Below are 56,189 nucleotides of genomic sequence, written 5' to 3'. Positions count from 1 at the left end.
GTCTCGTCGCCGAAGAGATGGTCCGCGGCGCACACCTCCAGGCAGTTCGCCGCCGGCCGCCCGTCCGCGTCGACGACCACGACGACCACGTCGTCACGGCTCGCGTCCGGGCCCATCCAGTCGTTGAGCGCCTGGTACGCCGCGTTGAGCGCGTCGCCCTTGCCCGTCCTCGCCTCCGGGCGGCGCCGGGGAACGAGGTGCAGGTACGGGTCGTAGCCGCCGTTGCGCCGCCAGATCGACCGAACCACCCGCGCCGTGCGGTCCTCGGAGTCGTCGTCGACGACCCAGACGTGCGCATGCCGGAACGTCGATCGCAGGTACCGCACGGTTTCCCGGATGACGGTCTGTTCGTCCCGGCACGGAACGAAGAAGTGCCAGGTGAAGTCGGCGGCGTCACCGACGGGGGCGGGTTTGCGCCGCAGGTACGGCACGACGATCACGACCACGTACACGATGAACGCCACGCTCATCGTGAGCGCGAACGCCTGCGTGATCGCCAGCAGGATCTTGATCGAGCCGCCGCCCATCAGGCGGCCACGCGTTCGGCGCGGGGCTTGCGGGTGCTCAGCCAGACGAACAGGACGAGGGCGATCGCGCCACCGAGGACGCTGACCATCGAACCGAGCAGGGTGTGTCCCCAGTAATAGCCTTCGTCGATACCCATCACGTTCACGAGGCCGACGATGGCCAAAACCCTCATCTGATTGACAAGAATGACGACGATCGCGGAAATAAGCAACGAAGTGAAGAGCCGCTTCGCATTTTTCGGCCGGAAATACAACATGACGGCGGTCACCAGCAGCAGTGGCAGCAACATGAATGCCGACGAGCATTCCGGAGTCATTCTTAACCCGAGTGGAGTATCGCCCGACAACCCAAAGTAGACAGTCTCGCGTTCACCGGCGACGAAGACACCCGATGTGGTGATGACCCTCAGTATCAGGCCGGAGAGCTGGACTTCGAAAACCCGGTACAGACGTTCGGCCAGCACCAGGCCGACCGCGACGGCGAACACCGCCAGCACCGCCATACGCAGCGGAAACCGGCTGGAACTCGGCAAGGGAGCGCTCGCAACGGCCACGGTGACCCTCTCAGGAAAGACGCAGCAGACGACGGGGAACCGGCGCAACGGACAGGAACTCGCCGACGAGAGTAAGTCAGCGGGAACCGGCCCTTTCGACCGGGGTTCGCATTTCCAACGTGATCATGGGCCCTTTCGGCACGATCGTGGAGAAACTGACTAGGCCGAAAGAGTGAAGCGTCCGGCGACCTGCGGGAAATGTCCGCAAGACCACCTGATCCGGTGATACTCGCAGTTTTCTGTTCAATTTAAGAAACACTCGGCGATAGACGATCCGCGAGCCGAGTCAGGCCAGCTGAGGATTCGTCCGCGACGGTCGCGCCTCTCGTGCCGACCGCAGATCTAGAGAAACCCCCCACGAATCAATTCGGAGGACCAGTTGAAGAACACGCACCTCTTGCGACGAGGTGGACTGCTCGCCGCTGTGGTGGCGAGTGTGGCCATCGCCGGCGCGGCGCCCGCCTCGGCGGCCCCCGGCGACGGCTCCGCGTACGGCGTCAAGGTCGATGTGAAGCTCCTCGGCCTCGACGCGGTGAAAGCCGGGCCGCTCGCCGAGGCGAAGACCTCCGGGCCGACCGCCAACAGCCTCGCGAAGGTCGACCTCACCGGCGTGCTCACCGCGGGCGCGATCAACACCGAAGCCAAGCGCGACGACAACTCCGGTGCCGTGACCGCCAAGGCCAGCACCGCCGATGTCGGCTTGCCGCTGCTGAAGAGCGCGCTCGGTAACGTCGGCGTCAAGGTCGTCGAAGCCACCTGCACCGCGACCCAGAAGGGTGTGCAGGGTGCGACCAACCTGGTCGGCGCGAACCTCGGCAGTGCGGGGACGGTCGACTCGACGCCCGCGCCGAACACGCAGATCAAGGTCGGCCTCGGCACCGTCAACGTCGCGACGATCATCCTGAACGAGCAGATCAAGAACCAGGACGGCAGCCTCACGGTCAACGCCATCCACGTGAAGCTGCTCGGCGAAGCCCTCACCCCGCTCGGTTCCGGTGACGTGATCGTCTCGTCGGCGACCTGCGGTCCGGCCGGTCTGCCCGTGCCGCTCGCTTCGGGCGCGGGGCTGTGGATCGGTCTCGGCCTGCTCGGTGCCGTCGCCATCCCGGTCGGTATCCGCGTCGTCCGCAACCGGCGTCCGGCGACCACCGCCTGACCTGGGTGAAGTGAGGTCGAAATGTACAAGTTGCCTGGCGCCGGAGTCGGCGTCGCCGGTGGCGGGGTGGGTGCCCTCGCCGCCACCGGGGCCGATGTCGGCTGGTGGCTGGCCGTCGGGGTGATCCTGCTGGTTCTCGGAACCATCGCGGTCATCGCGGGCTACCGCCGCACGAAACGGCTCGGCGAGATGGGGAGCTGACGCTTCCCCGGACGGAACGGCCGCCGGCGTGGGCCCCTCGCGCGCCGGCGGCCATCACCCGCGTTTTGCGGGACACTCGAAACGTGGATGAGGAGCGCGAACGCGTGGATGTGATGTTGCTGGCCGGAACGCGGCCGGAGGCGGTCAAGCTCGCGCCGCTGGCGTTGGCACTGGCGGAGCACCCGCACCTACGGCCCTTCGTCGTCCACAGCGGACAGCATCAGGGCATGGTCGAACAGGCGCTGATCCCGTTCGGACTGCCGGTCGACGCGTGGCTCGACACCCCGCCCAGGACCACCGGCACGCAGGCGGAACTCGTTTCCGGGCTGCTGCCCGCGCTCGACGACGTGTTGCGCCGTGTCTCCCCGGCCGCGGTCGTCGTCCAGGGCGACACGACGACGGGACTGGCCGGCGCGCTCGCCGCGTTCTGGCAGGGCATCCCGGTCGTGCATCTGGAGGCGGGCCTGCGCACGCACGATCTCGCCGCGCCGTTCCCCGAAGAGGGGACGCGGCAGATGATCTCGCGGATCGCCGCCCTGCATCTCGCGCCGACACCGGCCGCCGCTGCCGCGCTGCGCACGGAAGGTGTTCCACGCCAGCAGATCGCGATCACCGGCAACACCGTCGTCGACGCCGTGATCGCGATCGCCGAGCGGGATCTCCCGGCGCGGGACACCGCGCTCGCCTTGCTGGAGATGGAAATCGCCGAGGCCGGTGAACGTCTCGTTCTCGTGACATCGCATCGGCGCGAGTCCTGGGGCGAGCCGCTGAGCCGCACGCTCGCGGCCATCGAACTGATCGTCGCGGAGCACAGCGACGTCCAAGTGCTGTTCCCGGTGCATCCCAATCCGGCGGTGCGGGACCAGGTGACGACCGCGCTCGGCGGGACCCCGCGGGTGACGATCACCGAACCGCTCGAGTATCCCGACCTCGTGCGCGCGCTGCGGCTCGCCGAGCTCGTCCTGACCGATTCCGGTGGTATCCAAGAGGAAGCGCCGACGTTCGGCACGCCAGTGCTCGTGCTCCGCGACGTCACCGAACGGCGCGAAGCCATCGAGGCGGGCTGCGCCTGGCTGGTCGGGACGGACACCGGCCTCATCGCGGACACCGCGGCGAAGGTCCTGCGTGGCGACCTCCATCCGACGCACGCCGGAAACCCTTACGGTGACGGCAATGCCGCCGCGTTGTCGGTGGCCGCGCTGGAGGAACTGCTCAATCTCGCCCCAGCCCCGCGCACCGCCGCGGAATCGCGCTAGATCGAGACGATCTGCACCGGTAGCGCCGGATTCGCGGAGAAATCGAGCGATGCCCGCGGCCGTCCGGCGGCGACCACGTGCGCGCCGAGCGCGGCGATCATCGCGCCGTTGTCCGTGCACAGCCGCGGCCGCGGGACCCGCAGGGTGATCCCGGCTTCGGCGCAGCGTTCGGCGGCGAGTTCGGACAGCCGCGAATTCGCCGCCACGCCACCGGATATCACCAGCGTGTCGACGCCGTGTTCCTTGGCGGCGCGGATCGCCTTCATGGTGAGCACGTCGGCGACGGCCTCCTGGAACGACGCGGCGACGTCGTCGACGGGAATGTCCTCGCCGCGGCGTTCGGCGCCTTCGACCCAGCGCGCGACGGCGGTTTTCAGCCCGGAGAAGGAGAAATCGAACTTGGCGTCGCGCGGGCCGGTCATCCCGCGGGGGAACGCGATCGCCGCGCCGTCGCCGTTCTTGGCGGCCTTGTCGATCGGCGGGCCGCCGGGATACGGCAGGCCGAGCACGCGGGCGACCTTGTCGTAGGCCTCGCCCGCCGCGTCGTCCACAGTGGACCCGAGTTCGGTGATCTCGGACGCGATGTCGTCCACCAGCAGCAATTGCGTATGCCCGCCGGAGACGAGCAGGGCGAGACAGCGGTCGGGCAGCGGGCCGTGCTGGAGCGTGTCGACGGCGATGTGCCCGGCCAGGTGGTTCACGCCGTAGAGCGGGATGTCGAGCGCGGCGGCGTACGCCTTGGCCGCGGCGACGCCGACCAGGAGCGCGCCGGCGAGGCCGGGGCCCGCGGTGACCGCGATCGCGTCCACATCGGACAGTTTCAGCCCGGCCTTCTCGAAGGCCCGCTCGACCGTGGGGACCATCGCCTCCAGGTGCGCGCGGCTGGCGACCTCGGGCACGACGCCGCCGAAGCGGGCGTGCTGGTCGACGCTGGAGGCGACCTCGTCGGCGAGCAGCTCGACCGTGTTGTCGTCGTGCAGGCGGACGAGGCCGACGCCGGTCTCGTCGCACGAACTCTCGATGCCCATGATGATGCGCGGCATCAGCCCGCCACCTCGTCTCGGACCTGGGCCCGCGGGCGGGCCATCGTGTAGGCGTCGGCGCCGGAGGGCTGGTAGTAGCGCTTCCGGAGGCCGACACGTTCGAAACCGTGCCGCTCGTAGAGCGTGATCGCCGCGTCGTTGTCGGTGCGGACTTCGAGGAAGACGGGCGCGGCGAGTTCGTCCGCGCGGTCGAGGAGCGCCTTCAGCAACGTGGTGCCGATGCCCTTGCGCTGGTAGGCCGGGTCGACGCCGATCGTGTGAATGCTCGCCTCGTAGTCGCCACGGCGGCCGACGACGGCGAGTCCGGCGTAACCGATGACCTCGTCGCTTTCATCCGGGCGGGCGACCAGGTAGTAGCCGCCGCCGTCGAGTTCGGCGTGGAAGGCGTAGGCGCTCCACGGCGAATCGCCGGGGAAGAGGATCTTCTCTATCTCGACACAGCGGGGAATGTCCTTGCGGCGTAAGGGTTCCAGCCTCACGGCGTGGTCACCTTCTTGCGCGCGGCCGGTTCGACGGCGTCCGGGCGGCGGAGGTAGAGCGGAGTGAGCGGGGCGGGCTCGATGTCGAAGTCAGCCGCTTTGACCAGTCCAACGGGTGACGGGAAGCGCGGCTCGAGCGGCTGGACACCGAGGGCGTCCGCGTAGAGGAGGGCGCCGTCGCCCGCCGCGACCTTGATGGTGGTCTCGAGCTCGGCAGGCCGGCCGACGTGGGGGCCGTCGGTGCGGGAGCCGTCGGCGGCGTACGCGGCCCAGTAGACCTCGCGGCGCCTCGCGTCGGTGAGGACGAGGAAGGGCGCTTCGCCGGGGGCGACGTCGGCGGCGATCGCGTCGAGGCTGCACACCGGGTACGCGGGGATGCCGAGGGCGTGTGCGAGAGACGCGGCGGTGGCCATGCCGGCGCGGAGGCCGGTGAAGGGGCCGGGGCCGACGCCGCAGACGATGGCGTCGAGGTCGCGAAGCGTGACGCCCGCGGCCTTGACGGCTTCGAGGGCGTGGGGCGTGATCAGCTCGCCGTGCGCGCGCGGGTCGACCGTGACGCGGTCGCCGCGCGACTCGAGGACGTCGCCGTCCAGGGCGACGAGGCCCGCGGTGACCGCCGGGGTCGAGGTGTCGATGGCCAGTACCAGCACGGTTACCCAGCCTACGACCAGCGCCCCGGAGCGCGTTTAGCGGGCTAAACGCGATCGGGTGGCGCGGCCGCTCCCCCTGCGCCGGATCGCGTTTAGCCCGCTAAACGCGACGCGCGGCGGGGCCTGCACCCCGGTCCCGCGCCTCGCCGCCGGATCGCGATTAGGGGGCTAAAGTCGCTCCCGCTCTCCGGCCCGCACGTCGCGTTTAGCGGGCTAAACGCGATCCGGTGGGCATTGGCGCTCCAGACCCACAGATCGCGATTAGGGGGCTAAACGCAGGTCGGCCTGCCGTGTGAAGCAGGTCGCAGGGGTGCGGGTGGGCAGCGCGGTACGGTCCTGGCGAGGGCCACGCGCCCGGCCGGCGGAGTCGAGCAGGAGGTCACACGGTGCCCGATCGGTTGTTCCCCACGCTGGCGAGCGGCTCGGCCAAGGAGGCGCTCCGCTTCGGCGACACCTCCCTCACCTACGACGACCTCGCGGCCGTCGCCGGCACTCTCGCCCGCGACCTCCCGAGCGGCCGTGTCGCCGTCTGGGCGACACCGTCGGTGCACACCAGCGTCGCCGTCGTCGCCGCCTTGCTCGCCGGCGTCCCCGCCATCCCGCTCAACCCGAAGATCGGCGAGCGCGAGCTCGCGCACATCCTCACCGACAGCGAGCCCGTCCTCGTTCTCGCCGAACCGGGCGCCGACCTGCCCACGGGACTAAGCGGCCTGCCGCGCCGCGACATCGTCCTCCAAGGCACGCCCGTCGATCTCCCCGCGGAACCGGACGCCGAAGCCCCGGCGCTGATCGTCTACACCTCCGGCACCACCGGCCCGCCCAAGGGCGTCGTCCTCCCCCGGCGCGCGATCGCTACCACTCTCGACGCGCTCGAGGACGCCTGGGAATGGACCGCCGACGACGTCCTGGTCCACGGTCTTCCGCTGTTCCACGTGCACGGCCTGATCCTCGGCATCCTCGGACCGCTCCGGCGCGGCGGCTCGGTCCGGCATCTCGGTCGCTTCTCCACCGAAGGTGTCGCACGCGAACTCGCCGCAGGAGCGACGATGATGTTCGGCGTCCCGACCATGTACCACCGCATCGCGGGCGAAGTCCGCGAAAACCCGTCGCTCGCCGAAGCGCTCAGCAGCGCCCGGCTGCTCGTCTCCGGATCGGCCGCGCTGCCCGTCCACGACCATCAGCGCATCACCGCGGCGACCGGCCGGCGCGTGATCGAGCGCTACGGGATGACCGAGACCCTCATGAACACCAGCATCCGCGCCGACGGCGAGCACGTCCCCGGCACGGTCGGTGTCCCGCTGCGCGGCGTCGATCTACGACTGGTCGACGAAGCGGGCCAGCCCGTCGATGAGATCGAGACCGTCGGCGAGATCCAGGTCCGCGGTCCGAACCTGTTCACCGAGTACCTCAACCGCCCCGACGCCACCGAAGCCGCCTTCGACGACGGCTGGTTCCGGACCGGCGACATGGCGACGCGCGACGCGGCCGGGTACGTGAAGATCGTCGGCCGGAAGGCGACGGATCTGATCAAGAGCGGCGGCTACAAGATCGGCGCGGGTGAGATCGAGAACGCGCTCATGGAACATCCCGGCGTCGCGGAGGTGGCGGTGACCGGCGAGCCCGACGACGACCTCGGCGAGCGCATCGTGGCCTGGGTGGTGCCCGACGGAGAACGCCCGGCGGAGTCCGAACTCGCCGACCACGTCTCGCGCCTGTTGTCGCCGCACAAACGGCCTCGCGTGGTCCGTTACCTGGAAGCGTTGCCGCGCAACGACATGGGCAAGGTCATGAAGCGGGCGCTCGGATGAGCAGGTCCTCGGCGCGGTCCGTCATCAAGGAGATCGCGACCGGTTTCGAGGATCTGAAGGTTCCGCGTTCCGAGGAACCGGACGACGGGCCGATCGGCTGGCCGGGTTACCGCTCGGCACGCGAAGCCGCCGAAGAGCGGACCGGAGAAGACGAGTCCGTGGTCTGCGGGACCGCCAGGATCGGTGACGTCGAGGCGGTCGTGATCGCGTTCGAGTTCGGCTTCCTGGGCGGGTCGATCGGTCAGCGGACCGGTGATCGCGTCGAAGCGGCGTTCGCGCGGGCGGTCGAATCCCGGTTGCCGGTGGTGTCGCTGATCGCGACCGGCGGCAGCCGCATGCAGCACGGGATGCGGGCGCTTTCGCAGTTGCAGCGCATCGCGCGGGCTGCGGCCGGAGCCCGGTCGGTGCCTCAGATCTCGGTGCTGCGCGACCCGACGACGGGCGGCGGCTGGGCGACTCTCGGTGCGAGCGCCGACGTCGTTCTCGCGCTGCCCGGGGCGCAGGTCGGTTTCGCCGGTTCCCGCGTGCGGCCTGCCGACGCTTCTCCAGAGGCGTACACGGCCGAAGCGAAGCTCGCGTGGGGCCAGGTCGACCAGATCGTGGGGTCGGCCGACCTTCCCGCGGCACTGGACCGGTGGCTACGCCTTCTGACTTCGCCGACGCCGGAAGCCGCGGAGCCGCCGGGCGCGCTCGGAGCGACGGACTTGCCCGACAGCGGGTGGGATGCGGTCCAAGCCGCGCGCTCCGCCGAGCGGCCGAGGGCGGCGGAGTATCTCGACGTGTACTTCGACTGGCGCGAGGATGTCTCGGGCGATCGATGCGGCGGGGTCGACTCCGGTGTCTTGTGTGGCTTCGGCTGGCGCGATGGCCGAGCGATCGCGTACGCGGCGCAGTGCGGGACACCGACATCGCCCGCGGGTTTTCGGACGGCGGCGCGTCTGGTGCGGCTCGCGTCGAGGCTCGGAATCCCGATCCTCACCCTCGTCGACACTCCCGGAGCGGCGAATGACGAGGCGGCCGAGCGGGCCGGGGCCGGCGGGGCGATCGCGGAGTTGTTCGAGGCGGTCGCTTGTGCGGCCGTGCCGATCACGACCCTCGTGATCGGGGAAGGCGGTTCCGGGGGCGCGCTGGCGTTCGCGGCGCCGGGGTCGACGTGGGTGACGCCCAACGCTTACTTCTCGGTGACGTCGCCCGAGGCGGCCGCGGCGATCCTCAAACTGCCCGCCGACGAGGCCCCCGCCCTCGCAGACCGACTCCGCCTGCGCCCCCAAGACCTGGTGGACCTGGGAATCGCGCGCTCCGTCGTCGGTCCCGCGCCGACCTGCGTTTAGCGGGCTAATCGCGATCTGTGGCACCGGATCGCGATTAGCCCGCTAAACGCAAGTCGCCCCGCGGATCGCGATTAGCCCGCTAAACGCAGGTCGGGCGTGCGGGACGTCCAGGTGCCGTGCGGCTCCAGGGTGACCATGCGGACATCGTCTTCGCGGCGCTCCAGACGCACGACGAGGTAGTCGTCCGACAGGCGCTCGGCGGAGCCTTCACCCCACTCGACGACCAACGCGGACCGCTCCAGTTCGGTGTCGAGATCCAGATCGTCCAGCTGCGAGAGATCCCCGCCGAGCCGGTACGCGTCGACGTGCACCAGCGCGACCCCAGAAGCCCCAGCCGGATGCACCCTGGCGAGCACGAACGTCGGCGAGCTGACCCGCCCGCCGACCCCGAGACCGTCCGCGATCCCGCGGGTCAGCGTCGTCTTGCCCGCCCCGAGCGGCCCGGCGAGCAGCACAAGGTCGCCCGCGCGCAGCGAACGTCCCAGCTCTCGCCCGAATTCCATCGTCGCTTCGGGAGTCGGGAAAGCGAAATTCATCAGCGTTGCCACCACCAGGTCCGCCGTTCGGAAGTCTCACCATCGGTGCCGGTGCATCGTTGCACCAAGTCGATCAGGTGGCTGTTCACCAGTTCGGGTTGTTCCAGCTGCACCATGTGCCCCGCGCCGCGGACGCGCACCAGCTCCGCGTCCGGCAGCTCCGCCGCGATCCGCTCGGCGTGCGCGATCGGCGTGAACCGGTCGGAATCCCCGCCGACGACCAGCACGTGCGCGTGCTTCAGCCCGGCGAGCGCGGCGTACCGGTTGTGGCTGCCGAGCGTGTCGACGAAGTTCACGAGCCCGCGCACCGGCGTGACTTCGAGCATTTCCAGCATGAAGTCGACAAGTCGAGGAGACACGTCACGGCTGCCGAAGGCCAGCCTGCGCACGGCCTGCCGGGTCAGCTGCCCACCCGCCGCGCGCACGAATTCGACGAGCCCCGGCTGCCACCCGGCCAGCCCGCCGACGCCTCGCGTGAGCGGGTTGTACTTCGAGAGCAGTGATCTCGGAAGCCCCCGAGCACCGACTTCGCCCGCCGCGGTCGCGATGAACGCGACGCCGCAGACACGGTCCTCGAACAGCTCGGGATGCTCGGCGGCGAGCTCCATGATCACCATGCCGCCCATCGAGTGCCCCATGAGCACGATGGGCCCCTCCGGCACCACCGAACGCAGGACCATGTCGAGGTCGCGCGCCAGCTGCTCGATGGTGCTGGTCTCGGCGGTCGCGGCGCCGGATTGCCCGTGCCCGCGATGGTCGAAGTACACCTGACGCACCCGCGGCAGCCTCAGCGACGCGAGGTCTCGCCGCTGGAAATGCCAGCAGCGCTTCGACAACGCGAAACCGTGCACACCGACGACGGTCAGCTCCGGTTCTCCCCCATCGCCCGGATCGATCTCCTCGACCGCGAGCGGCGTGCCGTCCTCCGCCGCCACTGTCGACGTCCGATCCGGTGCGAGATCCCCCAACGGCTCGTCCACGAACGGGTCCTCACTCTGCCGCCGCTGCTGTGCGGCGACGGCGATCGCCGCGGCGGTGCCGGTGGCCACGGCCCCGACGCCGCCGACGATGGCCAGCAGTCTTCGTGAAGGTGTCACGAGCCTGCCTCCAGATACGTCCGGTGGACACGCGGGCGGTACATCGAAGTCACGATCTCGTAGTCGATCGTCCCCAGCTTGTCCGCCCATTCCCGCGCCGTGGGCTCGCCAAACGCGCCCTTGCCGAAAAGGATCACTTCGCTGCCGATGGACGGCTCGTCGTCTCCGCAGTCGACGATGAGCTGGTCCATGCAGACGCGGCCGACGACCGGCCGTCGCTTTCCGCCGAGCAGGACGTCCATCCGTCCGGACAGCGACCGCGGCACGCCGTCGGCGTATCCGACGGGGACCAGCGCGAGGGTGGTGTCGCGTTCGGCCGTCCAGCTGTGGCCGTACGAGACCGATTCGCCTGCCGGGATCCGCTTCGTGAGCACGACCGACGACTTGAAGGTCATGGCCGGGCGGAGATCGTCGCCGGTGGGCACCGGGTTCAGCCCGTAGATCGCGATCCCGGGGCGCACGAGGTCGAAGTGCAGGTCGGGCCTGGTCAGCACGGCGGCGGAGTTCGCAATGTGCCGCATCGGGTTCAGGCCGGCGGCGCGCGCGATGTCGTAGCCCTCGTCGAATCGCTTGGCCTGCGCGTCGATGGACGGGTGGCCGGGCTCGTCGGCGCAGGCGAGGTGCGACCAGATCGCGACGACCTCGATGAGCGGCTTCGCGGCCGCCGCGGCCTTGACCAAGGCCGGCCATTCCGCAGGTGGGCAGCCGTTTCGGGACAACCCGGTGTCGATCTTGAGGTGCACCCGGCAGATCGCGTTTAGCCCGCTAAAGTCGCGTGCCCGGCGAGCGCCGTCGGCCACACGCGCCAGCTCGTCGAGGGAGCTGACGGCGACGTCGATGTCTTCGGCGACCGCGGGCGCGAAATCGGTTTCGGGAGTGTCGAGCCAGCTGAAGAGGCGGACCCCGATCCCAGCCCGGCGCAGCGCGAGCGCCTCGCCGAGGGAGCAGGTGCCCAGCCAGGTGGCCCCACCCTCGACGGCGGCACGGGCGACCTCGAGGGCTCCGTGCCCGTAGCCGTCCGCCTTGACCACGGCCATGGTCTGGGCCGAGAGAGCGCGGGATGCGAGCAGGGCGACGTTGTGCCGGATGGCGGACAGGTCGATGACGACCTCGGCACGCGGGAAACTGGCGGTCATAACGACCACCAGTTTCCCACGAACCGGCTCAGGACAGGCGCGCCCCGTCGGTGGCGGAGAACACGTGCAGCTCGTCGGGACGGATCCGCAGGTGCAGCGTGTCACCCATGGCCGGCGGCTTGCGCGGGTCGACGCGGGTGACGACGTTCGACTTCGTGCCTTCGGCGTCGGTCTCGGCCAGCTTGCCGTACACGTAGGCGTCCGAGCCGAGTTCCTCGACGAGGTCGACCTTGACCGGCACGGTGCCGTCCTCGCTGGTGGTCACCTCGAGCGACTCCGGACGGAAGCCGAGGGTGACCGTGTCGCCGTCGGCCTTGGCGAGGATCTCGCGGGTCAGCGGCACCCGCGCGCCACCCAGCTCGGCGCCGTCTTCGGTGAGCTTCGCGGTGACCAGGTTCATCGCGGGCGAGCCGATGAAACCGGCGACGAAAGCGTTTGCGGGCCGGTCGTACAGGGCGCGCGGGGTGTCGCACTGCTGCAGGAGACCGTCCGAGAGGACCGCGACCCGGTCACCCATCGTCATGGCCTCGACCTGGTCGTGCGTGACGTACACGGTGGTGACGCCGAGGCGGCGCTGCAGCGCGGCGATCTGCGTACGGGTGGAGACACGCAGCTTCGCGTCGAGGTTCGACAGCGGCTCGTCCATCAGGAAGACCTGCGGCTCACGCACGATGGCGCGGCCCATCGCGACGCGCTGGCGCTGACCACCGGAGAGCGCTTTCGGCTTGCGGTCGAGGTACTGCTCGATGTCGAGCAGCTTGGCCGCGTCGAGCACCTTCTGCTTGATCTCCGACGCCGGGCGGCCCGCGATCTTCAGCGCGAAGCCCATGTTCTGGCCCACGGTCATATGCGGGTACAGCGCGTAGTTCTGGAACACCATCGCGATGTCGCGGGCACGCGGCGGCAGTTGCGTGACGTCGCGGTCGCCGATCCACACGGCGCCTTCGTCGATGTCCTCGAGGCCGGCGAGCATCCGCAGGCTGGTGGACTTGCCACAGCCGGAAGGCCCGACCAGCACGAGGAATTCGCCGTCGGCGATCTCGAGGTCGAGTGCATCCACGGCGGGCCGCTCGGAGCCCGCGTAGCGCCGGGTCGCCTTGTCGTAGGTGATCGTGGCCATCGGTTCAGTCCTCTTTCGGTTTCGCGGAAATGCCGTGCCCGAGTTCGCGGGCTTCGAGATGCCGTTGCTGGATCCGGTGCCCCTCGGCGCGGTCCGCCTCGGTCGGCTCGAGTGGGGTGTAGCCGTGCTGTTCCTGCCAGCGGGGAGGTTCCGTGCTGGAAGCGAGGGCCCAGGCTGCCTGCCGCGCGGCACCGACCGCGACGTACTCGGCGACTTCGGGGACGACGACGGGCACGCCGAACACGATCGGCGCGACCGCGCGGACGGCGGCCGACTGCGCGCCGCCACCGATCAGGAGCACGCGGCGGACTTCGTGTCCCTGCTCGCGCAGGGCGTCGAGACCGGCGGCGAGGCCGCACAGCATGCCTTCGACCGCGGCGCGGGCGAGGTTCTCGGGCGTCATGTTCGCGCGGGTGAGGCCGAAGAGCGTGCCCTTGGCGTCCGGGAGGTTCGGCGTCCGCTCACCGTCGAGGTAAGGAAGGAAGGTGAGGCCGCCGGAACCGGGTGTGGCGGCGAGCGCCAGCTTGTCGAACTCCGCGAGTTCGACGCCGAGCATCGCGGACGTGGCCGTGAGCACGCGGGCCGCGTTGAGGGTGCAGGCCAGCGGGAGGAAGCGGCCGGTGGCGTCGGCGAAGCCCGCGACGATGCCGGAAGGGTCGGCGCTAGCGGTTTCGGAGACGCCGAAGACTGTGCCGCTGGTGCCCAGCGAGACGACGACGTCGCCAGGGGCGAGTTCGAGGCCGAACGCGGCGGCCATGTTGTCGCCGGTTCCGGCCGAAACCAGGACCCCGTCCGGGGTGTGGCCGGCGGCTTCGGCGGGGCCGATGACCTTGGGCAGCTCGGGTGTGCGGCCACCGAAGGCGTGCGCGAGGAGGTCTTGGCGGTATTCGCCGGTGGCGGGCGAGAAGTATCCGGTGCCGGAAGCATCGCCGCGGTCGGTGACCGGCTCGGCGCCGTCGCCCAGCAGCCGCCAGGTCAGCCAGTCGTGCGGGAGCAGGACGCGGGCGACGCGATCGGCCAGCTCCGGCTCGTTCTCCGCCATCCAGCGCAGCTTCGTGACGGTGAAGCTGGCGACCGGCACCGAGCCGACGGACTTCGCCCAGCTCTCCGGGCCGAGCTCGCCGCTGAGGTCTTCGGCTGCCTTCGCCGACCGGGTGTCGTTCCACAGCAGCGCGGGCCGGACGACCTCACCCGCCTCGTCGAGGGTGACCATGCCGTGCTGCTGGCCGCCGATGCCGATGGCGCCGACGCCGTCGAGCAGGCCGTCCGTAGCCTCGCGGAACGCGTCCCACCACGCGGCGGGGGCGACCTCGGTGCCGTCGGGGTGCGAGGCGCGGCCGGTGCGGACGATCTCGCCGGTGTTCGCGTCGCAGACGACGACCTTCGTCGACTGGGTCGACGAGTCGATTCCGGCCACCAGATCAGAACTCATATTCCGGGCCCTCCGGTGCGCATTCGACCTGCTCGATGGCGGTTCCCGCGGTCAACGCCGCCTCGATCTCTTCGGTCGGCGCCTCTTCGTCGGTGATCAGGAGGTCGTAGTCGCCGATGTCGCCGTACGCGTAGGTGGCGGTGCGGCCGAATTTGGAGTTGTCGACGACCAGGACGTTGCGATCGGCCGTGCGCAGTGCGGCCTTCTTGAGCTCCGCATAGTCCTGGACCGGGTGGAACAGGCGGCCGACCGCGACCGCGGCGACCGAGACGAACGCGATGTCGGCGTGCGTGCGGTCGAGGAACCCGACGACGTCCGGGCCGGCGCAAGAATCGAACTCGTGGTGGTAGCGGCCGCCCGCCAGGACGACCTCGACACTCTTGGCCGGGCCGAGGATGCGGGCGGCTTCGAGCGAGTTGGTGATGACGGTGAGGTCTTCGACCTGGCCGAGGCGGCGGACGAGCGGGAAGAGCGTGGTCGAGTCGTCGACGAAGACCGTCTGGCCGGAGTGGACGTGCGCCGCGGCGGCCTCGCCCAAGGCGTCCTTCGTGGCCTGGTTGAAGGTGTCGCGGAAGCGGGCGGCGGACTCCATGGTCGTCGCGGGGTAGGCCTCGACCTTGCCGCGGAGTTTGCGGAGGAGGCGACGGTCGGCGAGGTCGTCGAGGTCGCGGTGCATCGTCATCAGGCTGACGCCGAAGCGGGCGGTCAGGTCGTCGATGCGGACCTCGCCGGTGGCGATGACGTGGTCGAGGATCTCCTGGCGCCGGTGCTCGACGGCGGCGTCCGAGGGCCTGGTCTTAGACATGGGCGACACCGTTCACGACCCGGACCATCGCGGTCTCGGCGGGGTGGGTGTCGGCGCTCACACCTGCTTCTTACCAGATTATTCGCCCGGAGTTAACACATAACTCGATAACTCCCGAATTTCTTGCCACCTTCCTCCCCCGGCCGGCCGACCTGCGTTTAGCCCCCTAATCGCGCTCTGAGGGCACCCGCCCGCAGAGCGCGGTTAGGGGGCTAAACGCAGGTCGTGGCCCTGGTCAGGAGCCGAGGCGGCGGACGGACCGGATGGCGTCCGGGACCGCGGCGAGGATGCCGGAGGCCGAGGTCGGGGCGCCATCGGCGGCGAGGGCGCCGGCGAGGGAATGGACGTACGCGGCCGCACCGGCCGCCAGCCACGGGTCGAGCCCAGAGGCGAGCAACGCGCCGACCAGACCGGACAGCACATCCCCCGAACCGGCCGTCGCGAGCCACGACCCCCGCGGCCTGTTCACCAGCGCCCGCCCGTCCGGCGCCGCGACCACCGTGCAGTGCCCCTTCAACAGCACGACGGCGTCGTACTTCCGCGCGGCCGACCGCGCCGCCGCGACCCGGTCCGCACCCGGCGGCTCACCCATGAGCCGCTCGAACTCTCCCGCGTGCGGCGTCAGCACGAGCGGCGTGTCCGGATCGCGTGCGTCGAGCACGTCGGGCGACCGAGCGATGATGGTCGTCGCGTCGGCGTCCGCGCACACCGGCACGCCGCGGCCGAGCACGAACCGCAGCACGTCCCGGCCCTCGTTGCCGGTGCCGATCCCCGGCCCGACCACCCAGGCCTGCACCCGGCCCGCGTCGGTCACCGACCCCGTCGCGATGATCTCGGGCCACTGCCCGCGCACGACGTCCGCCGCATGACCGGCGTACCGCACCAGCCCGGACGTCGCCCGCACCGCCGCCCCGGCCGCGAGCACGGCAGCCCCCGGATACGTCGCCGACCCGGCGGCGATCCCGACCACGCCCTGGCTGTACTTGTCGTCGTCCGGGCCCGGCACCGGCCACGCGGCGGCGACATCCGCCGTATCGAGCCGCTGCAGATCGGGCTCGCTGAGCCGCAGTCCGATGTCCACCAGGGACACCTCGCCGCAGGACGCGGGCGCGAGGGCGTGCACCGGCTTGAGCGCGCCGAAGGTCACGGTCCGATCGGCCACGACCGCCGGGCCATCGACCGCACCGGTGTCCGGATCCACCCCGCTCGGCAGATCGACCGCGAGCACCGGCGAGCTCACATGCTCCAGCAGCGCGGCGGCGTCCGGCCGCAACGGCCCACGCGCCGAGATACCGACGATCCCATCGACGACGAGGTCGGCCCGTTTGATCCACTGTGGACCGTCCTCAAGGGACACGATCTTGCCGCCGGAACGCTTCAAGGCGGCCAAACCCGGGCCGTGCGCGCGTTCGGGCTTCAGCAGGATCGCCGAAACGGCCACATTGCGGCGGCGCAGGAACGCGCCCGCCCACAAGGCGTCACCGCCGTTGTTTCCCGACCCGACGAGCAACGTCACCCGCCGTCCGGACACCGAACCCGTGTGCTCGGCCAGCATCTCGGCGGCGTGCACCGCGAGGCCGAAAGCCGCTCGCCGCATGAGCTCGCCATCGGGAGTGACGGCGAGCAACCGGTCCTCCGCCGCGCGAATCCGTTCCGTGGTCCAGATTCCCTGCACGACGCCTCCGGTCTCTTACTCGACGGTGACCGACTTCGCCAGGTTACGCGGCTTGTCGACGTCGTACCCACGCGTGCGGGCGATCTCGGCGGCCAGCACCTGCAGCGGCACCGTGGAGACCAGCGGCTGCAGCAGCGTCGGCACGGCCGGGATCTCGATCAGTTCGTCGGCGAACGGGCGGACGGTCTCGTCGCCCTCCTCCGCGATCACGATCGTGCGGGCGCCGCGCGCCTGGATCTCGCTGATGTTCGACACGAGCTTCGAGTGCAGCACCGCGCGCCCCTTGGGCGACGGCATCACCACGACGACGGGCAGGCCTTCTTCGATCAGCGCGATCGGGCCGTGCTTGAGCTCGCCGGCCGCGAAGCCCTCGGCGTGCATGTACGCCAGTTCCTTGAGCTTCAGTGCGCCTTCGAGGGCGACCGGGAAACCGACGTGGCGGCCGAGGAACAGCACGGCCTTCGAGTCGGCGATGCGGCGGCCGAGGTCGCGGACCTGGTCCACAGTGGACAGGACCTTCTGCACCGCGGCGGGCATCGCTTCGAGTTCGGCGAACTCGCGGGCGACCTCGTCCGGGTACTTGGTGCCGCGGGCCTGCGCGAGCGCCAGGCCGACCAGGTAGTTGGCCGCGATCTGCGCGAGGAACGCCTTCGTCGACGCGACACCGATCTCCGGACCGGCGTGCGTGTAGAGGACGGCGTCGGACTCGCGCGGGATCTGCGCGCCGTTGGTGTTGCAGACCGCCAGGACGCGGGCCTTCTGCTCGCGGGCGTGCCGGACGGCTTCGAGGGTGTCCGCGGTCTCGCCCGACTGGGACACGGCGACGACCAGCGTCGCGCGGTCCAGCACCGGGTCGCGGTAGCGGAACTCGCTGGCCAGCTCCACCTCGACCGGGAGGCGGCACCAGTGCTCGATGGCGTACTTGGCGACGAGGCCCGAGTGGTACGCGGAACCACAGGCGACGACGAAGACCTTGTCGACGTCACGCAGGTCCTGGTCGGAGATGCGCTGCTCGTCGAGGATGATCCGGCCGCCGTCGAAGTGGCCGCGCAGCGTGTTCGCCAGCGCCTCCGGCTGCTCCTCGATCTCCTTGAGCATGAAGTACTCGTGGCCGCCCTTTTCCGCGGCCGAGAGGTCCCAGTCGACGGTGAACGGCTTTGCCTGGGCGGCGTCGCCGTGGAAGTCGGTGACCTCGTAGCCGTCGCGGGTGATCACGACGAGCTGGTCCTGGCCTAGCTCGACCGCCTCGCGGGTGTGCTCGATGAACGCGGCGACGTCGGAGGCGACGAAGTGCTCGCCCTCGCCGACGCCGACGACCAGCGGCGAAGAACGGCGGGCGGCGACGACGGTGTCCGGCTGGTCGGCGATGGTCACGACCAGGGTGAACGCGCCTTCGAGACGACGGCAGACCGCGGCGACGCTCGCCGCGAAGTCGCCCTTCGTGTCGCCCTCGGTGTACGCGCGGGCGATCAGGTGCGCGGCGGTCTCGGAGTCGGTGTCGCTCGCCATCTCGACGCCTTCGGCCTCGAGCTCGGCGCGCAGGGCGGCGAAGTTCTCGATGATGCCGTTGTGCACGACGGCGACGCGCTGGGAGGCGTCGCGGTGCGGGTGCGAGTTGCGATCGACCGGGGCACCGTGGGTGGCCCAGCGGGTGTGGCCCATCCCGGCGGTGCCGGTGAAGGCGTCCCTGCCGACCGCGTCGAGCTGGGTCTCCAGGTTGGCCAGGCGGCCCGCTTTACGCTCGACGTTCAGCGCGCCGGCGCCGTCGAGGACTGCGACGCCTGCCGAGTCATAGCCGCGGTACTCCATCCTGCGCAGGCCGCCGATGACGACGTCCAGGGCCGGGCGGTGTCCGACGTATCCCACGATTCCACACACGGCCACCAGCCTAACGACGGAAATTCGGCCCCTTCGCCCGGGCGCCCGCACCTGCGTTTAGCGGGCTAAACGCGACGCTTAGGCACGCTAAGCAGCGCGATTAGCCCGCTAAAGGCGAACGCCGGGGCGGCGCGCGGGCCGGACGGGGGCGCGGGCAGTAAGGTCACGAGCATGGCCAGCAAGCCCAAGCAGCTGCTCGCGGAGCTGTCCCACCCAGGTCCGCACGAGGTTCTGCGCGGCAACCTCGCCCTGGTCGGACTGCCCGGCGTCGTGTTCACCCCCCGTTCGGGACTCGGTCTGCCCGCGATCGCGTTCGGGCACGGCTGGTTGCAGCCCACCGGGAGCTACCGGCATCTGCTCCGGCACCTCGCGAGCTGGGGCATCGTCGCGGCGGCCCCGGCCACCCAGCGCGGTCCGCTGCCGTCGCACCGGCTGCTGGCCGGTGACCTGCTCACGACGCTCGACTTGATCACGACGGTCCGCCTCGGACCGGACGGCATCAGCGTCGACCCGGCGAAACTCGGCCTGGCCGGGCATTCGACCGGTGGCGGCTCGGCGGTACTGGCCGCCGCGCAGGCCGCCGAGAACGACGAGCGGCCCGAGATCCGCGCGGTCGCGACCATCACCCCCGCGCAGACGCTGCCGCCGGCGACGGTGTCGGCCCGCTCGGTGACCGCCCCCGGCCTGCACCTCGCGGCGGGCGAAGACCTGGTCGCGCCGCCCGTCGGACACGCCGAGGCCATCGCGGACGCGTGGGGCGGGCCGGTGCAGCTGCGCACGCTCGGGAAGTCGTCGCACCTCGGCGTCACCGAGGGCAGGCACTGGAGCCAGCTGCTGCTGCACGGGAAGCCTCACCGCGGGACCCAACAGCTGACGCGGGCGCTGTTCACCGCGTTCTTCCTCACTCACCTGACGGGGACGACGAAGTACCAGCCCCTGCTCGACGCCGACGTCAAACGCGCCCCCATCGAGCTCCAGGACAAACCCGCCGCCTGACGCCCAGATCGCGTTTAGCCCGCTAAACGCGACGCGCCGCCCGGATCGCGTTTAGCCCGCTAAAGGCGATCCCGCACCCTGGCGGCCCGGCGCCCAGATCGCGATTAGCCCGCTAAACGCGACGCGGCGCCAGAGGGCCAAAAGAAAGGGCCCGGCTCTGGCGAGCCGGGCCCTGAAGTGCGGGAAGCCGGTCAGTCGACCATCCACGAGTTGTTCGAGAAATCGTCGTCGTCGAATCCCTTGTCGTCACGGGCGTGACGACCGCGGCGACGCGCGGGCGTGCCGGGCTCTTCGGGCGCCGCGCCGCTGGGAGCGGGCGTCGGCGCCGCAGGCGGGACGTCCACCGTCGCCGGCATTCCGGGCACCCCCGGCGCGACCGGGATCGGCGGCGGAGGCGGCGCCGGCCGCGACACGTCGGCACGGGCACCGAACTCGGCGAACCGGGCGTCCGGCTTTTCGTCGTCCTCGATGTCGAAGCCGATCGTGTGGCTGCGGTCGGCGGTCGTCTTGCCGGTCAGCCAGCCACCCGCCTCCTTGCTCCGCTTCCCCAGCTCCTGCATGTGCGCGGCGTACTTGTCATGGATGGCGGCGTCCTTCTGCATGGTGTCCACCGCCTGGGCCTTGGCGTCGGCGAGATGCCGCTCCCGCAGCCCGCGCTGCTCCAACTGCTCCGTGATGGCGGCGTCCTGCCTGGACATGGCGGCCGCCAGCCGGTCAACAGCGCTCATCGGTCCTCCCTCGTTCCCCGGTCAGGCGATCATCGCTCGTAGCTGATCGAACGGTCGCCACCCTCGTCGTCGAGCGATCCGCTGATCCGGCCGCCCGCGCCACTGGTCTCGAAAATGCCACCCTCGACGCGGTACTGGCTCGACCCGCGCTGCGTGTCACCCCCGCCACCGCCGGCCGCGCCGCCCATGGCGCCCATTCCACCCATCATGCCGCCCATTCCGGCGGGCGAGCTCGCGGCACCGGCGTTCGCGGGCGCCGGGTCCATCCCGCCGGGAGCCATCCCGAGACCGCCCTCGGCGCCGGCAGGCTGCGCGCCGCCTCCTGACTGCAAGCCCGCTTCCAGCGAACCCGCTTCGTTCAGCGACCCCGCCGAAGCACCTTCGAGCGGGCTGCCGATCGCGCTTTCGAAGCTGCCACCGCCACCGGCGGTCGGAACGGTGCCATCACCGCTGGAGCCCGACGCGCCGCCCGCGGCGGCTTCGGCCTCCGCCGACACCGAAGCGGTCCCTTCGGCACCGACGCCGACCTCGACTCCGCCGGGAGCGCTGAAGCCACCCCCACCGCCGCCACCGGGAGGGGCGATGCCGTCAGCCGGGGCGGGCATGGGACGAACGTCTTCGGGCTTGCCGGGCTGCGGGTTGCCGGGGTTCCGGTCGTCGAGGCCGTTCTTGATGTCGTCGGTCTCGAGGGTGTCGCCGGGCTTGAGCTCCTTCTTCTCACCCTTTTCGTCGAGGGTGTAGGTGGTCGGCTCGCCCTTGCCGTCGTCGACGGTCACCACGGTCGGGCCGTTCGGGCCCTGCGGCTGCTCGGCGGTGATCTTGAGGTTGCCGTCCTGGATGTGGATCTTGCCGTCCGGACCGGGCCGGTAGACGCCGTCGGGGCCGGGCTCGCCCTCCTTGACCGTGCCCTTCGGCCCGAACTCGCCGTCCTTACCCTCTTCGCCGGGCTTGCCGTCCTTGCCCTCTTCGCCCTTCGGGTCGTCGAAGTCGAGCTTGTAGTCCTTCTCGTTGCCCTTGCCGTCGTCGACCTTGATGTCCATTTTGCCGTCTTTGTCCGGCTCGGTCATCTCGATCTTGTTGTCGCCCTTTTGGACGGTCATGGTGTCCTGACCGTCGATGCCGTCCTTGATCGCCTCGCCCGTCGCCGGGTCGATCGGGTACGGCTTGCCGGTCTCGGGGTCCAGCTCGAGCGGCTTGCCGGTGACCGGGTTCATGCCCTCGGCGGGCTTGTCCTCCGGCTTCGGCGTCTCGGGGACCGTGGCGGCAGGCGGGGTGCTGGCACCGCCGCCGCTCCCGCTTCCACCTCCGGTTCCGCCGCCCGTACCGCCGCCGGTGCCGCCACCGGTGTCACCGCCGCCACCCTTGTCCTTGCCCTTGCCGTCGTCGATGGGCGGCTTCTCGGACCCCGGCGCGGGGAACGGGTTCGTGTAGTCCTCCATGAACCGCGAAAGCTCGTGGTACTGCGTGTTGATCGTCTCGGTCGCGTTCTTGCAGAGCTTCTTGAAGTTCTCGAAGCGCTCACCGAACTCGGTGGCGAACGAGCCCTTCAGCCACTGCTTCGCGGCCCCGATCGCGTAATCCTTGTTCTCGTCGTTCAGATCGCAGTCGTCGTGACGCAGGCGTTCGGCGAGATTGTTGCCCGGACACGCGGAATCGAGCCAGTACGCGACGTCCATGAGCTTTTCTTTGGAGTCGACCTTGCCGTTCGCGATCTCGACGACCTGCTTCGCGATGTACAACGGCGCCGTGGCGACCTTGTCGACCCGGAGCTTCAGCGTTTCGTCGACCTTCAGCTTGAGCGCGCTGTAGATCTTGTCGATGGTCGACGGCACCAGCTTGATGGCGCCGTCCATCTGCGCGATGAGTTCTTTCGCGTCGGGCTGGATCCGCTGCTCGTACTTGACCTTCGCGGCTGTCGCGCCCTCGCCCTTCCAGTCGTGGAAGAGCGTGGTCAGTGCCGCCGTCGCGTCCTTCTGGGTCTGCTCGACGACCTTCTTCGCGTCGGCGAGATCTTCGACCTCGTCGAACATCTTCTGGAAGTTGATCTCACGGTTCTCGTGGAACCGGTCCCAGATGTCGGTCTTGTAGCTGATTTCGCCCGACTTCTCCGGCATCTTGTTCCAGACCTGCTCGGCCCAGTCGGAGAAGAAGTCCAGTGCCGGCTTCCCTAGGTCGAGCACCTGGTCGGATTTGGTGGTGGAACCACCCGCGGCCGGCCGGGACATCGCGTCGAGGTCCTTGTCGGCCTGCTTCGTGTCGGCCGCCTGCTTCTTGTCCCCTGCGGCGTTCGAGTCACGTTCGGCGACGGCCTTCTTGTACGCCTCTTCCCGGTTGCCGAACGGCATCAGCAAGGCGTCTTTGGTGCCCTGCGTGACGTACGGGTCGTTCAGGATCTCGTTGATCTGTGCTTGCGTCGGTTGGCTCATTACTGGGCTCCCGCCTTGTTGGCAGCCGCGGCGTTCGCCTGGTCGGACGAGGTGTAGCGGGTCGACGCGGTGCTGACGCCGCCGGCGAGCTGGGTGAGCTGGCCCGCGTACCCCTTCATCGCGTCGGAAATGGCGAGAATCCCGGTGGCGTAGCCCTTTTGGTAGTCCTTGTGGACCCGGCCGAAGTTTTCGGGCCCGACCTGGGTCGGCCCCACCTTCCCCGCCTCGGACGTCGTTTTCTCAGCCGCGCGCTCCAACGACGTCGACGCCGTGAGCATCGCCTCTGAATCGGCTTTGTAGCCCCCGTCCGGCATGACCGGTGCCCCCTTCGTCCCGCTGTATCCGCCTCGTTGTCCTACCTACGACGCACGCCGGCGGCATCAGGTGCCATCGCATATGCACACAGAATGTACCCACCGGTCATCCGGACCGCAGGAACATTCACACCTTTGCTAACTCAAACGATTTCGGCGCAAGAAGCCTGGTAGACCGCGCTTTCGCGGTTTCGCGCCCGCTTCGACGGCTTCGGCGAGCACGGTGGCCGCGCCGCGGATGTCGACCAGGCGATCCAGCTCGTCGAGGTCGATGTCGATGCCGAACTCCACCTCGACCGTCGCCAGGAGCCGGACGCGGCGCCGGGAGTCGACGCCCATCTCGGCGAACGGCGTGTTCTCGTCGATGGTGTCCGGATCGACGTCGAAGGTCTCGCAGACGAGGGCCTTGATCTCGTCGACGTACTCGCTCCCGTCAGCTGCCATGGGGGAATTCTGTCCCATCCGCGGTCCAGTACCGCGTTCTGGCCGCGGAACGCGCGACCTTGCCGCTGGAGGTCCTCGGCAGTCCGCCGGGTTTGACCAGGAAGAAGGCACGAAGCCGCACGTCGTGCCGCTCGGCGACGGCGCGGGTGGCGGCCCGCGCGATCTCGGCTTCGTCGAAGTCCGGGGCCTTCCGAGCGCGCTCGGCGACCACGACGACACCCTCGCCCTCGTCGCCGTCGACCGAGAACGCGGCGACTCGGTCGGGCCCGAGAAGAGGGTGCGCGGCGGCGACCGTCTCCTCGATGTCGTGGGGGCTGTGATTGCGGCCGTCGATGATGATCAGGTCCTTGATCCGGCCGGTCACCGACAGCCTGCCGTCGCGGATCATGCCGAGGTCGCCGGTGCGGAGCCAGCCGCCTTCGCCGTCGAGCTCGGCATCGAACACCTCGGCGGTCAACTCCGGGCGGCGCCAGTACCCGGCGGCCACGTTGGGCCCCTTGACCCAGATCTCGCCCGCGTCGACTTTAGCGGGCAAAACGCGATCCGGCGGGGGCACGACGCGGACCCGTTGCCCCCTGGGCCAGCCGATCTCGACGATCTCCCGGCCGTCCACTTCGGTCACCACGGGACCGCTGGAGTCGCCGCTGGCGACGTAGACCGTGGCCTCGGCCAGACCGTAGGACGGCCGGAACGCGCCCCTCGGGAAACCGTGGGGCTCGTATGCGGCGAGGAACTCCCGGACGGTCGCCGCCCGGACCGGTTCGCTGCCGCTGAGCGCGATCGACACCGTCGAGAGGTCGTACTCGGCGCGCTTCGACTCGGGCACGGCCTCGGTCACCAGGTCGTACGCGAAGTTCGGGGCCGCGGTGAGCGTGTTCGGATACGACGACATCAGCAGCAGCCAGCGCTCCGGGCGCCGGATGAACTCCAGCGGCGCGATGAACACCGTCCGGCCGCCGGAGTGCATCGTCCCGGCGAGCAACTGCGCCAGCCCCATGTCGTGGAAGAACGGGATCCAGCCGACGCAGGTGATCCGCTCGTCGACGTCGTAGGCGTCGCAGATCTGCCAGCAGGCGGCCGACAACGCCCGATGCGTGATGATCACGCCTGCCGGTGATCGCGTCGTGCCGGAGGTGTACTGCAGGTAGGCGGAGTCTTCTGGGGAGACCGGCGACGGCGGCGACTGGTCGGCCGGGTCCAGCGGCAGGGTGTCGACGGCGATGATCTCGCGGGGCGCCGGAACCGGCTCGGCCGCGGTGAACTCCGCCAGCCGCTCGACCAGGGCCTCCGACGTGAGCCAGATGCCGGCGTCGCAGTCGTTGAGGACACCGACGAGCCGCTCGCGGTGGGCGCGGACGTCCGGCGCGGACAGCGGCACCGCGACAGCGCCGGCGTACAGGGCACCGAAGAAAGCGACGACATAAGAGAGGTCCTGCCGCGCCGTGATCGCGACGCGGTCTCCCGGCTGGATCACGTCACGCAGCTTCGCGGCGACAGCGCGGACGTGGACGAGCAGTTCGGCCCAGGTCAGGGTGTCCTCGACGGGCTCGTACCGGTTCGAGCAGTCGAGGTGCGTGTACGCCGGCCGATCGACGTCGGCACGTTCGAGCAGGCGGAGCAAGAGCGGCGTCCGCAACACTTCCTCGGGCACTTCTGGTGACGGTTTTGAAGGCACTGGCACATCCTCCGGCCGCGCATGGGCATCATACGAACGTGGACGACTTCTTCGTGCTGGACGATCCGGCGGATCGCGTCAAGGCCCTGCGCGACCGCGAGCTCAGCTCGAACCCGGGTGGTGCCGCCGCCGAGACACCGAACCTCCTGCTGATGGACGGCGCGGACCACCGGCGGCTCCGCGCCGTCGTCAAGGAGGTCATCGCCCTGGTGGAACCCCTCCCGAATGCCCTGCTCACAGACCTGCGCGTCACGATTAGCCCGCTAAAGTCGAGTGCGCGCTTCGACCTGGTGGCCGATTTCGCCAGGCCGGTGGCGGCCAAGGTGACGGAGGCGGTGCTGGGCACTGTCGAGCCACTCGGCGAGAAGCTGCTGACGAACCTTTCGGAAACCGCCGCGAATCTGGACGTCTGGTCGGGCGGGCCCGCAGGAGCCGACACCGCCGCGCTCAGGGTCGCGATGTTCTTCCTCAAGGCGACGGCCGTCGAAGGCGGCGGGCTGGCCCTGCTCCGCGAAGCGCACGAAGCAGGCCGGATCACCGAAGACGAGCTGATGATCACGCCGGTGATGCTCGCCCACGCGGCGTACGAGAACTCCATGAACTTCCTCGCCCTCGCCGGTCTCGAACTCCTACGCCGTCCCGACGTCCTCGACGACGTACGCGGCCTGATCCACGAAATCGCTCCGACCCGCTTCGCCGCCCGCCGCGTGACCACGCCGTTCTCCCTGGCGGGCAAGAACTTCACGACCGGCGACAAACTGGCCATCCCGCTGGGCCCCGACGCCGAACTCGCCTTCGGCCTCGGCCGGCACACCTGCCCCGGCTCGCGAATCGCGGTCGCCGAGGGCGAAGTCGCGCTTCGCGCCCTTGCCGAGATCCTGACTCCCGACCACGTCGCCGAGGAGGTGCGGTACAAGACGCACGCCGTCTTCCACGGCGTCGAGCAGGCCGTCGTGACGCTGCGAACCTGACCGCTCAGGTCGCCAGCCAGTCGGTGTTGGCGAAATCGTCGTCATCACCCCGCGCGGCGGCCGCTCGCCGATGCCGCCCGGCCGGACGCTCTTCCGGCGCAGGCGGAGGCGGAGGGGGCTGCGGCGGCGCGGGAACGGACGGAGCAGGCGGCCGATACGCGATCGGCGGCTCCTCGGCCGTCCGATATCCGGCACGGCGCTCGTTCTCGGCCTCGTCCTCCTCGAACCCGAAGTCGCCGTCGTCCTCGACCTTCTCGCTGAGCGTCGACTCGGTCTCCCAGCCACCCGCGGCCTCCGCGCGCCGCTTCTGCTCGCTCCGGGCCGCGAGCGCCGCGCCCGTTTCCTGCTTGAGCTGCTCGCCCGCCGCCTTGGTCTCCTCGATCACCTTGGCCGCCCGGTTGTCGACCAGGTACATCCGGTCGCCGTTCTCCCGCTCCAGCCCGGCCAGCTTGTGCCGGAGTCCGGCGAGATCCTCCTCAGGATTCACTGACCCCTCCCCTTAACGGAAGCCGATGACGCCGTCGTCGTCGAGCGAGCCGCTGATCCGGCTGCCCGTCGTCGCGGTGTCGAACAGGCCCCCGTCGACCCGGTATCCGCTGGACGTGCGCTGCTGGTCTTCGCCGGAACCTTGCCCGCCTCCGGCCGCGCCGCCGCCCATCATGCCCATGCCGCCCATCATCCCCGCACCGGCCGCGGCCGGATCCTGGGCGCCCCCTCCCGGAGCGGAGCCGAGCCCGGACGACGTCGAGGGAGCGGCCCCGCCGCCACCGGTCCCAGCCGGATCCGACGTGTCACCAAGACCGTTGTCCCCGCCTTCGAACGGGTCGCTCAGCGATTGGGCGGTCGTCGATTCGGAGTCGCCGTCCGCGGCCGCCACCACCGGTTCGGTCTGCTGACCGGGCGCGGGTGTTCCGCCGCCGGCCCCACCGGACGTGCCGTCGTGCGAGCGAACAGCCTGCTCTTCGACAGGCTGTGTCGCGGCATGCCTTCCGGCAGGCTGCGGCGTGGAATCCGGGTTCGCGTGACGGCCACCCGCGGCTTCGTCTTCACCCAGGGTGTACTTCGACGGCTGTCCCGAACCGTCGTCGACGGTCACCAGCGTCGGCCCGTCGGGACCGTTCGGCCGTTCCGCGGTGATCTTGAGGCCGCCGTCCTCGATGTGGATCTTGCCGTCGGGGCCAGGAGTCGCCGGCGGACGCTGTTCGGCGCCGTCCCGGGGCGCGGGTCCGCCCGCCGCGTCCGGTGTGGCCTTGCCGTCGCCGAAGTCGAGGTCGTAGTCCTTGACCTGGCCGGTGCCGTCCTGGACGGAGATGCCCATCTTCCCGTCGGCGCCGGGCTCGGCCATGGAGATCCTGCGGTCGCCCTGCTCGACCGTCACCGGCTCCGGCCGCACGGCGTCGGTGCCGTTCTTGATCGCCTCACCCGTGCGGGGGTCGATCGGATACGGCTGGCCGGTGGCCGGGTCGAGGTCGAGCGGCTTGTCCGTGACCGGGTTCTTCTCCTGGCCGGGAACTTCGGGCTTTTCCGGCTCCGGGAGCACGGTGTTGCTCGGCGTCATGCGCCCGGGGCCGCCACCAGCACCGGGCGACGGCCCGCCGCCACCACTGGTGGGCGGGCCGCCACCGCCCTTCTCGACCGGCTTTTCGACGGGCTTCTCGCCGCCCGTTTCCGGGGTCTTGCCCAGATCCGCGAACGGATTCTCGACCACCTGGCCCAGCGAATCGAAGTACGCCTTCCACGCGCCGTTGATCGCGTCGCGCGTGTTCTTGCACACCAGCTGGAAGTTCTCGATGTGCTTGCCGAACCAGCCGAGGAAGACGTTCTTCAGCCAGGCCACCGCCTGAGGTTTGAGGACCTCGTCGATGGTGCTCTGGTCGATGTCGCCCCAGTCCTTGTTGTAGGCGTTCTTGGCGTCGATACTCAGGAACTTGATGCAATGGACGATGTCGTTGTGGCTGCACGAGCCGTCGGCGATGCGGATGATCCGCTCGATGTCCTGCGCCGTCGCACCGTCGATGTTGTCGGTGAACCACTTCTGCAGCCACTCGACCTTTTCGCGGCAGAACTTGCCCACCGAGGCGGTGGTCCGCAGCAGACCGTCACCCGCGGCCTTGAAGGCTTCGGCGACCAGACCGGTCTTGTCCGAATAGGCCTTCTGGTAGGCGCGCGCCTGTTCGGCCGCGGCGCCTTCCCAGGTGCCGAGCGAATTCCCCAGCTTTCCGGAGACGTCCTGCGCGGACCCGGTGACGGCCGTGCCGACCGCGGTCAGCTCCTCCGCGCTCGTCTTGAAGAGGTTGAAGGGGATGTTGTCCTGCTCGTGGTACAGCCGCTGAAGCTCGCTGAGGGAAACCGCCGCTCCGCCGCCCGCCAGGCTCAGCGCGCGGACGTAGAGCGGGTGGAAGATCTCGTAGACCTTGAACCCCGACAGGCCGGGGACCATGATGTCGTTCGAATTCGCGCAGCCCGGGTCCGTCTCGGTGGCGCGCCCGGCGATTTCCTGGGTCTTCGCCGCGTCCCGGTTCAGCGCGTCGCGATCACCCTGCCGCCCCGCGGCCTGGTTCGCGTCGTACTTCTCGTGCGCGGTCTTGTAAGCCGCCTGGACCTCTACCAGGGAACCGTCATTGAGGTTGAGGTCGCCCTCGGTGATCCAGTCACCGTTCATCGACTTGATGTAGTCCCGGAAGCCGTTCCGCTCGGCTTCGCTGGCGAACCCGCAGCTTTCCGGCGTCTCGTCCTCGATGTAGTCGATGTAGTTGAGGGCGAGCTCGCGTTTGGTGTCGCGATCGATGTTCGGGTCGTTGAGGATCTTCTCGACTTCGGCCCGGCTGGGAATGTCGTGCCCGGTGTCGCCACCGACGTCCGCGAGAGGCATCAGTGCTTCCTCATCTCGGCGGCGTTGGAGTCCTCATTGGACTGATAGAGGTCCTTGGACGCCGCGAGCTTGCGGCCGAACTCGTCCGAAGCCGCGAGATAACTGCGCGCGCACTTCGCCAGGCGCTGGATGCTCGCGGAGTACCCGCTGAAGCAGTCCCCGTGCGCCGGGCCGAAACTCGCCGCGCTCAGGTTGATCTGCTCGACCGCCCCGATCGGCCCTTCGCAGACCTGCTTGGGCAGGTCCTGCAGGACCTTGGCTGCCTCGTTCAGCTGCGCTGGATCGACCTTGTGCCCTTTACCGGCCACCGTCACCCTCCCCTAGGTATCCGCACACGGAATGTACCGGGCCGGTAACACCGGCGCAGCGACTTGGGGAGATCGTGAGAGGGGTTACGAGGCGGAGGAGACGACTCCCGCGAGCCGGTCCGCTGCCGCCTGTGCGGTGTCGTGCGCGGTGGCCTCGACCATGACCCGGACCAGCTGCTCGGTGCCCGACGGGCGCAGCAGGACACGGCCTTCCTCGCCGAGTTCGGCCTCGACGGCGCCGACGGCGTCGCGGACCGCGGCCGAGACGGCGACCGCCGCCTTGTCCGCCACCGGGACGTTCACCAGCACCTGCGGCAGGCGGTTCATGACCGCGGCGAGCTCGGCGAGCGATTTGCCGGTCGACGCCATGCGGCTCATCACACGCAGCGCGGTGAGGAGGCCGTCGCCGGTGGTCGCGTAGGCGGGAAGGACGACGTGGCCCGACTGCTCGCCGCCGAGCGCGAACCCGCTCGCGCGGAGCTCCTCGAGGACGTAGCGGTCGCCGACGGCGGTGGTGACGAGGTTGATGTCGTGCGCGCGCATCGCCAGGTGGAGCCCGAGGTTGCTCATCACGGTCGCGACCAGGGTGTTCTTCGTCAGCTCACCGGTCTCGGCGAGGGCGAGCGCGAGGACGGCCATGATCTGGTCGCCGTCGACGAGCTCACCCGCGGCGTCGACGGCGACACAGCGGTCGGCGTCGCCGTCGTGCGCGATCCCGAGGTCGGCGCCGTGCTCGACGACGGCGGCGCGCAACGCTTCCGGGTGATTCGACCCACAGTGCTCGTTGATGTTCACGCCGTCCGGGTCGGCGTGGATGGCGATGACCTCGGCGCCGGCCTTGCGGTACACCTCGGGAGCGGCGAAGGAGGAGGCGCCGTTCGCGCAGTCGACGACGACGCGCAGGCCCGCGAGGGGGTGCGGGGTGGCCGACAGCAGGTGCTCGACGTAGCGGTCACCCGCGTCGGGGACGTCCTTCACCCGGCCGACGCCGATACCGGTCGGGCGGGTGACGGGAGCGGCGAGACCGGCTTCGATCTCGTCCTCGATCCCGTCGGGCAGCTTGTGGCCACCCGCCGCGAAAAGCTTGATGCCGTTGTCGGGCATGGGGTTGTGGGAGGCGGAGATCATCACGCCGAGATCAGCTTCGAGCGCGCCGACCAGGTAGGCGACGGCGGGCGTCGGGAGGACGCCGAGACGGAGCACGTCGGCACCCGCGGACGTGAGGCCCGCCACGACGGCGGCCTCGAGCATCTCGCCGCTGGCGCGCGGGTCACGGCCGACGACGGCGACCGGGCGGTGCGAACGGTCGTGGGCGGCGAGGACGCGGGCGGCGCTGGCGGCGAGCGAGAGCGCCAGCTCCGGGGTCAGCTCCTCGTTGGCGAGGCCACGTACGCCGTCGGTACCGAATAGACGTGCCATCTGTCGACCTCCTTGAAAAACCACCACGACAACCTAGCCAGTCCCCCTGCCCGTCTCCCCGCGCCCCCGGCTTCGCCTTTAGCGGGCTAATCGCGACGCGCGCGACTTTAGCGGGCTAAACGTGACACGGGTGGGGCGCATGGGGCGGGTGTGACGGGTGGGGCTGGGGGCGAGCGGGGACCGAAGGACCCCGGAAACACGGAAGCGCCCATCCGAGAGACGGATGGGCGCTTCCGCGGGTTGCGCCAGAGGCGCGATCAGCGCTTGCTGTACTGCGGAGCCTTACGGGCCTTCTTGAGGCCGTACTTCTTCCGCTCCGTGGCACGGGCGTCACGGGTCAGGAAGCCGGCCTTCTTCAGGGCCGGGCGGTCGTCGGCGTCGACCTCGACGAGCGCACGGGCGATCGCGAGACGGAGCGCGCCGGCCTGGCCCGAGATCCCGCCACCGTGCAGGTTGGCGAAGATGTCGAACGAGTCGGGCTTGTCGACCGTCACCAGCGGCTCACGGATGAGCTGCTGGTGCACCTTGTTCGGGAAGTACTCTTCGAGCGTGCGGCCGTTGAGCTTGAACTCACCGGTACCGGGAACGACGCGCACCCGGACGACGGCTTCCTTACGGCGGCCGACGGTCTGGGCGTTGCCACCGGCGGCACGCGACGGACGCGGGGCGGCGGGGGTCTCGCTGGTCGCGACGGCGTCGCCGACCGGAGCGGTCTCCGTGGTCGCGACAGCCTCGACGGCCTCGGTCTCGGTGCTGGTCACAGACTGTTCCTCACTCACTGCGCGACCTGCGCGATCTTGGTGATCTCGCGCGCCTGCGGCTGCTGCGCGGCGTGCGGGTGCTCGGCACCGGCGTAGACCTTGAGCTTCTTCGCCTGGGCGCGGCCGAGCTTGTTCTTCGGGAGCATGCCCTTGACGACCTTCTCGAGCAGGTGCTCGGGCTTGGTGTCGAGCAGTTCGCCGAAGGAGCGCTTACGCAGACCACCGGGGTAACCGCTGTGCCGGTACGCGAACTTCTGCTCGCGCTTGTTACCGGTGAGCGCGACCTTCTCGGCGTTGACGATGATGACGAAGTCACCGGTGTCCACGTGCGGGGCGTAGGTCGGCTTGTGCTTGCCGCGCAGCAGCGTGGCGACCTCGGTCGCGAGCCGGCCGAGCACGACATCCTCGGCGTCGATCACGTGCCAGGCACGAGTGACGTCGCCGGGCTTGGGGCTGTACGTGGGCAAGGGTCTACCTCGTCGTCAACATTGCGTGTGGGTTCTGTGCGGGCCTAGCGCTTACGCGCCGCAGCGCACAACGACATATGAAGATACCCCCACGCCCGACCCTACTGCGAAGCGGGGGTCGGTCCGGGGTCCCATACTAGGACCGGCGCCCGGCGGGCGCCCCGCAACTGTACCCCGCCGGTGTGGCGGAACCGCCCACGGCATCGTCCTTCGCGGGAGAGGATGAGACGATCCGGACGCGCACCGCGCGCGGGGACTCGATTCAGGGGAACGGCGATGAACAAACGTCCAACGACCATCTTGTGCGTGCTGAGCGCCGTGCTGGCCCTCACCACCGCCTGCGGCCAGGGGCGGGCGGGCACCGCCGTGCCGAAGGGTGACGACGCGGCGACCTACGTCGGCACGAAGTTCGAAACGGCGATGAACAAGCTCCAGGACACCATCGGCCAGCAGCGCGACGTCACCAGCGAGTCGGGCGCGTACTTCCGGTTCGACGAGAAGTACATCCGGAGCACGATCTCCTCGGCCCGCACCGGTTCACCGGAGGGCCGGGTCAGCCGTCAGCGCTCGCAGAAGAACCCGGACGACAGCATCGACTGGTACACCCCCGCCGACGGGACCGTCGAGTACGTGTACCTCGGCCCCGTCTACAAGAGCCTCGCCCCGACACCGTGGGTCTCGATGCCGAAGTCGGAGGCGGGGCTGGCGATCCCGTGCGCCTGGGTCGGGATCATCACCGCCTGCAAGATGGCCGACGCGATCGCCGTGTCCTACAACGCGGACAAGAAGATCGTGAAGGGCGCCAAAAGCCTTCCGGAGAACCGGATCGAGCTGACCGCGGACATCCCGTTCGGGAAGTTCATGGAACGGCGGGTGGAGATCCTGCCGCCGTCGATCAGCGGGGCGGTCACGGCCGAGATGAAGAAGGCGCCGGTGCACACCACCGTCTCCCTCAACTCGGACGGCACGCTGAACCAGATCGTGATGGACGCCAAGATCGAGGGCGGCGGGCACAAGATCGAGCTGCGCTACGACTTCCGCTTCACCGGCAAGGCGAGCGCGCAGGATCTGCCCAAGCTGCCCGACGCCTCGCAGATCACCGTGCTGCCGGACAAGGCGGCCAAGGACGATTTCAACCGCCGCTTCAGCGAGTTGAAGGGCGTCTGAGCCATGGCCCGCTTTCGTCCCGACGCCGTGAAGTTCCCGAAGTCCCGAGGTGACCACCGATGAGCCAGCCCCCCGAACAGCAGCCGCAGCAGTGGTGGCAGCCGCCCGCGAAGCCCGCGAACCAGCAGCAGGGCTGGCAACAGGAAGGCCAGGCCACCGGACCGCACGCCGGGCAGTGGCAGCAGAACGACCCGAACGCGGCGACCACCGGTTCCTATACGGGGCAGTGGCAGCAGCAGCCCGGCGTCACCGGCTCCTTTTCCGGGCCCTGGCAGCAAAGCGGCGCCCCCGCGCCCGGTACGGCGTGGCAGCAACCGCAGCAGCAGCCTGTGCCGCAGCAGCAGGATTGGCAGGCACAGCAACAGGTTCCGAGCGCTGCCCCGCAGGGACAATACGGCGGCGGGTTTCAGCCCGCCCAGCAGGCACAGTCTTCCCAGTACGGCGGGCTCGGTGCTTTCGGGGCAGAGCCGAAGAAGCCCAAGGCGTCCAAGAAGACGTTGCTGATCGGCGGGGTCGCGGCGGCCGTCGTGATCGCGGGCGGCGTCGGTGCCTGGCTGCTCGGCGCGTTCTCGGGCGACACGCTCGACCAGAAGTCGGTCCAGGACGGTGTCGTCCGCGTGCTCAGCGAGCACTACGGGGAGCCGGACGTGAAGAACGTGAGCTGTCCTTCCGGTCAACCGGTGGAGAACGGCACCACGTTCGACTGCTCGATCGATCTTTCGGGGCAGCAGAAGAAGGTCACCGTCCGGGTGCTGAACACCAGCCCGGAATTCGAGGTCGGCGCGCCGCACTGACCCCGCGACCGGACAGGAAAAGCCGCGACGGATCCCGTCGCGGCTTTTCCTTTGACACAAACGAAACGGCGGGCTCGGCATCCGAAGATGCCTGCCCGCCGTTGCTCGTTCGGAGCCGGAAGACTCAGAACAGGCCGGTGACGCCCTGTTCCGTGGCCTGGTAACCGTCGGCCAGCTGCGGCAGCACGCCGGCGACCTGCGCGAGCAGCTGCTTGAGCTCCTCGAACTTGTTGTCCCACTCGGTCTGCGCGGCGATGTACGCGGTCTGCGCGTCACCCTGCCAGGTGTTGACCAGCGGAGCGAGGTCGCTCTTCAGCTGACCGAAGAGGGACTCCAGCTCGCCACCGGTGCTCTTGCAGTCGTCGGCCGCCGCGTGGATCGTGGCGTAATCGACCTTCATCTCGCCCATGAATTCCTCCAGTGATTAAAGAAAAGTCTCGGATTGTTGCGGGGTGGAGCCAGATCAGCCGAGGACGCCGAAGCCCTTGTTGACCGAGTTGATGAGTTCCTGCTGCTGCTGCTCGGAAGCGTTGTACTTCGAGCCGGCCTGCTCGAGCAGGTCACCGATGTTCTGGAGGGCCTGGTTGAGCCCACGGCCCGCCTCGTCGAAGCGCTTCATCACGTTGTTGAACGCGATCGAGGCGTCGCCGGTCCAGCCCGCGCGGGTGGCCTCGATGTTGTCGCGAAGCTTGCTCAGGTTCTGGTCCATCGAAACGCGAACCTCGGTCACCCGCTTCTCAGCCTGGGTGAACTGCTCGACATTCCCCTGAAAACCGCCAGCCATGGGAGCTACCCCCTTCGTTCGTGGTTATCCGTACTTGGTGAAGTTCGTTTGGTACGGACCTACGACGGAGACACTGCCACGTCTGGTTCCCTCTTGTCGCTCGTTGGTTTCAAGTAGTTGCTTGCGTTAACGCTCCCGGCGGGAACCGAACGCGGGAACCCGGCGCGCGCGCTGCGTTTCCCGCGGAGAAAATGGCTCTCACCACGCGATTTAGCGAACGCACACAGGCGGCTCAATCGCCGCGGCTCATGATTCGCGACTGCGAAAAGTCCTCGTCGTCGTCACCCACACGTGGCCGTCGGGGCGCCGGTTCTGGCCGAAGGGGAACCAAGTCCGCCGCGGAGGGCAACGGGGGCACCGGAAGACCGGCGCCCACACGGAACCGTTTCGCGGCGTTCCGGAGGGCGGCGGGGGTCGGCGCGGTCTCGCCGCCCGCGAGCCGCCCCTTGCCGAATTGCTTCGCCAGTTCGGCGTTCTCGCCCCGGCGGCGTTCGTAACGCGCCTTGGCCGTGCGGGCGACCTGCCGCGCATAGGTGACCGCGTCGCGCCCTGTACGCGCGAAGTGTTCGGCGGCGGTCTCGGGTTCGGGTGGCATATGCCTCCCCCTTCAGTTGATGACCACCATCGTCTTGACGACCTGCTCGCAGGCCGCGCTCACGCGCTGTTCGAGCGGTGAGCCGGTGCCGTACTGGCACCCGATGTGGACGCGAGTCTTTCCCTGCACGACGACGTACCAGTCGACGCGCGCACTCGGTTTGGTCTCGCGGTAGTAGATGACGGTCTTGCCGGCGTACTGCGCGTTGCCGTTGAAGCCGCTGTATTTGTCCGGCTCCAGCCGCGCCAGCGCGGCGAGTTCGTCGACGAGCCGCTGTCTGTCGGCCGTCGCGTCGTAGTCCATCACGTTCTCCTGCGCGACCACGAGGTCGTCGCCGGTGAGGGATTCGCTGGGGTGGATCACCACCTGACGCTTGGCGACGCGGTCGTCGGTCTGTGTCCAGTCCGGCGGCGCGATGAAGCGGTAGTCGTACTGGGCGAGCGTGCGGCCCTCCGGCTCGGCCTCCCCGCTGTTGACGGCGAAGAGGATGCCTCCGACAACCGCCGCGACGGCCACCACGGCCCCCGCGATGATCCAAGGCAGCTTCTTGTTCTTCCCGCCGGTCTCGGCGGCCTTGGGCTCCCTGGCGGGCTCACCCGGCCGCCACGGCGGCGGGGGTGCCGCTATCCCCTGCTGTCCCATCGGAGGCGACGGCGGCCCCTGCTGCCGCGTCGCGTTTAGCGGGCTAAACGCGCTCTGCGGGGGCGGGCCGGGAGGGAACGGGGGGCGTGGGGCCTCGGGACGCCGGTCGACGGGAGCGGGACCGCCGCCGGCCCGGGAGACCGCCGAACCCGCGAGGGAACCCGTCCGGTCCGGGTCGATCAGCACCGCGCGCAGGGCACCTCGGGCGACCACGGTCTCCGGCTGATCCAGGGTCGTCGGTACGACACCGGTCCGCTCGTGCACCAGCCGGGACACCATCGGGATCCGGCTCGACCCGCCCACGAGGAAGATCGCCGTCAGCTGCTTGGGCCGCAGCCCGGAATCGCCGATCGCGGCCACGGTCAGCTCGACCGCGCGGCCGAGCGGACCCGCGATGAGCCGCTCGAGGTCTTCCCGGGTCACATGCGCGTCGGCGAACGGCGGCGGCATCGGGACGTCGGTGTACGCGTGCCGCGAGAGCGTCTCCTTCGCACCGCGCACGTCCTGCCGCAGCACCCGGCGCCGCCGTCTGTCCGTGAGCTCGCGGCCCTCGACGAGCTTCCGCCATTCCGGCGGGTCGGCCGACGACACCAGCGAACCCACGTGCTCCAGGAGCGCCTGATCGACGTCCGCTCCCCCGAAGCTCGGATCGCCCCGGGTGGCCAGCACCTGGAACCCGGCGCGTTTAGCGGGCGAACTGCGATCCGCCGGGCTGCCGGGCATGCGCTGCACCACGGAGACGTCGACGGTGCCGCCGCCGAGGTCGAGGACCGCCAGCGCGTCGCCGGGGCGGCCGCTGAACTCGACGGTGCGTTCGGAATTGAGGTCGGCCGGGGCGAACGTCGCCGCGTGGTAGACCGCCGCGGCGACCGGCTCCGGCACGAGCGCGACCTGACGCGCGAGCCCGCTCGCCGCCTGCCGGAGCAGCCGGGTGCGGGTCGCGCCCCAATCGGCGGGATGGGTCAGCACGAGCAGCTCGACCTCGGCGTCGCCGGCGAGCCGCCGCGCCTCGGTCACCGCGCGTTTCAGCACGGCGTGGACGACGTCGGTCACGCGCAGGACGTTGTCGCCCAGCAGCAGGTCGCCTTCGTCGATCCGGCGCTTCGGATTCGGCTCGTAGCGCGACGGATCCACCGCCGCCTGCCGCTCCGCCTCCTGGCCGACGAACAGCGTCCCGTCCGGCGCGGCGTAGACCGCCGACGACATCAAGGGCTGCCCGTCCACCACGACGACCTGCGGCTCGCGGCCGTTGATCGAAGCGACTACGCAGGTGCTCGATGTCCCGAAGTCCACCGCTACCCGCACTGTCACAAGCCACTCCCGCAGATCGTCGTCGTCACCCCACGCCCGGCCCTTGCCTCACCTGGTTCCGCGGGAGGTCAGTCCGGCTGGATCCACGAGACCTGCATGAGCTGCTTGCCGTGCTTCCGGGTCACGAGGTTGCCTCGGCCCGGCGGCATCTGGCTCGGCTTCACGTTGGCGACGAGGTTGCCTTCGTCCCGCGAGCCGTTCATGACCATACCGGGCGCCGCGATCTCCCTGAGCTTGCCGAGGATCGGGTCGAACATCGCCCGGCTCGCGCCACCACTGCGGCGCACGACGACGATGTGCAGACCGACGTCCTTCGCCTGCGCGAGGAATTCGGCGAGCGGCTTCAGCGGGTTGCTCGTCTGCGTGGCGACCAGGTCGTAGTCGTCGACGATGACGAACAGCTCGGGACCGGTCCACCAGGACCGGGTCTTGAGCTGTTCCTGCGTGACGTCCGGACCGGGGAGGCGCCGGGTCATCGACCCGTGCACGTCCTTGACCATGCTCTCCAGCTGCGCGGCGGACACCGCGTAGCCGAGCAGCTGGTCCCCGCCGATGAAGCCGAGCATCGTGCGCCGGTAGTCGACGAGGATGATGACCGCTTCCTGCGTCGTGTACCGCTCGGTGATGCCCCTGGTGATCTGGCGCAGCAGGTTCGTCTTGCCCGACTCGCCGTCCGCGAACGCGTAGAAGTGCGAATCGGCCGCGAAGTCCAGGTAGATCGGCTGGAGGTCTTCCTCGTTGACGCCGATCGGCACCAGCTTCGTGTTGCGCTTGGTGTCGATGGACAGGACCTCGTCGTAGGTGACCATCTCGGGCAGCAGGCGGACCTGCGGCGCCGGGCGGCCCTTCCACGCGGCCTTGATCTTCGCGACCGCGTCGGCGACACCGGCGGCGACGTCGTCCGGGTTGCTCGATCCGTCGATCCGCGGAAGACCGGTCAGCAGGTGGAGCTTGTCCCTGGTGAGACCGCGGCCGGGGCGCCCGGCCGGGACGTTCACCGCGACCCGGCGGTCGATGTCCGACTCGCTCGGGTCACCGAGGCGGAGCTCGAACCGGGTACCGATCATGTCCTTGATCGCCGGCCGGATGTCCGCCCACCGGTTCGCCGCGATGATGACGTGCACACCGTAGGAAAGGCCCTGGGTGGCGAGCTTGGTGATCGAGGTCTCCAGCTCGTCGAAGTCGTCCCGCAGCGCCTTCCAGTTGTCGACGATCAGGAAGGCGTCACCGAAGGCGTCTTCCTCGGGCTTGATCTCGCCCCGCCGCTTGCGGTTGCGGAACTCGTTCATCGAGTCGATGCCCATCGCACCGAACCGGCCTTCCCGCTCGGTGAGCAGGGTGGTCAGCTCGGCCACGATCCGGCGGGCCTTGTCCGGCTCGCGCCGGGCGACGGCCACGCCACCGACGTGCGGCAGGCCCTGGAGACCGGCCAACGTACCGCCACCGAGGTCGAGCGCGTAGAACTGCGCTTCCTCGGGGGTGTGGGTCAGCGCCATCGACATGATCAGCGTCCGGAGCATGGTCGACTTGCCCGACTGCGGACCGCCGACGATCACACCGTGCCCGGCGCCACCGGAGAAGTCGGCCCACAGCAGGTCACGACGCTGCTCGTACGGGCGGTCGACGATGCCCATCGGCACCTGGAGCCGTCCGTTGCCGAAGAACCCGACCGGGGAAAGACCGCGGTCGTCGGTGGGGTTCAGGTTCGGGAGCAGGGTGTCGAGCGAGTTCGGCTCCTTGAGCGGCGGCAGCCAGACCTCGTGCGCGGGCGGGCCCTGGCCGATCAGCCGGGAGACGATCACGTCGAGCTCGCTGGGCTCGACGGCCTCCTCCGACTTGGCCTCCTCCACCGGCGCGGCCTCGATCTGCTGCGGCTCCGGTTCCTTCGGCAGTTCGACGAAGTCCGGGACGAACAGCTGCGGGCGCTTGTCCGCGCGGACCACGGTCGCGACCGGGCCGGCGGCCTTGATGCCCGCGGGACGGTACGGACCCGACACGTACGAGGCCTTGAAGCGGACCAGCGTCGAGGTGTCGTACTTGAGGTAACCGCCACCGGGCACCGACGGCAGCTCGAACGCGTCGGGCACGCCGATCGCGGCGCGGGATTCCGCGGCGGAGAAGGTCTTCAGACCGATGCGGTAGGAAAGGTGCGAGTCGAGACCGCGCAGCTTGCCCTCTTCCAGCCGCTGCGACGCGAGGAGCATGTGCATCTGCAGCGACCGGCCAAGACGGCCGATGGCGACGAACAGGTCGATGAAGTCCGGCTTCGCGGCCAGCAGCTCGGAGAACTCGTCACAGACGATGAAGAGCGCGGGCAGCGGGTCGAGGTCGGCACCGTTCTCGCGGGCCTTCTCGTACTCCCAGACGTTCTTGAAGTTACCGCCGTTCTTCAGCGCCTCCTGGCGCCTGTTCATCTCGCCCGCCAGCGCGTCCTTCATGCGGTCGACCAGGGTGACCTCGTCCGCGAGGTTGGTGATGACCGCGGAGACGTGCGGCGCGGCGTCCAGACCGAGGAACGTCGCACCACCCTTGAAGTCGACGAGGACGAAGTTCAGCGTGCTCGACGAGTGCGTGGCGAGCATGCCCAGCACCAGGGTGCGGAGGAACTCCGACTTACCGGAACCGGTCGCCCCGATGCACAGGCCGTGCGGGCCCATGCCCTCCATCGCGGCTTCCTTGATGTCCAGCTCGACCGGCTGGCCGTACTCGCCGACGCCGAAGGGGACGCGGTAGCGGTCTCGCACCGGACGCGGCCGCCAGGCCTGCTGGACGTCGAAGGTCATCGGGTCGCCGGGGATGCCCAGCAGTTCGAGCAGACCGGGGTTGGACAGCAGCGGCTCTTCCTCGGCGGCGTCCTGCGCGGCGGTGCCGACGCGGTACGGCGCGAGAAGGCGTGCCAGCGCTTCGGCCTCGACCACGCTCAGCGTGTCCGGACGGCCGAACCACTCGACGCCGCCGGCGCTGCGCGCGCCGAGGCGGTCTTCCTCGACGACCAGCCGCAGACCACGACGGGCCGCGAGGTTGCCGATGGAGTCGGAAAGGTCGATCAGGGTGACGCCGACCAGACCCTCTTCGAGGATGATCTGCTCTTCGCGGGTGACCTCGGCGTCGTCGACGACGATGACGACGTGCGGCTGGTCCGGGGCGGGCGTCGCGTTGCGGGAGAAGCGCTGGCGGTCACGGAGCTCCTCGTCGAGCCACTGCTCGATCTGCGCGAGGGAGCCCGCCATCATCCGCAACTGGCCGATACCGTCGGCGAGCGCCGGGTGCTGGGCGTGCGGCAGCCACTTCGCCCACTCCCACTCCTCCTTGGCGCGGCCCGCCGTGGCGACCGCGATGAGGACGTCGTCGGGGCTGTGGAAGGTGACCAGCTGGGCCAGCATCGCCCGGGTGAGGCCACGGGTGAGGCCACGGTCGCCCTGCATGCTGACCGCGGCGAAACCGCGGAGGGTGATCTGGGTCGGCAGGTCCGGGACGATCGAGTGCGCGCGGACGAACCGGCGCAGCGCGAGCGTGGCGATCGGCTCCAGTTCGTCGACCGGGCCGGTCTGCGGCGGCACCAGCCGCGTCGCGAGGCGGTGCGAGCTGCGGCCGACGCGGAGGTGGAGGAAGTCCTGGTCGTTCTGGCGGCGTTCCCACATGCGGCGGCTCGCGGCCAGGGACCACAGGGTCTGCGGGTCGGGGTGGACCCATTCGAGAGCGGCGCGCTGGTCGACCATGGCCTCACGGGCCCTGTCGCGCATCTGGCCGAGGTAGCGCAGGTAGTCCTTGCGGTCCTCGTCCATCTCGGCCTTTTTGGCGCCGCCGCCCTTGCCCGCGCCGCCTGCCATCATGCCGACGGTGCTGAGCACCATCATGCCGCCCATCATCATCATCATGGGATTGCGTCCACCGGTGGTGAACATGAAGATCATCATGCCGATGGAGGCGACGATCATCACCGCGGGAAGCAGCTTCATGACGATGTTGCCCGGGATGGTGCGCGGCACCTCAGGCGGCGGTTCGAGATGCACCTCGCCGCCCGGCGGCCGCGGCGCCGCCAGACGCGGTGACTTCTTGAACTGCAGCGTGCTCATCGAAGGACCCCTCTTCAAACTCGACGATGGCGGCCACCGTTGGTGCGCGTACTGGTGCGCGAGACAACCTATCGAACGTGGCCGGTGAAATCCGGACAACGCCGAGAACGGCCCCGGCCGGGGCCGTACGCATGTCGGGAGTGTAGGGCTCCGGCTCCGCCGACGTGCGTTTAGCGGCCTAACTGCGATCCGGCGCCCAGACGCCCGACGTGCGTTTAGCCCCCTAATCGCGATCCGGGGCCCCGACGGCCCGACATGCGTTTAGCCCCCTAATCGCGATCCGGCGGTCTGGGGCACCTGAGGGCCCAGGGCTCCGTCGCGTCACGATTAGCCCGCTAAAGTCGACGCGCCGGCAGCCGGTCGGAGGGCCCCCGGAGGTCGTCTCTCTTACTTTTGCCGGTCTTTTTCCGACAGTCGATGATGTGGGCACCCGGGTTCGGTATAGGTTCCCCCGGGAGCAGACTCTCAGGGCAGGGGGAAGGCAGTGGCAACGGGCACGACGGTATTCAGCAGGGTGACGGTGGTCGCTCCACGCACCCGGATCGACGTGGCTTTGCCGGCTGACGTCGCGGTGGCGGACCTGCTGCCCATGCTGTTGGAGATGGCGAAGGAGGCGACGCCGGACGGCGGCGCCCGCCACGGCGGCTGGGCGCTGGCGAAGCTGGGCGACGCGCCGCTCGACCCGAGCCGGACCCTCGCGTCCCTCGGCGTGGTCGACGGCGAGCTGCTGCAGCTGCGCAAGCGCAACGAGAACCCGCCGCCCCCGCTGTACGACGACGTCGTCGACGCAATCGCCGAGTCGTCCCCGGACAGCTTCCGTCCGTGGACCAAGGAGACGGCCCGCCGCTTCGGGCACATCGCGGGCGGCCTGGCGCTGTTCTTCGCGGCCCTCGCGCTCTTCACCAGCGGCTCGCTCTACGGCGGCAACGCGCTCGCCGCCGCGATCGCTGGCGGTGTCGGCGCGATCGCGTGCGTCGCCATCGGCGCGACGCTGGCCAAGGCCTACCAGGCCGAGGCGACCGGCGTGCTGATCGCCGCCGCGGGCGGTCTGCCGCTGGCCTTCGTCAGCGGGTTCTACATCGTGCCGGGGCTGTCCGTGTGGGCGAACCTGCTGCTCGCGAGCGCTCTCGTGATCATCGTGGCGGCGGTCTGCATCCTCGTCATCGGACACGGGATCACCACCTTCATCGCAGCCGCCACGACGGCGACGATCTCGGCGCTGACGTTCCTGGCCGCGACACTCATCGACACCCCGATCGCCGGGATCGCCGCCGGCGCCACCGCGTTCTCGCTGGCCTGCATCTCGCTCCTGCCGCGCGCGACGATCAAGCTCGCCGCCCTTCCGACGCCGCACGTTCCCGGCAGCGCCGAGGAGCTCAAGGAAGACTCGGGCTTCCCGGACTACCGCGCCATCGAACGCCGCACCGCGGTCGCCCACGAGTACATGACCGGCCTGCTGACCGGCTGCGGCGCGGCCACGGCGCTGTTCGCGATCATCGCCTCGACTTCCCCGACGGTCTTCGGCCCGATCCTCGGCGTGATCGCCACGCTAGTCCTGCTCCTCAGGGCGCGGGCGTACGCGAACGGCGCGCAGGCCATCGCCCTGCTGACCACCGGCATGGTGTCCGGCGCGGGCATCCTGCTCGGCTGGATGTGGTCGGCGAGCCCGCTGAACCGCGTCCTGTTCGTGTTCGGCGCGCTGCTGCTGATCGGCGCCGGCGCGCTCGTGGTCGGCGTGATCTTCCCGAACCAGCGCTTCTCGCCGCCGCTGCGGCGGACGGTGGAGATCTTCGAGGCCGTCTTCATCGCGACGGTGCTCCCGCTGGCGCTCGGCGTCATGGATCTCTACACGACGCTGCGCCACCTCAACTTCAAGTGACGACCCGATCGGATGATGCTCTGATGGCCGTAGCGCGGAAGTCCAGGGGGACGCGCGTCCGCCACCTCGGCCTCGCCGCACGTACCGGAACGGTGCTGCTGGCGGCCGGGATCGGTGTTCTCTCGCCGGCGTCGGTGGCTCTTCCCGCCTGGGCGCAGCAAAGCAGCATCGCGCCGGACGCCGGCGGCTACTACGCGATCCCGCCCCGGGTGGACCCGTCCAAGAAACCTGCCGACTCGGGCAAGCCCGACAAGACCTACGAGAAGAAGACCGAGTGCGTCCAGCGCAGCAAGCTCGGCGGCGACCAGGTCGACATCAAGAACCGGCCCTGGGGCCAGGAGTACCTGCAGATCGAAAAGGTCCACCAGCTGATGCGCGGCGCCAAGAAGTCGGTCGGCGGCGGCATCAAGGTCGCCGTGATCGACACCGGCGTCTCCGCTCACCCGTACTTCGGGGGCCGTGTCGAATCGGGTGGTGACTACGTCGCGACACCAGGCGGAGGCAAGGCGCCGGGGCTCGAGGACTGTGATGGCCACGGCACCGAAGTAGCGGGGATCATCGCCGCGAACCCGCCCGACTCGAGCATCGGGTTCCGGGGGGTGGCTCCGGACGCCACGATCCTGTCGATCCGGCAGTCCAGCCAGAACTACGAGGAAGTCGAGAAGAAGGAAGAGCCGCCGGCTTCTTCCAACAACCCGGCTCCCCCTTCCTCGTCGAACAATCCGGGATCGCAGCTACCGCCGTCCTCCCAGGGGAACGGCGCTGTCGGCGGCGCCGCGGACGGGACCGCGCCTGGCCAGGACAAGGGCGGACGGCAGCAGGAGCAGGGCAAGACCGCGGGCACGCTGACCACACTCGCGCAGGCGGTGGTCCGCGCTGTCGACAAGGGCGCCAACGTCATCAACATGTCGGTCGACAACTGCCGCACGGCCACCGGCACCATCACTCCGCGCGAGCAGGAGCTTCAAGCGGCGGTGAACTACGCCGTCAATCGCAATGTGGTCGTCGTCGCGGCGGCGGGCAACGTCGGCGACAAATGCGTGCAGAACGATCAACCGGACCCCAAGGTGCCCAAGACGATCGTCACTCCGCCTTGGTTCTCCGAAGACGTGCTGTCGGTCGCGGCGATCGACGAGACCGGCGGTGTCGCGCAGTTCAGCGTCCACGGGCCGTGGGTCAGCGTCGCCGCGCCGGGCACCAAGATCATCTCGCTGGATCCCGCGGAGGGGTCCAGCAGCCTGGCCAACCTGACCATCGAGGGCGGCAAGGATCCTGGTCCCATCCAAGGGACCAGCTTCGCGGCTCCGTACGTCGCCGGTGTGGCCGCGCTTGTGCGCCAGAAGTTCCCGGAGCTGAACGCCCGTGAGGTGATGACCCGGATCCAGGCGACGGCGCAGCACCCTGCGGCGCCGGGCGGACGGGACAACTTCGTCGGCTTCGGTGTCATCGACCCGATCGCGGCGCTGACGGCGATCGTGCCGTCGGAGGCGGACAAAGCGAAGCCGGTCCAGCTGCCCGCGGACCTGCCGCCCGCGAACGACCGCGACCCCGCCCCGATGATCGTCGCGCTCGCCGGAACCGGCGGGGGCCTGGTGGCGCTACTCGTCACGCTGTTCGTGGTGCACTCGGTCCGCCGCAACCGGCCGACCACCTCACCGGGCCGCAAGACCCCATAGCACCTGCGTTTAGCGGGCTAATCGCGATCCGGGCTCGCCTGAGGGCCGCCCAGATCGCGATTAGCCCGCTAAAGTCGCTTGGCGCTGGGGCGCCTACTTGGCCGGCTTGGGCTTCGGAGCCGGCTTCTCGTCTTCGCCGATCACGGGCGGGACGACCTGGCCGGGCTCACCGACCACATCGGACGGTTTCGAGGCGGGCCGCGTCTTGGACTGATGCGCCGTCTGACCTCCGCCCATGCCGCCCATCCCCATCATCGGCGCCATCCCCATCGGCATCATCGCCGATCCGGCCCCGGCGACCCCGTGCCCCTGCGCCGGAGCGGCCTGAACGGGCGCGACCTCCGGGACCAGCGCCTGCCCTTGCTCGATCGGCGGTTCCTGCGACCCGGTCTGCCTGCCGTCGGCAGCGGACGGCGACGTCGACTGATCGTCGGACGCCGCGCCGGAATCCGCCTCAGCGGGGGCCTTTTCGGGTACCGGCGCGCCCTGCGCCTCGGACTCGTCGTGAAGCTTGAACTCGTCCTGCGGGTACCGGTGAGTGATTTCGATGCTCCGCGAGCCTGCGTCAGGATCGTCGACGCCGTCGCAAAACCGCACGAAGCCCTCGAGGACGTTACGAGCGGCTTCATGGAGCGCCTTGGCCGACTCTTGTGCCTCCTCCAGCTGGGTCCGCGCCCGCCGCACGCCACCGACCGGCAGCATCGCGGTTTCGGAGGTCAGTTCGGCCGTGTCGACCAGGACCTCGACGAGGTCGGTCAGGATGCGGCGGATCGACAGCACCAGCTCGTCGAGCGAGCTCGCCAGCGTGCTGAGGGCGTCTTCGACGTCGGAGCCCGCGGCGTTGATGTCCACGATGTACGCGACGAAGGCGTCAGCGTCCTTGCCGGACCACCCGGCGTCGAGACGGCCGAGGTCCTCCGACAGTTCTTTCGAGACGTTGCCCGCGGTCTTCGCCGCTTTCCGGAGCAGGTCCGCCTCGGCCTTCAAGTCCTCCCAGCGCCCCGCCAGCGGGGTCAGGTAGGTCTCGACCGGATCGATCAGCCCCAGCTGGCCGGACAGCTCCGAAACGAAGGCGAGATGCGGAGCCGCGGCCTCGATCAGCTCCTCACCGCCCGACCCCGTCGCGTTTAGCGGGCTAAACGCGATCGGGGGCGCCTCGGGAGCCGCAGGACGTGCGGCCGCCATCGGGTGCGGGATGGAATCCGTCGGGTTCTCCGATTCGGCGATCATGCGGTTCAGAGCTCCACTGCGCGCTTGATCGTCTGCGCGGCCTCGTCGTCGTGCCCGGCGTGCCGCGCGGTCACCGTGTGCAGTGCCTCGGACGCCGACCTCAGCGCGGCCGCGCCTTCCACCAGCTGACGCCGGATGGCCTCCGCCGCACGCCCATAGGACGCGCCGAGGCCCAGTTCCTCGCCCAGCGTGCCGTGGGATTCGACGGTGACGCCCTCACCCGTCACCTCCGCGGCCGCCAGGTCGAGCTCTCCGGCGGCCGCGTCCACCCTTTTCGCATAGTCACCGACGACGTCGCCGTCGATCTTCAGGCCGGCCACTGCACCCTCCACTCACCCGATTCCACTCGGGCGTTGAGACGCTCGCGCCGTCCGAGGGGTTCCCGTGCTCAGTTGCCCGCCGGAGCCTGCTGCGACTGCGTGGCGACCGATCCGGCCCGGTCGTCGATCGGCACCGTGTCGAACGTCCGGAGCACGTCCTGCGTGTTCAGCGAAGCGCCGGTAGGCAGGATCCTGACGATGGATTCGGGCGCGGGAACCCGTTTGTTGAGCCCGATCGAATCCGCCGTGACCGCGTCGGGGACGCCGTACCGGATCCCGCGATCGGAGATCAGCTGGATCGGCCCCTTGTCGAAGGTCTCCTTGCCGGTCGCCGACTGGACGACCGCCGCGAAGCCGGGCTCCATGTAGAAGCTGTTGATCGGCGCGCCGACCGGGCCGGGGGTACCGATCTTGACGCCGGGCGCGGACCCGTCGGCGTTCCTGCCCTTCGGCAGCTTGTCGTCGACGAACACGGCCGTGTGCGCGTCCCGGGAGCCGCCTTCGCCCGTGATGGACCAGCTCAGGCAGGAGACCCGGGAGCCCTGGGTCGCGTTGAGCACCGTCGGCACGGTCTGGGGATACGCGTCGAGCTCGACGACCTGGGAAACCCTGTTGAGATTGCGGATCGCGGCCAGCGGCACGGACGTGACCGAGGTGCTGCCGTCGTTCTTCCCGGTCTTCACGATGTCCGCGACGGCGGGCGAGATGGCCTGGATGCCTTCGCGCGTGATGAGGTAGAAGTCCTTCCGCCCTTCGGCCTGCTCCGTGGAGAACACGTCGCCGACCTTCATGCCTTCGATCTCGTAGCTCGGGCTCTCGCCCTTGCCCGGGACGTCCGGGAGCTTCAGCTCCGGAACCTCGGGGATCGCGTCCAGCAGACCCTGCGAGATACCGCGGGGCTGGTTGGGCAGCTTCAGCGCGGAACGGACGGCGTCGGCGTCAGGCTGGATCTCGGCCTTGACGGCGTTCGCGTTCCGGACGTTCGGGTCCGGCTTCTGCCGGTAGATCAAGTACTCGCGGCCGTTGGCGCCCTTGGCCAGCAAGGCTTCGTTCTGCCCGAGCTCACGGCTTCCGAGCTGCTTCACGCCCGCGTAGACGGTCGTCTCGGTCTTCGTGAGGTCCGGCTGAGGCACGGACGGGTCGTACATGACCTCGTCGCACACACCCCATTCCGGGGAGACCCGCTGAGTGTCCGTCGGCATCAGCTGCGGGCCGTTCGGAATACCCATGAGCTGACCGCGGGGGATGTTCTTCAGCTGTTCATCCGAGACGACTGTGGGGTTCTTCACTTCGGAGGCCTGTGTGGGCCCGGAAGGCTTGGCGCCCGCCTGCTGCGCCCCTTGTTTCGACTGCGCGATGATCAGCAGCCGCGCGGAGGCGAGGTTGAAGGTCGGGATCAGTTTCTTCGGGTTCCCGGCCACGACGTAAACCGTTCCGGACTGCTCGCCGATGACGATGTTGCCCGCTTCCGGCACGGCGGGCTTCGGGCTCAGCAGGCCCCAGATGACGAAGACCAGGACGCCCAGCGCGGCCAGCACGACACCCACGATGGTGGCCCGCGTGTGCGTGCGCATCGGGTCGTGGAGCATGACGGCGTCGCGACGGACCAGCGCGGATTGCATCCGTCGCAGAACGAACTGATAAGCCTGAACTTGAGACTTAGTAGTCGGTGTTGATGGCATTCTCGACCTACAGTCCTCCCCGTCGCGGTACGGTTCCGCAGGATAGCCGTACGGGGACCGTCTGGTGTGGGGTTTCTACCAACTCCAGCTAGTGTCAAGTTCCTCGGGACCGGCTTTCCGGGTACGCAGCAAGCACGAGGGGAAGAGAAAGCGCGGATGTCCGTCACCACTCCTCCACGTCCGCCCGGCCCTCCGGGGCCGCAACCTCCTGGTCGTCCACCGGGACCGCCGCCAAGGCCCGGCAGACCGGGTGGTCCGGGCGGCCCGGCCGGAGGCCCGGGAGGTCCCGGTGTTCCTCGCGGTCCCGGGGGCCCAGGCGGCCCTGGAGGGCCTGGCGGACCGCAGGGTCCTGGTGGTCCAGGAGGGCCCAAGGGCCCCGGCGGGCCTGGTGGTCCGGGAGGCCCCGGTGGACCTGGAGGGCCCGGTGGACCAGGCGGTCCCCCGTCCGGCGGCCCCGGCCCCCAGTCCGGTCCCCCGCCGGCTCCGGCGGCACGGATCGCCGCGCCCGCGCGACGCCGTACCGGCGGGATCAACCTCGGCCCGCTGCCCGTGGCGAACCTGGTCGTGCTCGAACTCGGGCTCGCGATCGGTCTCGTCCTGCTCGCGATCGACATGAAGCTGAAGTACGTCGCGATCGGCGTACTCGCGTTCGCGATCATCATCGCGTTCCTGCGCTGGGGCGGCCGCTGGTTCACCCAATGGGCTGGACTCACCATGCGGTACATGCTCCGTTCGCACGATCGGGTGGCGAATCCGCTTCCGCCGAGCAGCATCGAGTCGCTCGCAGCCGAAGAGGACGCCGTCACCGGTCCCGACGACGCCCGCGTGAACCTGCTTCGCCTCGCCGTTCCCGATCTCGTCGTCGCGCACGGCGTGGACCACGAACGTCAGCAGGTCGGCATCGCGTGGAACGACGGGACGTGGACCGCCGTCCTGCTCGTCGAACCCGCGCCCGCGCTGATCACCCAGGCGGGTGGAGCGCCGAGCCTGCCGCTGTCCGCGCTCGCGCCGTGCCTCGAAGACCGCGGCGTGGTCCTCGACTCGATCCAGATGATCTGGCACTGCTACCCGGGCAGCGCCGCGCTTCCGTCGGACTCGCCCGCACTCAGCTCCTACATGGAGGTGCTCGGCCCGCTCCCCGCGGCGGCGCGGCGGACGACTTGGGTCGCCATCCGGCTCGACCCGCGCCGATGCCCGGCCGCCATCCGCGAACGCGGTGGCGGCGTCGTGGGTGCGCATCGCGCCCTGATCGGCGCGCTCTCGCGGGTGCGCAACGCCTTGGAATCGCAGGGCGTGCCGACCCGGCCGCTCGACCCGGACGAGTTGCTGCGGTCCAGCATTTCGGCCGCCGAGCTGACCGCGGTCGCCGGTTCGCAGGGGAAGGTCGGTCTGCAGGAGCGCTGGACCGGAGTCACCGCCGCCGGTATCGGCCACGCGAGCTACGCGATCACCAGCTGGCCGAAGGGCAAGATCAGCGGCAGCCTGAACGCGCTGACCAGTGTCCGCGCGCTGTCGGCGACGGTGGCGATGTCGATCTCGCCGTCCGCGGACGAGGGCAAGATCGGCCTGCGGGGAATCGTGCGCCTGAGCGCGCGGAACCCGCGTGAACTGGACGCGGCCGACCAGCGGCTGCAGGGCATCTCGGACCGGCTGGGTGTGACGCTGACGCCGCTGCGCGGCCTGCAGATCTCCGGGTTCTCCGCGACTTTGCCGATCGGAGGCACGGCATGAGCACCCGCATGCGCGACGCCGGCCAGAGCGCCGGTGTCGCCCCGGAATTCACCGTCGACCCGGCGATGCTCGACGCGATCAGTCCGTCCGGTGATCGCGGTGGCATCGTTCTCGGCTCCGGGCTCAAGGGCGAGCCGCTGACGATCTCGGCGCTGCGCTCGACCCCGACCCGGATCGTGCTGGTCGGTGGCCTCTACCTGGCTCGTCAGGTGGCGCTGCGGGCGATGGCGGTCGGAGCGTGGGTCGTCGTCGCGACGGGACGTCCGGCCGCGTGGCAGGTGCTCCCCCAGGCCGCGGGGACCCAGCCGAACGGCAGGCCTTCGCCGCTGGTGCAGATCCGGCGGCTGTCGCCGGTGGATCTTCCGCGGCCCTCCGAGGACGCGCCGCTGCTCGTGGTGACCGATGGTGGCCCGACGCCGCAGGATCTGTTCCCGCCGCGGTCGCCGTGGCAGACGACGGTCTACGTGCTGCCGTACCTGCACCCGCAGGCCGGGGCGACCGCGAACGCCGCCGACCTGGTGCTGATGCAGCGGCTCCCGCCGGGACAGGCCGAGCTGGCCGCCCGGATCTGGCGGCTCCCGCCCCAGATGATGAAGCAGCTCACGACGCTGAAGGACGACCAGGTCGTCGCCCTGGGCCGGAACCTCTGGCGCCCTCTTCGCCTGGTCACCACGGCGAAAGAGCAGCAGATCCTGGGCCCCGTGCGCCGCGGCGACTAGCCCGGCCCGCGTCGACTTTAGCGGGCTAATCGTGCTCTGCGGGGGCACTGTCCTTTTCGGACGGTGCCCCCGTTTTGCGTCCTGCCCGCGTCGCGATTAGGCCGCTAAACGCGATCCGGGGCGCGGAGCCTGTCCGTCAAGGGGCAATAGCGCAGGCTGTGGATAAGCCAGGGGTTGTGGATAAACGCCCTCGAATTGGCAGTCACGGGCATAGGTTGTCGGTCTTGTCGATCACTGTGTCGATATGACCAAACCCTTCGATTCATCTCATCTTCCCGACGTATTCCGCGGCTCGGAAGCCCGCAAGGCAGGCCTCATCACGGCCAGTCAGCTACGCGGATCAAGCGTCCGACGGCTGTTCCAGGACGTCTACACGCGCGCCGATGTCGAGGTCACGCATGAACTGCGCTGCCGAGGAGCCGCGTTGCTCGCGCCTCCCGAAGCGGTGCTGACCGGACGATCGGCCGCGACGGTTCAAGGCGTCGAGCTGGCCAAACCTCACGATCCGGTCGAGATGATCGTCCCGGAGAAGAATCGCTTCGGCCCGATAGTCGGTATCAAGGTTCGGCGTACCGAAGTCAAACCCGAGGAATCGAGGCCCTGGAACGGCATTCGGATCGCGCGGAAAAGCCGAACCGCGCTCGATCTGCTCCTCCGGCTTTCTCCTCGCAAATCCGGCTGGGTTCGCCGGCTCCGCATCGGCGTGCCGGATCTGGACCAGTTCTTGAGAGCCGAGAAACTCACCGACCTACATCTCAACAGGGAGTTCTACGGTCGCCGCAACAGGGGAATCCGCTTGGCCAGACATGCTTTGCGCTTGTCCGATCCTCGCGCGGAGTCGCCCCCGGAATCGGAGCTCCGCATCGTGCTGGCCGCCGGCGGCATCACGGCGACGCCTCAGCTCGAGGTCAGCACCCGGACCGGTCATTTCCTCGCTCGCCTCGACCTGGGGGACGAGCAGTTCAAGGTCGCCGTCGAATACGACGGCCGCTGGCACAACACCCCGAAGCAACAAGCCCACGATCGCAAACGCCGAAGACGCGTGGAGGCCGAAGGCTGGCGTTTCGTCATCGTCACCGCGGAAGACCTTGCGAACGACTTCGAAGGCATCGTCGAGTCCGTCTGGCGGGCCCGCCGCCGGAGCGCGATTAGCCCGCTAAACGCGCCGCGGCCGGGTCAGGAGGGACTGCGCATGGCGCGCGTTTGATCGGCGCGTGAGGCGAGTTCGGCGTCCGGCGGGTAATCGACCGCCATCAACGTCAGGCCGTGTGCGGGAGCCACTGCGCTGTCGCGAGTCCGGCTCTCCAGGACGTCGCCGGGCCAGCCCAGTGGACGGCGGCCGTCCCCGACCAAGAGCAGTGCCCCCACCAGACTGCGCACCATCGAGTGGCAGAACGCGTCGGCAGAGACGGCGACCTCGACCGCGTGCGGCCCGGTCCGCCGCCAGACGAGCCGCTGCAGCTCGCGAATGGTCGTCCCGCCCTCCCGCTGCTTGCAGAAGGCCGCGAAGTCCTGCAGGCCCAGGAGAGCCTCGGACGCCTCGTTCATCGCGTCGACCGAAAGCGGGCGGCCCCAGGCCAGAGTGTCGTGACGCCGCAACGGATCTACGCCCCATGGCGCGTCCGAAACGCGGTAGAGGTAGTGACGCCGCACGGCCGAGAACCGCGCGTCGAACCCAGGCGGCGCGACCCGGGCATCCAGCACCCGCACGTCGCCCGGCAGGTACCGATTCCAGCGGTGACGCATCCGCCCCAGGTCAGGAATGCCGTGCTCGTCCAGTTCCAGACGGCCGGATCGCGTTTTGCCCGCTAAAGGCGACACGTCGACGTGGACTACCTGGGCCGCCGCGTGCACACCGGCATCGGTGCGGCCGGCGACGACGACGGACTTCGGGACCGAAGCTCCTGGAGGCTGCTTCGCGAGCGCCTCTTCGAGGACTCCCTGCACCGTGCGCCGTCCGGGCTGCCGCGCCCAGCCGGAGAAATCCGTGCCGTCGTAGGAGACATCCAGACGCAGACGAACGAGCCCGCCCTCCGCAGTGGGAGTGGCGGGCTCGTCCGGGGTGTTCGGTGCCGTCAGGACGTCAGTCCTTCTTGCTGTCCGCGTCCGCGGCGGGGGCCTCAGCGGCCTCGTCGGCGGCGGGAGCCTCGGTGGCCTCCGGAGCCTCGGTGGCGGCCGTGTCGGCAGCCTCAGGGGCGTCGGTGGTCTCCTCGGCGGCCGGGGCGGCAGCCTTCGGCTCGTCCTTGGCGAACTTCGTCTTGCGCGCGGCCTCGGCCTCGGCGGTGACGGTCTTCTCGGCCACCAGCTCGATGACGGCCATGGGGGCGTTGTCGCCCTTACGCGCCATCGTCTTGGTGATCCGGGTGTAGCCACCCGGGCGCTCCGCGAAGAACGGACCGATCTCGGCGATCAGCTTGTGCACGACGTCCTTGTCGCGCACGATGCGCTGGATCTGACGACGGTTGTGCAGGTCGCCCCGCTTCGCCTTCGTGATCAGCTTCTCGGCCAGCGGGCGCACCCGCCGGGCCTTCGCCTCGGTCGTCGTGATCTTGCCGTGCTCGAACAGCTGGGTGGCCAGGTTGGCCAGGATCAGCCGTTCGTGCGCGGGCGACCCGCCGAGACGGGGTCCCTTTGTGGGGGTGGGCATCGGTTCTCCTCGTTCAGCTCACAGCTGGAGGCCGTCGCTCCCCCACCCCTACTGGTGTGAGGGAGCCGTAGCTGGCCTTACAGCTGCTCCGTCTCTGCGTAGTCCTGGCCATCGTCGTGGCCGTTGTCCGAAATTCCGTCCGTGATGCTGTCGACGCCCTCGGACCAGCCCTCACCGTCGTAGCTGGCCGCGGCCGCGGTCGGGTCGAACCCGGGCGGGCTGTCCTTCAGCGCGAGGCCGAGACCGACGAGCTTGAGCTTGACCTCGTCGATCGACTTCGCACCGAAGTTGCGGATGTCCAGCAGGTCGGCCTCGCTGCGCGAGACCAGTTCGCCGACGGTGTGGATGCCCTCGCGCTTGAGGCAGTTGTACGACCGGACGGTGAGGTCCAGGTCCTCGATCGGCATCGCGTAGGCGGCGATGGTGTCCGCCTCCTGCGGCGACGGGCCGATCTCGATGCCTTCGGCGTCGACGTTCAGCTCGCGCGCGAGACCGAACAGCTCCACCAGCGTCTTACCGGCCGACGCGACAGCGTCCCGCGGCGTGATCGACGGCTTCGTCTCCACGTCCAGGATCAGCTTGTCGAAGTCGGTGCGCTGCTCGACACGGGTCGCCTCGACCTTGTAGGTCACCTTCAGCACCGGGGAGTAGATGGAGTCGACCGGGATCCGGCCGATCTCCGCGCCCGCCTGCTTGTTCTGCAGGGCCGGAACGTAACCGCGGCCGCGCTCGACGACGAGCTCGATCTCGAGCTTGCCCTTGCCGTTCAGCGACGCGATGTGCAGATCCGGGTTGTGCACGGTGACACCGGCCGGGGGCACGATGTCGGCGGCGGTGACCTCACCAGGGCCCTGCTTGCGCAGGTACATGGTGACCGGCTCGTCCTCTTCCGAGGAGACCACGAGCTCCTTGAGGTTCAGGATGATGTCGGTGACGTCTTCCTTCACCCCGGGAACGGTGGTGAACTCGTGCAGCACGCCGTCGATGCGGATGCTCGTCACGGCCGCGCCCGGAATGGACGACAGCAGCGTGCGCCGCAGCGAGTTGCCGAGCGTGTAGCCGAAGCCGGGCTCCAGCGGTTCGATGGTGAACCGGGAGCGGGTCTCGTTGACCGTCTCTTCGCCGAGAGCCGGTCGCTGGGAAATCAGCATCTTTCCTAATTCCTTTCCAAACGGCGCCCGCCATATGACACCGAAAGGGATGGCGAAACGGCGGCGCACTCCGGGCGCCGCCGCCCGTGCCCACATCGGGCCGGGGAAACCCCGGCCCGATGGTGGATCACTTCGAGTAGAGCTCGACGATCAGCTGTTCCTGGACCGGAACGTCGATCTGAGCGCGCTCCGGGAGCTGGTGGACCAGCACGCGGAGGTTGGACGGAACGACCTGGAGCCACGCGGGAACGGGACGCTCGCCGAAGGACTCCTTGGCCGCGACGAAGGGCAGCATCGCGAACGACTTCGGCCGCACGTCGATGATGTCCCACTTCGTGACCTGGTAGGACGGGACGTTGACCTTGACGCCGTTGACCAGGAAGTGGCCGTGGCTCACCAGCTGACGCGCCTGACGGCGGGTGCGGGCGATGCCGGCGCGGTAGATCACGTTGTCCAGCCGGGACTCGAGGATCTGCAGCAGGTTCTCACCGGTCTTACCCGGACGCCGGACGGCTTCCTTGTAGTACCGGACGAACTGACGCTCGAGAACGCCGTAGGTGTAGCGAGCCTTCTGCTTCTCCTGCGACTGCAGGAGGTACTCGGACTCCTTGATGCGCCCGCGGCCGTGCTGGCCCGGCGGGTAGGGGCGACGCTCGAAAGCCTGGTCGCCGCCGATGAGGTCAACCTTGAGGCGACGCGAAATACGCGTCGCGGGGCCGGTGTAACGAGCCATTTCTTCTTACTCCTCCCCGTTCCTCAGACCCGGCGCCGCTTGGGCGGGCGGCAGCCGTTGTGAGGCTGCGGGGTCACGTCCTGGATGGTGCCGACCTCGAGGCCGGCCGCCTGCAGCGAGCGGATCGCCGTCTCGCGACCCGAACCCGGGCCCTTCACGAAGACGTCGACCTTCTTCATGCCGTGCTCGGCAGCCTTGCGGGCGGCGTTCTCGGCGGCCATCTGCGCGGCGAACGGGGTGGACTTACGCGAGCCCTTGAAGCCCACGTGACCACTCGACGCCCACGCGATCACGGCACCGGTCGGGTCCGTGATCGAGACGATGGTGTTGTTGAAGGTGCTCTTGATGTGCGCGTGACCGTGCGCGACATTCTTCTTTTCCTTGCGGCGGACCTTCTTGGCCCCCGCCGCAGTACGAGACTTCGGTGGCATGTTCTGAGGGTTCTCCTGTTAGCGCGCGTTCTCTTGGTGAGCGGCGACCGCTTCGGCCTGGCCGCGCCGGATGATCGAACCGGCGTCGGTGTACAGGTTGCGGAGCGCCATCGGGCGGGCGTAGAGCGCCTTGGGCGAGACACAAGCCGAGCCGCGGCGGTGGACGCCGCCCATACGCACGACCTTCTTGCCCTGGACGCTCACTTCTTGCCAGCCTTCTTCTTGCCGGCGACCGTCTTCTTCGGACCCTTACGGGTGCGGGCGTTCGTCTTGGTGCGCTGACCGCGGACGGGAAGTCCGCGACGCCAGCGAAGGCCCTCGTAGCACCCGATCTCGATCTTCCGACGGATGTCGGCGTTCACCTCACGGCGAAGGTCACCCTCGACCTTGAAGTTCTCCTCGATGTAGACCCGCAGCTTGGCGAGGTCGTCATCGCTCAGATCCTTGACGCGAGTGTCCGCGTTGAGCTCGGCAGCCGCGATGAGCTGCTTCGAGCGGGTACGGCCGATGCCGTAGATGTAGGTCAGCGCGATCTCCAACCGCTTTTCGCGGGGGA

General features: G+C 69.5%; 53 protein-coding genes (2 of these 53 only partly in view). 14 read left to right on the top strand and 39 right to left on the bottom strand.

Annotation, left to right across the window (positions count from 1 at the left end):
• Together ACZ1DY_RS04345 and xrtP are read right to left on the bottom strand one after the other, a co-directional pair.
• Positions 1-527: the beginning of a glycosyltransferase gene (locus ACZ1DY_RS04345; RefSeq protein WP_034304376.1), read on the bottom strand. It extends 862 nt beyond the left edge of the window; only the first 527 of its 1,389 coding nucleotides appear in the window; it begins with the start codon at positions 525-527; its stop codon lies off the left edge, out of view.
• Positions 527-1,030, bottom strand: coding sequence for an exosortase P (xrtP, locus tag ACZ1DY_RS04340; RefSeq protein WP_465483657.1), 504 nt, complete (start codon positions 1,028-1,030; stop codon positions 527-529). Before xrtP ends, ACZ1DY_RS04345 begins: the two co-directional genes overlap by 1 nt.
• A gap of 430 nt (positions 1,031-1,460) precedes the next feature.
• Between xrtP and ACZ1DY_RS04335 the strand changes: the two genes are divergently transcribed.
• From ACZ1DY_RS04335 to wecB, 3 genes are all read left to right on the top strand, one after another.
• Positions 1,461-2,237: a choice-of-anchor P family protein gene (locus ACZ1DY_RS04335; RefSeq protein ID WP_192747861.1), complete on the top strand. Its 777-nt coding sequence runs from the start codon at positions 1,461-1,463 to the stop codon at positions 2,235-2,237.
• Positions 2,238-2,258: 21 nt separating this feature from the next.
• A complete protein-coding gene (locus tag ACZ1DY_RS04330; protein ID WP_007031099.1) occupies positions 2,259-2,438 on the top strand; it encodes an LPXTG cell wall anchor domain-containing protein in 180 nt (59 codons plus the stop codon).
• Positions 2,439-2,542: 104 nt separating this feature from the next.
• On the top strand, positions 2,543-3,694 hold the full coding sequence (gene wecB, locus ACZ1DY_RS04325; protein WP_465485820.1) for a non-hydrolyzing UDP-N-acetylglucosamine 2-epimerase: 1,152 nt from the start codon (positions 2,543-2,545) through the stop codon (positions 3,692-3,694).
• Here the strand turns inward: wecB and tsaD are convergent.
• Genes tsaD through tsaB form a run of 3 tightly spaced genes read right to left on the bottom strand, consistent with a single transcriptional unit; the run spans position 3,691 to position 5,866 of the window.
• Positions 3,691-4,737 carry a tRNA (adenosine(37)-N6)-threonylcarbamoyltransferase complex transferase subunit TsaD gene (tsaD, locus tag ACZ1DY_RS04320; protein ID WP_126736612.1) on the bottom strand — a complete coding sequence of 349 codons (1,047 nt, stop codon included), beginning with the start codon at positions 4,735-4,737 and terminating at the stop codon, positions 3,691-3,693. The two genes, wecB and tsaD, sit on opposite strands and share 4 nt — an antisense overlap.
• Entirely contained in the window at positions 4,737-5,216 is a 480-nt protein-coding gene (gene rimI / locus ACZ1DY_RS04315) for a ribosomal protein S18-alanine N-acetyltransferase (RefSeq protein WP_465483656.1), read from the bottom strand. Before rimI ends, tsaD begins: the two co-directional genes overlap by 1 nt.
• The gene (gene tsaB / locus ACZ1DY_RS04310; protein WP_465483655.1) at positions 5,213-5,866 is read right to left on the bottom strand and encodes a tRNA (adenosine(37)-N6)-threonylcarbamoyltransferase complex dimerization subunit type 1 TsaB; all 654 of its coding nucleotides are present in this window, start codon (positions 5,864-5,866) and stop codon (positions 5,213-5,215) included. Before tsaB ends, rimI begins: the two co-directional genes overlap by 4 nt.
• 386 nt (positions 5,867-6,252) lie before the next feature.
• Here tsaB and ACZ1DY_RS04305 point away from each other — a divergent pair, with 386 nt between their 5' ends.
• Together ACZ1DY_RS04305 and ACZ1DY_RS04300 are read left to right on the top strand one after the other, a co-directional pair.
• Positions 6,253-7,674 (top strand): acyl-CoA synthetase, encoded by a 1,422-nt coding sequence (locus tag ACZ1DY_RS04305; RefSeq protein ID WP_465483654.1) that lies wholly within the window; start codon positions 6,253-6,255, stop codon positions 7,672-7,674.
• A complete protein-coding gene (locus ACZ1DY_RS04300) occupies positions 7,671-9,005 on the top strand; it encodes a carboxyl transferase domain-containing protein (protein ID WP_465483653.1) in 1,335 nt (444 codons plus the stop codon). The genes ACZ1DY_RS04305 and ACZ1DY_RS04300 overlap by 4 nt, the downstream gene beginning before the upstream one ends.
• Before the next feature lie 71 nt (positions 9,006-9,076).
• On the opposite strand, the gene tsaE is transcribed toward ACZ1DY_RS04300, so the two are convergent.
• From tsaE to glmS, 8 genes are all read right to left on the bottom strand, one after another.
• Positions 9,077-9,541 (bottom strand): tRNA (adenosine(37)-N6)-threonylcarbamoyltransferase complex ATPase subunit type 1 TsaE, encoded by a 465-nt coding sequence (gene tsaE / locus ACZ1DY_RS04295; protein ID WP_185927337.1) that lies wholly within the window; start codon positions 9,539-9,541, stop codon positions 9,077-9,079.
• A complete protein-coding gene (locus ACZ1DY_RS04290; protein WP_185927336.1) occupies positions 9,541-10,638 on the bottom strand; it encodes an alpha/beta fold hydrolase in 1,098 nt (365 codons plus the stop codon). The genes tsaE and ACZ1DY_RS04290 overlap by 1 nt, the downstream gene beginning before the upstream one ends.
• The gene (alr, locus tag ACZ1DY_RS04285) at positions 10,635-11,774 is read right to left on the bottom strand and encodes an alanine racemase (RefSeq protein ID WP_465483652.1); all 1,140 of its coding nucleotides are present in this window, start codon (positions 11,772-11,774) and stop codon (positions 10,635-10,637) included. The genes ACZ1DY_RS04290 and alr overlap by 4 nt, the downstream gene beginning before the upstream one ends.
• Before the next feature lie 28 nt (positions 11,775-11,802).
• On the bottom strand, positions 11,803-12,894 hold the full coding sequence (locus ACZ1DY_RS04280) for an ABC transporter ATP-binding protein (RefSeq protein ID WP_034304347.1): 1,092 nt from the start codon (positions 12,892-12,894) through the stop codon (positions 11,803-11,805).
• A 4-nt stretch (positions 12,895-12,898) separates the two neighbouring features.
• A complete protein-coding gene (gene xylB, locus ACZ1DY_RS04275; protein ID WP_257489241.1) occupies positions 12,899-14,326 on the bottom strand; it encodes a xylulokinase in 1,428 nt (475 codons plus the stop codon).
• Positions 14,316-15,131, bottom strand: a complete 816-nt coding sequence (locus ACZ1DY_RS04270; RefSeq protein WP_378441954.1) for a DeoR/GlpR family DNA-binding transcription regulator — start codon at positions 15,129-15,131, stop codon at positions 14,316-14,318. Before ACZ1DY_RS04270 ends, xylB begins: the two co-directional genes overlap by 11 nt.
• Before the next feature lie 235 nt (positions 15,132-15,366).
• A complete protein-coding gene (locus tag ACZ1DY_RS04265; protein ID WP_465483651.1) occupies positions 15,367-16,806 on the bottom strand; it encodes an NAD(P)H-hydrate dehydratase in 1,440 nt (479 codons plus the stop codon).
• A gap of 15 nt (positions 16,807-16,821) precedes the next feature.
• Positions 16,822-18,684, bottom strand: coding sequence for a glutamine--fructose-6-phosphate transaminase (isomerizing) (gene glmS, locus ACZ1DY_RS04260; RefSeq protein ID WP_125691169.1), 1,863 nt, complete (start codon positions 18,682-18,684; stop codon positions 16,822-16,824).
• A gap of 171 nt (positions 18,685-18,855) precedes the next feature.
• Here glmS and ACZ1DY_RS04255 point away from each other — a divergent pair, with 171 nt between their 5' ends.
• The gene (locus ACZ1DY_RS04255) at positions 18,856-19,680 is read left to right on the top strand and encodes a dienelactone hydrolase family protein (RefSeq protein ID WP_465483650.1); all 825 of its coding nucleotides are present in this window, start codon (positions 18,856-18,858) and stop codon (positions 19,678-19,680) included.
• A 191-nt stretch (positions 19,681-19,871) separates the two neighbouring features.
• Here the strand turns inward: ACZ1DY_RS04255 and ACZ1DY_RS04250 are convergent, their stop codons facing one another.
• The 5 genes from ACZ1DY_RS04250 to ACZ1DY_RS04230 form a co-directional block, all read right to left on the bottom strand.
• Entirely contained in the window at positions 19,872-20,408 is a 537-nt protein-coding gene (locus ACZ1DY_RS04250; RefSeq protein ID WP_465483649.1) for a hypothetical protein, read from the bottom strand.
• Between the two features lie 29 nt (positions 20,409-20,437).
• Complete coding sequence (locus ACZ1DY_RS04245) at positions 20,438-22,834, bottom strand: hypothetical protein (RefSeq protein ID WP_465483648.1); 2,397 nt, start codon at positions 22,832-22,834, stop codon at positions 20,438-20,440.
• Positions 22,834-23,148: a hypothetical protein gene (locus ACZ1DY_RS04240; RefSeq protein ID WP_016331125.1), complete on the bottom strand. Its 315-nt coding sequence runs from the start codon at positions 23,146-23,148 to the stop codon at positions 22,834-22,836. Before ACZ1DY_RS04240 ends, ACZ1DY_RS04245 begins: the two co-directional genes overlap by 1 nt.
• A 138-nt stretch (positions 23,149-23,286) precedes the next feature.
• Positions 23,287-23,592 carry an acyl carrier protein gene (locus ACZ1DY_RS04235; RefSeq protein WP_020633351.1) on the bottom strand — a complete coding sequence of 102 codons (306 nt, stop codon included), beginning with the start codon at positions 23,590-23,592 and terminating at the stop codon, positions 23,287-23,289.
• A complete protein-coding gene (locus tag ACZ1DY_RS04230; RefSeq protein ID WP_465483647.1) occupies positions 23,582-25,243 on the bottom strand; it encodes a fatty acyl-AMP ligase in 1,662 nt (553 codons plus the stop codon). The genes ACZ1DY_RS04235 and ACZ1DY_RS04230 overlap by 11 nt, the downstream gene beginning before the upstream one ends.
• Before the next feature lie 62 nt (positions 25,244-25,305).
• Between ACZ1DY_RS04230 and ACZ1DY_RS04225 the strand changes: the two genes are divergently transcribed.
• On the top strand, positions 25,306-26,238 hold the full coding sequence (locus ACZ1DY_RS04225) for a cytochrome P450 family protein (RefSeq protein ID WP_465483646.1): 933 nt from the start codon (positions 25,306-25,308) through the stop codon (positions 26,236-26,238).
• Between the two features lie 4 nt (positions 26,239-26,242).
• Here the strand turns inward: ACZ1DY_RS04225 and ACZ1DY_RS04220 are convergent, their stop codons facing one another.
• The 6 genes from ACZ1DY_RS04220 to rplM all read right to left on the bottom strand — a co-directional run bounded on the left by ACZ1DY_RS04220 (position 26,243) and on the right by rplM (position 32,065).
• Positions 26,243-26,725 (bottom strand): hypothetical protein, encoded by a 483-nt coding sequence (locus ACZ1DY_RS04220; protein ID WP_465483645.1) that lies wholly within the window; start codon positions 26,723-26,725, stop codon positions 26,243-26,245.
• A gap of 12 nt (positions 26,726-26,737) precedes the next feature.
• Positions 26,738-29,110: a hypothetical protein gene (locus ACZ1DY_RS04215; RefSeq protein WP_465483644.1), complete on the bottom strand. Its 2,373-nt coding sequence runs from the start codon at positions 29,108-29,110 to the stop codon at positions 26,738-26,740.
• Positions 29,110-29,418, bottom strand: coding sequence for a type VII secretion target (locus tag ACZ1DY_RS04210; protein WP_465483643.1), 309 nt, complete (start codon positions 29,416-29,418; stop codon positions 29,110-29,112). Before ACZ1DY_RS04210 ends, ACZ1DY_RS04215 begins: the two co-directional genes overlap by 1 nt.
• Before the next feature lie 84 nt (positions 29,419-29,502).
• Positions 29,503-30,837: a phosphoglucosamine mutase gene (gene glmM / locus ACZ1DY_RS04205; protein WP_257489252.1), complete on the bottom strand. Its 1,335-nt coding sequence runs from the start codon at positions 30,835-30,837 to the stop codon at positions 29,503-29,505.
• Between the two features lie 257 nt (positions 30,838-31,094).
• Positions 31,095-31,598, bottom strand: coding sequence for a 30S ribosomal protein S9 (gene rpsI, locus ACZ1DY_RS04200; protein ID WP_034304312.1), 504 nt, complete (start codon positions 31,596-31,598; stop codon positions 31,095-31,097).
• A 14-nt stretch (positions 31,599-31,612) separates the two neighbouring features.
• The gene (rplM, locus tag ACZ1DY_RS04195; protein WP_005166833.1) at positions 31,613-32,065 is read right to left on the bottom strand and encodes a 50S ribosomal protein L13; all 453 of its coding nucleotides are present in this window, start codon (positions 32,063-32,065) and stop codon (positions 31,613-31,615) included.
• A gap of 276 nt (positions 32,066-32,341) precedes the next feature.
• Between rplM and ACZ1DY_RS04190 the strand changes: the two genes are divergently transcribed.
• Entirely contained in the window at positions 32,342-33,232 is an 891-nt protein-coding gene (locus ACZ1DY_RS04190; protein ID WP_126733364.1) for a hypothetical protein, read from the top strand.
• Positions 33,233-33,291: 59 nt separating this feature from the next.
• Positions 33,292-34,026: a DUF4333 domain-containing protein gene (locus tag ACZ1DY_RS04185; RefSeq protein ID WP_465483642.1), complete on the top strand. Its 735-nt coding sequence runs from the start codon at positions 33,292-33,294 to the stop codon at positions 34,024-34,026.
• A gap of 124 nt (positions 34,027-34,150) precedes the next feature.
• On the opposite strand, the gene ACZ1DY_RS04180 is transcribed toward ACZ1DY_RS04185, so the two are convergent.
• The 5 genes from ACZ1DY_RS04180 to eccCa form a co-directional block, all read right to left on the bottom strand.
• Positions 34,151-34,435 (bottom strand): WXG100 family type VII secretion target, encoded by a 285-nt coding sequence (locus ACZ1DY_RS04180; protein WP_125679971.1) that lies wholly within the window; start codon positions 34,433-34,435, stop codon positions 34,151-34,153.
• Between the two features lie 54 nt (positions 34,436-34,489).
• Positions 34,490-34,810: a WXG100 family type VII secretion target gene (locus ACZ1DY_RS04175; protein WP_091597926.1), complete on the bottom strand. Its 321-nt coding sequence runs from the start codon at positions 34,808-34,810 to the stop codon at positions 34,490-34,492.
• A 232-nt stretch (positions 34,811-35,042) separates the two neighbouring features.
• The gene (locus tag ACZ1DY_RS04170) at positions 35,043-35,405 is read right to left on the bottom strand and encodes a hypothetical protein (RefSeq protein WP_192747841.1); all 363 of its coding nucleotides are present in this window, start codon (positions 35,403-35,405) and stop codon (positions 35,043-35,045) included.
• Between the two features lie 12 nt (positions 35,406-35,417).
• Complete coding sequence (locus ACZ1DY_RS04165; protein WP_465483641.1) at positions 35,418-37,358, bottom strand: type VII secretion-associated protein; 1,941 nt, start codon at positions 37,356-37,358, stop codon at positions 35,418-35,420.
• Between the two features lie 68 nt (positions 37,359-37,426).
• Complete coding sequence (gene eccCa / locus ACZ1DY_RS04160; RefSeq protein WP_257489255.1) at positions 37,427-41,434, bottom strand: type VII secretion protein EccCa; 4,008 nt, start codon at positions 41,432-41,434, stop codon at positions 37,427-37,429.
• A 514-nt stretch (positions 41,435-41,948) separates the two neighbouring features.
• Here eccCa and eccD point away from each other — a divergent pair.
• Positions 41,949-43,313: a type VII secretion integral membrane protein EccD gene (gene eccD / locus ACZ1DY_RS04155; protein ID WP_126733359.1), complete on the top strand. Its 1,365-nt coding sequence runs from the start codon at positions 41,949-41,951 to the stop codon at positions 43,311-43,313.
• A gap of 23 nt (positions 43,314-43,336) precedes the next feature.
• Positions 43,337-44,989, top strand: a complete 1,653-nt coding sequence (gene mycP, locus ACZ1DY_RS04150; protein ID WP_465483640.1) for a type VII secretion-associated serine protease mycosin — start codon at positions 43,337-43,339, stop codon at positions 44,987-44,989.
• 93 nt (positions 44,990-45,082) lie between these two features.
• Here the strand turns inward: mycP and ACZ1DY_RS04145 are convergent, their stop codons facing one another.
• From ACZ1DY_RS04145 to eccB, 3 genes are all read right to left on the bottom strand, one after another.
• On the bottom strand, positions 45,083-46,219 hold the full coding sequence (locus ACZ1DY_RS04145) for a WXG100 family type VII secretion target (protein ID WP_465483639.1): 1,137 nt from the start codon (positions 46,217-46,219) through the stop codon (positions 45,083-45,085).
• A gap of 5 nt (positions 46,220-46,224) precedes the next feature.
• Positions 46,225-46,539 (bottom strand): hypothetical protein, encoded by a 315-nt coding sequence (locus ACZ1DY_RS04140; RefSeq protein ID WP_034304288.1) that lies wholly within the window; start codon positions 46,537-46,539, stop codon positions 46,225-46,227.
• Between the two features lie 68 nt (positions 46,540-46,607).
• The gene (gene eccB / locus ACZ1DY_RS04135) at positions 46,608-48,221 is read right to left on the bottom strand and encodes a type VII secretion protein EccB (RefSeq protein WP_126733356.1); all 1,614 of its coding nucleotides are present in this window, start codon (positions 48,219-48,221) and stop codon (positions 46,608-46,610) included.
• A gap of 549 nt (positions 48,222-48,770) precedes the next feature.
• Between eccB and eccE the strand changes: the two genes are divergently transcribed.
• From eccE to ACZ1DY_RS04120, 3 genes are all read left to right on the top strand, one after another.
• Complete coding sequence (gene eccE, locus ACZ1DY_RS04130) at positions 48,771-49,952, top strand: type VII secretion protein EccE (RefSeq protein WP_465483638.1); 1,182 nt, start codon at positions 48,771-48,773, stop codon at positions 49,950-49,952.
• Entirely contained in the window at positions 49,949-50,671 is a 723-nt protein-coding gene (locus ACZ1DY_RS04125) for a hypothetical protein (RefSeq protein ID WP_126733355.1), read from the top strand. Before eccE ends, ACZ1DY_RS04125 begins: the two co-directional genes overlap by 4 nt.
• A 244-nt stretch (positions 50,672-50,915) precedes the next feature.
• Positions 50,916-51,878: an endonuclease domain-containing protein gene (locus tag ACZ1DY_RS04120; protein WP_465483637.1), complete on the top strand. Its 963-nt coding sequence runs from the start codon at positions 50,916-50,918 to the stop codon at positions 51,876-51,878.
• On the opposite strand, the gene truA is transcribed toward ACZ1DY_RS04120, so the two are convergent.
• From truA to rpsM, 7 genes are all read right to left on the bottom strand, one after another.
• Entirely contained in the window at positions 51,848-52,681 is an 834-nt protein-coding gene (gene truA / locus ACZ1DY_RS04115; RefSeq protein WP_465485819.1) for a tRNA pseudouridine(38-40) synthase TruA, read from the bottom strand. The two genes, ACZ1DY_RS04120 and truA, sit on opposite strands and share 31 nt — an antisense overlap.
• Positions 52,682-52,754: 73 nt before the next feature.
• The gene (gene rplQ, locus ACZ1DY_RS04110) at positions 52,755-53,318 is read right to left on the bottom strand and encodes a 50S ribosomal protein L17 (protein ID WP_034304270.1); all 564 of its coding nucleotides are present in this window, start codon (positions 53,316-53,318) and stop codon (positions 52,755-52,757) included.
• 77 nt (positions 53,319-53,395) lie between these two features.
• On the bottom strand, positions 53,396-54,469 hold the full coding sequence (locus ACZ1DY_RS04105) for a DNA-directed RNA polymerase subunit alpha (RefSeq protein ID WP_005166811.1): 1,074 nt from the start codon (positions 54,467-54,469) through the stop codon (positions 53,396-53,398).
• Between the two features lie 127 nt (positions 54,470-54,596).
• Positions 54,597-55,202 (bottom strand): 30S ribosomal protein S4, encoded by a 606-nt coding sequence (gene rpsD / locus ACZ1DY_RS04100; protein ID WP_007031054.1) that lies wholly within the window; start codon positions 55,200-55,202, stop codon positions 54,597-54,599.
• A 23-nt stretch (positions 55,203-55,225) separates the two neighbouring features.
• Positions 55,226-55,633, bottom strand: coding sequence for a 30S ribosomal protein S11 (gene rpsK, locus ACZ1DY_RS04095; RefSeq protein ID WP_004558885.1), 408 nt, complete (start codon positions 55,631-55,633; stop codon positions 55,226-55,228).
• Positions 55,634-55,651: 18 nt separating this feature from the next.
• On the bottom strand, positions 55,652-55,837 hold the full coding sequence (locus ACZ1DY_RS04090; protein ID WP_005166807.1) for a hypothetical protein: 186 nt from the start codon (positions 55,835-55,837) through the stop codon (positions 55,652-55,654).
• A protein-coding gene (gene rpsM / locus ACZ1DY_RS04085; protein WP_005166805.1) for a 30S ribosomal protein S13 crosses the window boundary here: on the bottom strand, positions 55,834-56,189 show its 3' portion. Its footprint extends 25 nt past the window's final position; the window shows 356 of its 381 coding nt (coding positions 26-381); the start codon falls outside the window, past its right edge — the gene reads right to left on this strand; it ends in the stop codon at positions 55,834-55,836. Before rpsM ends, ACZ1DY_RS04090 begins: the two co-directional genes overlap by 4 nt.

Source organism: Amycolatopsis sp. PSD-21 (assembly GCF_055561455.1).
Note: the sequence above shows the minus strand (reverse complement) of the source record. Positions and strands in the feature narration are given on the sequence as shown.

What these genes read in the sequence shown, in the direction of transcription:
- xrtP (WP_465483657.1), bottom strand. Translation starts at nt 1,030, where the DNA reads ATGGCGGTGCTGGCGGTGTTCGCCGTCGCGGTCGGCCTGGTGCTGGCC.
- ACZ1DY_RS04330 (WP_007031099.1), top strand. Translation starts at nt 2,259, where the DNA reads ATGTACAAGTTGCCTGGCGCCGGAGTCGGCGTCGCCGGTGGCGGGGTG.
- tsaD (WP_126736612.1), bottom strand. Translation starts at nt 4,737, where the DNA reads ATGCCGCGCATCATCATGGGCATCGAGAGTTCGTGCGACGAGACCGGC.
- ACZ1DY_RS04300 (WP_465483653.1), top strand. Translation starts at nt 7,671, where the DNA reads ATGAGCAGGTCCTCGGCGCGGTCCGTCATCAAGGAGATCGCGACCGGT.
- tsaE (WP_185927337.1), bottom strand. Translation starts at nt 9,541, where the DNA reads ATGAATTTCGCTTTCCCGACTCCCGAAGCGACGATGGAATTCGGGCGA.
- alr (WP_465483652.1), bottom strand. Translation starts at nt 11,774, where the DNA reads ATGACCGCCAGTTTCCCGCGTGCCGAGGTCGTCATCGACCTGTCCGCC.
- ACZ1DY_RS04280 (WP_034304347.1), bottom strand. Translation starts at nt 12,894, where the DNA reads ATGGCCACGATCACCTACGACAAGGCGACCCGGCGCTACGCGGGCTCC.
- xylB (WP_257489241.1), bottom strand. Translation starts at nt 14,326, where the DNA reads ATGAGTTCTGATCTGGTGGCCGGAATCGACTCGTCGACCCAGTCGACG.
- ACZ1DY_RS04270 (WP_378441954.1), bottom strand. Translation starts at nt 15,131, where the DNA reads ATGTCTAAGACCAGGCCCTCGGACGCCGCCGTCGAGCACCGGCGCCAG.
- ACZ1DY_RS04255 (WP_465483650.1), top strand. Translation starts at nt 18,856, where the DNA reads ATGGCCAGCAAGCCCAAGCAGCTGCTCGCGGAGCTGTCCCACCCAGGT.
- ACZ1DY_RS04250 (WP_465483649.1), bottom strand. Translation starts at nt 20,408, where the DNA reads ATGAGCGCTGTTGACCGGCTGGCGGCCGCCATGTCCAGGCAGGACGCC.
- ACZ1DY_RS04245 (WP_465483648.1), bottom strand. Translation starts at nt 22,834, where the DNA reads ATGAGCCAACCGACGCAAGCACAGATCAACGAGATCCTGAACGACCCG.
- ACZ1DY_RS04240 (WP_016331125.1), bottom strand. Translation starts at nt 23,148, where the DNA reads ATGCCGGACGGGGGCTACAAAGCCGATTCAGAGGCGATGCTCACGGCG.
- ACZ1DY_RS04235 (WP_020633351.1), bottom strand. Translation starts at nt 23,592, where the DNA reads ATGGCAGCTGACGGGAGCGAGTACGTCGACGAGATCAAGGCCCTCGTC.
- ACZ1DY_RS04215 (WP_465483644.1), bottom strand. Translation starts at nt 29,110, where the DNA reads ATGCCTCTCGCGGACGTCGGTGGCGACACCGGGCACGACATTCCCAGC.
- glmM (WP_257489252.1), bottom strand. Translation starts at nt 30,837, where the DNA reads ATGGCACGTCTATTCGGTACCGACGGCGTACGTGGCCTCGCCAACGAG.
- ACZ1DY_RS04190 (WP_126733364.1), top strand. Translation starts at nt 32,342, where the DNA reads ATGAACAAACGTCCAACGACCATCTTGTGCGTGCTGAGCGCCGTGCTG.
- ACZ1DY_RS04185 (WP_465483642.1), top strand. Translation starts at nt 33,292, where the DNA reads ATGAGCCAGCCCCCCGAACAGCAGCCGCAGCAGTGGTGGCAGCCGCCC.
- ACZ1DY_RS04180 (WP_125679971.1), bottom strand. Translation starts at nt 34,435, where the DNA reads ATGGGCGAGATGAAGGTCGATTACGCCACGATCCACGCGGCGGCCGAC.
- ACZ1DY_RS04175 (WP_091597926.1), bottom strand. Translation starts at nt 34,810, where the DNA reads ATGGCTGGCGGTTTTCAGGGGAATGTCGAGCAGTTCACCCAGGCTGAG.
- ACZ1DY_RS04170 (WP_192747841.1), bottom strand. Translation starts at nt 35,405, where the DNA reads ATGCCACCCGAACCCGAGACCGCCGCCGAACACTTCGCGCGTACAGGG.
- eccCa (WP_257489255.1), bottom strand. Translation starts at nt 41,434, where the DNA reads ATGAGCACGCTGCAGTTCAAGAAGTCACCGCGTCTGGCGGCGCCGCGG.
- mycP (WP_465483640.1), top strand. Translation starts at nt 43,337, where the DNA reads ATGGCCGTAGCGCGGAAGTCCAGGGGGACGCGCGTCCGCCACCTCGGC.
- ACZ1DY_RS04145 (WP_465483639.1), bottom strand. Translation starts at nt 46,219, where the DNA reads ATGATCGCCGAATCGGAGAACCCGACGGATTCCATCCCGCACCCGATG.
- eccB (WP_126733356.1), bottom strand. Translation starts at nt 48,221, where the DNA reads ATGCCATCAACACCGACTACTAAGTCTCAAGTTCAGGCTTATCAGTTC.
- ACZ1DY_RS04125 (WP_126733355.1), top strand. Translation starts at nt 49,949, where the DNA reads ATGAGCACCCGCATGCGCGACGCCGGCCAGAGCGCCGGTGTCGCCCCG.
- ACZ1DY_RS04120 (WP_465483637.1), top strand. Translation starts at nt 50,916, where the DNA reads ATGACCAAACCCTTCGATTCATCTCATCTTCCCGACGTATTCCGCGGC.
- rplQ (WP_034304270.1), bottom strand. Translation starts at nt 53,318, where the DNA reads ATGCCCACCCCCACAAAGGGACCCCGTCTCGGCGGGTCGCCCGCGCAC.
- ACZ1DY_RS04105 (WP_005166811.1), bottom strand. Translation starts at nt 54,469, where the DNA reads ATGCTGATTTCCCAGCGACCGGCTCTCGGCGAAGAGACGGTCAACGAG.
- rpsD (WP_007031054.1), bottom strand. Translation starts at nt 55,202, where the DNA reads ATGGCTCGTTACACCGGCCCCGCGACGCGTATTTCGCGTCGCCTCAAG.
- rpsK (WP_004558885.1), bottom strand. Translation starts at nt 55,633, where the DNA reads ATGCCACCGAAGTCTCGTACTGCGGCGGGGGCCAAGAAGGTCCGCCGC.